59 protein-coding genes and 3 pseudogenes (1 of these 62 running past the window's edge) are annotated in these 54413 nt (G+C 70.1%); 30 read left to right on the top strand and 32 right to left on the bottom strand.

Annotated elements, in window-relative coordinates; genetic code table 11:
* Positions 1-286: 286 nt before the first annotated feature.
* Entirely contained in the window at positions 287-1252 is a 966-nt protein-coding gene (locus ACFY0P_RS28680; protein ID WP_388919095.1) for a quinone oxidoreductase family protein, read from the bottom strand.
* 92 nt (positions 1253-1344) lie between these two features.
* Between ACFY0P_RS28680 and ACFY0P_RS28685 the strand changes: the two genes are divergently transcribed.
* Positions 1345-1983, top strand: coding sequence for a TetR/AcrR family transcriptional regulator (locus ACFY0P_RS28685; RefSeq protein WP_388919097.1), 639 nt, complete (start codon positions 1345-1347; stop codon positions 1981-1983).
* 74 nt (positions 1984-2057) lie between these two features.
* Positions 2058-2567, top strand: coding sequence for a nuclear transport factor 2 family protein (locus ACFY0P_RS28690; RefSeq protein WP_388919099.1), 510 nt, complete (start codon positions 2058-2060; stop codon positions 2565-2567).
* Between the two features lie 9 nt (positions 2568-2576).
* Here the strand turns inward: ACFY0P_RS28690 and ACFY0P_RS28695 are convergent, their stop codons facing one another.
* Both ACFY0P_RS28695 and ACFY0P_RS28700 read right to left on the bottom strand, forming a co-directional pair.
* Positions 2577-2969 carry a winged helix-turn-helix transcriptional regulator gene (locus ACFY0P_RS28695; protein WP_388919101.1) on the bottom strand — a complete coding sequence of 131 codons (393 nt, stop codon included), beginning with the start codon at positions 2967-2969 and terminating at the stop codon, positions 2577-2579.
* Entirely contained in the window at positions 2959-3588 is a 630-nt protein-coding gene (locus tag ACFY0P_RS28700) for a TetR/AcrR family transcriptional regulator (protein WP_352282472.1), read from the bottom strand. Before ACFY0P_RS28700 ends, ACFY0P_RS28695 begins: the two co-directional genes overlap by 11 nt.
* 78 nt (positions 3589-3666) lie before the next feature.
* On the opposite strand from ACFY0P_RS28700, the gene ACFY0P_RS28705 reads away from it, so the two are divergent.
* On the top strand, positions 3667-3987 hold the full coding sequence (locus ACFY0P_RS28705) for an EthD domain-containing protein (protein WP_388919105.1): 321 nt from the start codon (positions 3667-3669) through the stop codon (positions 3985-3987).
* A 15-nt stretch (positions 3988-4002) separates the two neighbouring features.
* Here the strand turns inward: ACFY0P_RS28705 and ACFY0P_RS28710 are convergent, their stop codons facing one another.
* Both ACFY0P_RS28710 and ACFY0P_RS28715 read right to left on the bottom strand, forming a co-directional pair.
* The gene (locus tag ACFY0P_RS28710) at positions 4003-4932 is read right to left on the bottom strand and encodes an SDR family NAD(P)-dependent oxidoreductase (RefSeq protein WP_388919107.1); all 930 of its coding nucleotides are present in this window, start codon (positions 4930-4932) and stop codon (positions 4003-4005) included.
* Positions 4933-5006: 74 nt separating this feature from the next.
* Complete coding sequence (locus tag ACFY0P_RS28715; RefSeq protein ID WP_352282475.1) at positions 5007-5894, bottom strand: SDR family NAD(P)-dependent oxidoreductase; 888 nt, start codon at positions 5892-5894, stop codon at positions 5007-5009.
* Between the two features lie 70 nt (positions 5895-5964).
* Between ACFY0P_RS28715 and ACFY0P_RS28720 the strand changes: the two genes are divergently transcribed.
* Positions 5965-6897 (top strand): LysR family transcriptional regulator, encoded by a 933-nt coding sequence (locus ACFY0P_RS28720; RefSeq protein WP_388919111.1) that lies wholly within the window; start codon positions 5965-5967, stop codon positions 6895-6897.
* Positions 6898-6933: 36 nt separating this feature from the next.
* Here the strand turns inward: ACFY0P_RS28720 and ACFY0P_RS28725 are convergent, their stop codons facing one another.
* Positions 6934-7359 carry a VOC family protein gene (locus ACFY0P_RS28725; protein ID WP_388919114.1) on the bottom strand — a complete coding sequence of 142 codons (426 nt, stop codon included), beginning with the start codon at positions 7357-7359 and terminating at the stop codon, positions 6934-6936.
* Positions 7360-7402: 43 nt separating this feature from the next.
* On the opposite strand from ACFY0P_RS28725, the gene ACFY0P_RS28730 reads away from it, so the two are divergent.
* From ACFY0P_RS28730 to ACFY0P_RS28745, 4 genes are all read left to right on the top strand, one after another.
* Positions 7403-8014, top strand: a complete 612-nt coding sequence (locus ACFY0P_RS28730; protein ID WP_388919117.1) for a TetR/AcrR family transcriptional regulator — start codon at positions 7403-7405, stop codon at positions 8012-8014.
* 669 nt (positions 8015-8683) lie between these two features.
* Positions 8684-9262, top strand: a complete 579-nt coding sequence (locus tag ACFY0P_RS28735) for a TetR/AcrR family transcriptional regulator (protein WP_388919120.1) — start codon at positions 8684-8686, stop codon at positions 9260-9262.
* Between the two features lie 76 nt (positions 9263-9338).
* Positions 9339-10121, top strand: a complete 783-nt coding sequence (locus ACFY0P_RS28740) for an oxidoreductase (protein WP_388919123.1) — start codon at positions 9339-9341, stop codon at positions 10119-10121.
* 397 nt (positions 10122-10518) lie between these two features.
* The gene (locus ACFY0P_RS28745; RefSeq protein ID WP_388919125.1) at positions 10519-10659 is read left to right on the top strand and encodes a hypothetical protein; all 141 of its coding nucleotides are present in this window, start codon (positions 10519-10521) and stop codon (positions 10657-10659) included.
* Positions 10660-10831: 172 nt separating this feature from the next.
* Here the strand turns inward: ACFY0P_RS28745 and ACFY0P_RS28750 are convergent, their stop codons facing one another.
* Entirely contained in the window at positions 10832-11737 is a 906-nt protein-coding gene (locus tag ACFY0P_RS28750) for an AraC family transcriptional regulator N-terminal domain-containing protein (protein WP_388919128.1), read from the bottom strand.
* A 145-nt stretch (positions 11738-11882) separates the two neighbouring features.
* Here ACFY0P_RS28750 and ACFY0P_RS28755 point away from each other — a divergent pair, with 145 nt between their 5' ends.
* The 3 genes from ACFY0P_RS28755 (at position 11883) to ACFY0P_RS28765 (ending at position 14083) form a co-directional block, all read left to right on the top strand.
* Positions 11883-12200: a putative quinol monooxygenase gene (locus ACFY0P_RS28755; protein WP_388919131.1), complete on the top strand. Its 318-nt coding sequence runs from the start codon at positions 11883-11885 to the stop codon at positions 12198-12200.
* Positions 12201-12300: 100 nt separating this feature from the next.
* Positions 12301-13275, top strand: coding sequence for an alpha/beta hydrolase (locus ACFY0P_RS28760; RefSeq protein ID WP_388919134.1), 975 nt, complete (start codon positions 12301-12303; stop codon positions 13273-13275).
* 49 nt (positions 13276-13324) lie between these two features.
* Entirely contained in the window at positions 13325-14083 is a 759-nt protein-coding gene (locus tag ACFY0P_RS28765) for an SDR family NAD(P)-dependent oxidoreductase (RefSeq protein ID WP_388919137.1), read from the top strand.
* A gap of 206 nt (positions 14084-14289) precedes the next feature.
* Here the strand turns inward: ACFY0P_RS28765 and ACFY0P_RS28770 are convergent, their stop codons facing one another.
* Genes ACFY0P_RS28770 through ACFY0P_RS28780 form a run of 3 tightly spaced genes read right to left on the bottom strand, consistent with a single transcriptional unit; the run spans position 14290 to position 15853 of the window.
* A complete protein-coding gene (locus tag ACFY0P_RS28770; RefSeq protein WP_388919140.1) occupies positions 14290-14712 on the bottom strand; it encodes an arsenate reductase ArsC in 423 nt (140 codons plus the stop codon).
* A 26-nt stretch (positions 14713-14738) separates the two neighbouring features.
* On the bottom strand, positions 14739-15476 hold the full coding sequence (locus ACFY0P_RS28775; RefSeq protein ID WP_388919143.1) for an aquaporin: 738 nt from the start codon (positions 15474-15476) through the stop codon (positions 14739-14741).
* On the bottom strand, positions 15473-15853 hold the full coding sequence (locus tag ACFY0P_RS28780) for an ArsR/SmtB family transcription factor (RefSeq protein ID WP_388919145.1): 381 nt from the start codon (positions 15851-15853) through the stop codon (positions 15473-15475). The genes ACFY0P_RS28775 and ACFY0P_RS28780 overlap by 4 nt, the downstream gene beginning before the upstream one ends.
* 106 nt (positions 15854-15959) lie before the next feature.
* Between ACFY0P_RS28780 and arsM the strand changes: the two genes are divergently transcribed.
* The 3 genes from arsM to ACFY0P_RS28795 all read left to right on the top strand — a co-directional run bounded on the left by arsM (position 15960) and on the right by ACFY0P_RS28795 (position 19551).
* Positions 15960-16853, top strand: coding sequence for an arsenite methyltransferase (arsM, locus tag ACFY0P_RS28785; RefSeq protein ID WP_388919148.1), 894 nt, complete (start codon positions 15960-15962; stop codon positions 16851-16853).
* A 65-nt stretch (positions 16854-16918) separates the two neighbouring features.
* The gene (locus ACFY0P_RS28790; protein WP_388919988.1) at positions 16919-17452 is read left to right on the top strand and encodes a GNAT family N-acetyltransferase; all 534 of its coding nucleotides are present in this window, start codon (positions 16919-16921) and stop codon (positions 17450-17452) included.
* A gap of 536 nt (positions 17453-17988) precedes the next feature.
* Positions 17989-19551, top strand: coding sequence for a hypothetical protein (locus ACFY0P_RS28795; RefSeq protein ID WP_388919151.1), 1563 nt, complete (start codon positions 17989-17991; stop codon positions 19549-19551).
* Between the two features lie 133 nt (positions 19552-19684).
* Here the strand turns inward: ACFY0P_RS28795 and ACFY0P_RS28800 are convergent, their stop codons facing one another.
* The 5 genes and pseudogenes from ACFY0P_RS28800 to ACFY0P_RS28820 all read right to left on the bottom strand — a co-directional run bounded on the left by ACFY0P_RS28800 (position 19685) and on the right by ACFY0P_RS28820 (position 22893).
* The gene (locus ACFY0P_RS28800; protein WP_388919154.1) at positions 19685-19873 is read right to left on the bottom strand and encodes a hypothetical protein; all 189 of its coding nucleotides are present in this window, start codon (positions 19871-19873) and stop codon (positions 19685-19687) included.
* A 349-nt stretch (positions 19874-20222) separates the two neighbouring features.
* A pseudogene (locus ACFY0P_RS28805) lies at positions 20223-20678 on the bottom strand (transposase); the annotation flags it as partial.
* 74 nt (positions 20679-20752) lie between these two features.
* On the bottom strand, positions 20753-21502 hold the full coding sequence (locus ACFY0P_RS28810) for an MBL fold metallo-hydrolase (RefSeq protein ID WP_388919157.1): 750 nt from the start codon (positions 21500-21502) through the stop codon (positions 20753-20755).
* Positions 21503-22090: 588 nt separating this feature from the next.
* Positions 22091-22435, bottom strand: coding sequence for a hypothetical protein (locus ACFY0P_RS28815; RefSeq protein WP_388919160.1), 345 nt, complete (start codon positions 22433-22435; stop codon positions 22091-22093).
* Positions 22432-22893 carry a cupin domain-containing protein gene (locus ACFY0P_RS28820; RefSeq protein ID WP_388919163.1) on the bottom strand — a complete coding sequence of 154 codons (462 nt, stop codon included), beginning with the start codon at positions 22891-22893 and terminating at the stop codon, positions 22432-22434. The genes ACFY0P_RS28815 and ACFY0P_RS28820 overlap by 4 nt, the downstream gene beginning before the upstream one ends.
* 137 nt (positions 22894-23030) lie before the next feature.
* On the opposite strand from ACFY0P_RS28820, the gene ACFY0P_RS28825 reads away from it, so the two are divergent.
* The 6 genes from ACFY0P_RS28825 (at position 23031) to ACFY0P_RS28850 (ending at position 26389) form a co-directional block, all read left to right on the top strand.
* Positions 23031-23657 (top strand): TetR/AcrR family transcriptional regulator, encoded by a 627-nt coding sequence (locus ACFY0P_RS28825; protein WP_388919166.1) that lies wholly within the window; start codon positions 23031-23033, stop codon positions 23655-23657.
* 757 nt (positions 23658-24414) lie between these two features.
* On the top strand, positions 24415-24597 hold the full coding sequence (locus tag ACFY0P_RS28830) for a hypothetical protein (RefSeq protein WP_388919169.1): 183 nt from the start codon (positions 24415-24417) through the stop codon (positions 24595-24597).
* 5 nt (positions 24598-24602) lie between these two features.
* Positions 24603-24941, top strand: a complete 339-nt coding sequence (locus ACFY0P_RS28835) for an ArsR/SmtB family transcription factor (protein ID WP_388919172.1) — start codon at positions 24603-24605, stop codon at positions 24939-24941.
* A 71-nt stretch (positions 24942-25012) separates the two neighbouring features.
* Positions 25013-25417, top strand: a complete 405-nt coding sequence (locus tag ACFY0P_RS28840) for an ATP-binding protein (RefSeq protein ID WP_388919175.1) — start codon at positions 25013-25015, stop codon at positions 25415-25417.
* Between the two features lie 32 nt (positions 25418-25449).
* A complete protein-coding gene (locus ACFY0P_RS28845; RefSeq protein ID WP_388919178.1) occupies positions 25450-25635 on the top strand; it encodes a DUF6126 family protein in 186 nt (61 codons plus the stop codon).
* A gap of 253 nt (positions 25636-25888) precedes the next feature.
* A complete protein-coding gene (locus tag ACFY0P_RS28850; protein ID WP_388919181.1) occupies positions 25889-26389 on the top strand; it encodes a DUF834 domain-containing protein in 501 nt (166 codons plus the stop codon).
* A gap of 76 nt (positions 26390-26465) precedes the next feature.
* Here ACFY0P_RS28850 and ACFY0P_RS28855 read toward each other — a convergent pair whose 3' ends face one another.
* The 14 genes and pseudogenes from ACFY0P_RS28855 to ACFY0P_RS28920 all read right to left on the bottom strand — a co-directional run.
* Positions 26466-27947, bottom strand: a complete 1482-nt coding sequence (locus ACFY0P_RS28855) for an NADH-quinone oxidoreductase subunit C (RefSeq protein WP_388919184.1) — start codon at positions 27945-27947, stop codon at positions 26466-26468.
* Between the two features lie 4 nt (positions 27948-27951).
* Entirely contained in the window at positions 27952-29547 is a 1596-nt protein-coding gene (locus ACFY0P_RS28860) for a proton-conducting transporter membrane subunit (RefSeq protein WP_388919187.1), read from the bottom strand.
* Complete coding sequence (locus ACFY0P_RS28865) at positions 29547-30239, bottom strand: hypothetical protein (RefSeq protein ID WP_388919190.1); 693 nt, start codon at positions 30237-30239, stop codon at positions 29547-29549. The genes ACFY0P_RS28860 and ACFY0P_RS28865 overlap by 1 nt, the downstream gene beginning before the upstream one ends.
* Entirely contained in the window at positions 30236-31192 is a 957-nt protein-coding gene (locus ACFY0P_RS28870; protein WP_388919193.1) for a respiratory chain complex I subunit 1 family protein, read from the bottom strand. Before ACFY0P_RS28870 ends, ACFY0P_RS28865 begins: the two co-directional genes overlap by 4 nt.
* 10 nt (positions 31193-31202) lie before the next feature.
* The gene (locus ACFY0P_RS28875; protein WP_388919196.1) at positions 31203-33275 is read right to left on the bottom strand and encodes a proton-conducting transporter membrane subunit; all 2073 of its coding nucleotides are present in this window, start codon (positions 33273-33275) and stop codon (positions 31203-31205) included.
* Positions 33272-33754 carry an NADH-quinone oxidoreductase subunit B family protein gene (locus tag ACFY0P_RS28880; RefSeq protein ID WP_388919199.1) on the bottom strand — a complete coding sequence of 161 codons (483 nt, stop codon included), beginning with the start codon at positions 33752-33754 and terminating at the stop codon, positions 33272-33274. The genes ACFY0P_RS28875 and ACFY0P_RS28880 overlap by 4 nt, the downstream gene beginning before the upstream one ends.
* A gap of 182 nt (positions 33755-33936) precedes the next feature.
* Positions 33937-34287 (bottom strand): metalloregulator ArsR/SmtB family transcription factor, encoded by a 351-nt coding sequence (locus tag ACFY0P_RS28885; RefSeq protein ID WP_361305377.1) that lies wholly within the window; start codon positions 34285-34287, stop codon positions 33937-33939.
* Positions 34288-35161: 874 nt separating this feature from the next.
* Entirely contained in the window at positions 35162-35575 is a 414-nt protein-coding gene (locus tag ACFY0P_RS28890; RefSeq protein ID WP_388919202.1) for an anti-sigma factor antagonist, read from the bottom strand.
* A gap of 48 nt (positions 35576-35623) precedes the next feature.
* Positions 35624-36049, bottom strand: a complete 426-nt coding sequence (locus ACFY0P_RS28895; RefSeq protein WP_388919991.1) for an ATP-binding protein — start codon at positions 36047-36049, stop codon at positions 35624-35626.
* A complete protein-coding gene (locus ACFY0P_RS28900; protein WP_388919205.1) occupies positions 36049-36456 on the bottom strand; it encodes a pyridoxamine 5'-phosphate oxidase family protein in 408 nt (135 codons plus the stop codon). Before ACFY0P_RS28900 ends, ACFY0P_RS28895 begins: the two co-directional genes overlap by 1 nt.
* Positions 36453-38177 carry a SulP family inorganic anion transporter gene (locus tag ACFY0P_RS28905; RefSeq protein ID WP_388919208.1) on the bottom strand — a complete coding sequence of 575 codons (1725 nt, stop codon included), beginning with the start codon at positions 38175-38177 and terminating at the stop codon, positions 36453-36455. The genes ACFY0P_RS28900 and ACFY0P_RS28905 overlap by 4 nt, the downstream gene beginning before the upstream one ends.
* Positions 38174-38515, bottom strand: coding sequence for an ArsR/SmtB family transcription factor (locus ACFY0P_RS28910; RefSeq protein ID WP_388919211.1), 342 nt, complete (start codon positions 38513-38515; stop codon positions 38174-38176). Before ACFY0P_RS28910 ends, ACFY0P_RS28905 begins: the two co-directional genes overlap by 4 nt.
* Positions 38516-38664: 149 nt before the next feature.
* Positions 38665-38853 (bottom strand): PhnA domain-containing protein, encoded by a 189-nt coding sequence (locus ACFY0P_RS28915; protein WP_388919214.1) that lies wholly within the window; start codon positions 38851-38853, stop codon positions 38665-38667.
* Positions 38854-38985: 132 nt separating this feature from the next.
* A pseudogene (locus ACFY0P_RS28920) lies at positions 38986-39108 on the bottom strand (aminopeptidase); the annotation flags it as partial.
* A 179-nt stretch (positions 39109-39287) separates the two neighbouring features.
* Here ACFY0P_RS28920 and ACFY0P_RS28925 point away from each other — a divergent pair.
* The 10 genes and pseudogenes from ACFY0P_RS28925 (at position 39288) to ACFY0P_RS28970 (ending at position 49611) form a co-directional block, all read left to right on the top strand.
* On the top strand, positions 39288-40586 hold the full coding sequence (locus ACFY0P_RS28925) for an extracellular solute-binding protein (RefSeq protein ID WP_388919217.1): 1299 nt from the start codon (positions 39288-39290) through the stop codon (positions 40584-40586).
* Complete coding sequence (locus ACFY0P_RS28930; protein WP_388919220.1) at positions 40583-41455, top strand: carbohydrate ABC transporter permease; 873 nt, start codon at positions 40583-40585, stop codon at positions 41453-41455. Before ACFY0P_RS28925 ends, ACFY0P_RS28930 begins: the two co-directional genes overlap by 4 nt.
* A complete protein-coding gene (locus tag ACFY0P_RS28935) occupies positions 41452-42336 on the top strand; it encodes a carbohydrate ABC transporter permease (protein WP_388919223.1) in 885 nt (294 codons plus the stop codon). The genes ACFY0P_RS28930 and ACFY0P_RS28935 overlap by 4 nt, the downstream gene beginning before the upstream one ends.
* Positions 42333-43685 (top strand): carboxylesterase family protein, encoded by a 1353-nt coding sequence (locus tag ACFY0P_RS28940; RefSeq protein ID WP_388919226.1) that lies wholly within the window; start codon positions 42333-42335, stop codon positions 43683-43685. The genes ACFY0P_RS28935 and ACFY0P_RS28940 overlap by 4 nt, the downstream gene beginning before the upstream one ends.
* Positions 43686-43693: 8 nt before the next feature.
* The gene (locus tag ACFY0P_RS28945) at positions 43694-44824 is read left to right on the top strand and encodes an ROK family protein (RefSeq protein ID WP_388919994.1); all 1131 of its coding nucleotides are present in this window, start codon (positions 43694-43696) and stop codon (positions 44822-44824) included.
* Between the two features lie 46 nt (positions 44825-44870).
* The gene (locus tag ACFY0P_RS28950; RefSeq protein WP_388919229.1) at positions 44871-46424 is read left to right on the top strand and encodes a GMC oxidoreductase; all 1554 of its coding nucleotides are present in this window, start codon (positions 44871-44873) and stop codon (positions 46422-46424) included.
* A 2-nt stretch (positions 46425-46426) separates the two neighbouring features.
* Positions 46427-47035 carry a nucleoside deaminase gene (locus tag ACFY0P_RS28955; RefSeq protein WP_388919232.1) on the top strand — a complete coding sequence of 203 codons (609 nt, stop codon included), beginning with the start codon at positions 46427-46429 and terminating at the stop codon, positions 47033-47035.
* Entirely contained in the window at positions 47032-47967 is a 936-nt protein-coding gene (locus ACFY0P_RS28960) for a sugar phosphate isomerase/epimerase family protein (RefSeq protein WP_388919235.1), read from the top strand. Before ACFY0P_RS28955 ends, ACFY0P_RS28960 begins: the two co-directional genes overlap by 4 nt.
* Positions 47968-48149: 182 nt before the next feature.
* A pseudogene (locus ACFY0P_RS28965) lies at positions 48150-48545 on the top strand (phosphate uptake regulator PhoU); the annotation flags it as partial.
* Between the two features lie 199 nt (positions 48546-48744).
* A complete protein-coding gene (locus tag ACFY0P_RS28970; protein WP_388919237.1) occupies positions 48745-49611 on the top strand; it encodes an alpha/beta fold hydrolase in 867 nt (288 codons plus the stop codon).
* Between the two features lie 68 nt (positions 49612-49679).
* Here ACFY0P_RS28970 and ACFY0P_RS28975 read toward each other — a convergent pair whose 3' ends face one another.
* From ACFY0P_RS28975 to ACFY0P_RS28985, 3 genes are all read right to left on the bottom strand, one after another.
* Positions 49680-50945, bottom strand: a complete 1266-nt coding sequence (locus ACFY0P_RS28975) for an SGNH/GDSL hydrolase family protein (protein ID WP_388919240.1) — start codon at positions 50943-50945, stop codon at positions 49680-49682.
* Between the two features lie 71 nt (positions 50946-51016).
* The gene (locus tag ACFY0P_RS28980) at positions 51017-53644 is read right to left on the bottom strand and encodes a hypothetical protein (RefSeq protein ID WP_388919243.1); all 2628 of its coding nucleotides are present in this window, start codon (positions 53642-53644) and stop codon (positions 51017-51019) included.
* 223 nt (positions 53645-53867) lie between these two features.
* Positions 53868-54413, bottom strand: partial view of a S8 family serine peptidase gene (locus ACFY0P_RS28985; protein WP_388919997.1) — the final stretch only. Its footprint extends 3060 nt past the window's final position; 546 of the gene's 3606 nt are visible here — the last part of the coding sequence; its start codon lies beyond the right edge, outside the window; the stop codon is at positions 53868-53870.

Consider the following 54413-nt stretch of genomic DNA (forward strand, 5'->3'; position numbering starts at 1 on the left):
GATTCCACCTCACCACCCTCAACACCTGACGGCAGACATGCCCACGATCGGCTCCAGAGTCAACCCCCGAAGGATTTCCGGAGGGGACCACTAAGGCACTAGCCGCTCGCCGTGCCCGCCCAAGTAACCGCGACAGCCCTGCTAGGTCAGGCTTTCTTGGTGGAGGCTGTGGCGCCGCATCGAACGGCAAGTGAGGTCAGCACAGTTGAGAAAAGAAGCGACTACCGGCGCGCGCGTTCCGCCGCCTTGCGTGTCCGCCGGCCGGCGCCTCGATGCTGTTCCTGGTTCAGGGAAGCAGCAGGAGTTTGCCGGTGGTGGCGCGGGACTCGATGTCGCGGTGGGCCTGGGCTGCGGCGTGGAGTGGGTAGCGGTGGCCGATTCCCGGGTCGAGGTTCTTGTTCCGTACCAGGTCGAAGAGGTCGGCACTGTGGCGCAGGAGTGCTTCGCGGGTGGGGATGTGGTCCCGGAAGACCGGATAGGAGATCTTGATGCTGCGGGGCAGTTCCCGCATGTTGACCACCGGGGCCGCGCCCAGGACGGCTCCGTAGTACAGCAGTAGTCCGTGCCTGCGCAGCACGCTCATGGACGCGCGGAAGGTGGTTTCGCCGCCGCCGTCGAAGACGGCGTGGACGCCCTCGCCGCCGGTCAGGTCCAGCACCGGCTCCACGAACGCGGCGCCGGTGGACAGCACGACGTGGTCGGCGCCGGCCTGGCGGGCGGTGTCGGCCTTCTGCGCGCCCGACACGATCCCGATGACGGCGCCCCCGCGGGCCTTGATGAGCTGGGTCAGTTTCTGCCCGAGGCCGCCGGCCGCGGCGTGCACCACGGCGATCTGGCCGGGCTGGATGTCGGCGGCCTCGGTGACGAAGTGGTGAGCGGTGATGCCCTGCATCATCAGGCTCGCGGCCACGTCGTCGGGGATGTCGTCGGGCACCGGCACGGCGTCGGCCGCGGGCAGCACGATCTGCTCGGCGTAGGAACCGTAGGCATACACCCAGGCGACCCGGTCGCCGACGGCAAACTCGGTCACGTCAGGGCCCAGCGCGCTGACGCGGCCGGCGCCCTCCACTCCGGGTACGAAGGGGAGGTCGCCGGTGGCCGCGCCGAGTCGGCGGGCCCCGGTGTCCATGAAGTTCACCCCGGCCGCGGTGATGTCCACGCGGATCTCGCCCGGTCCTGGCTCGGGGGTGGGGAGGTCGGAGACGAGCAGCTGCTCGGGTCCGCCGAGTTCTTCCACAACGATGGCGCGCATGTCAGGCACCCTTCTCTTCTTTCGGATGCCGTCCACTGTCCCCCGCATAAAATGGACCAGCAAGTCCAATCCTGGAGCCTTGGGAGGCACCCGTGACCATCGGCGCAGACGGAGCGGAGCGGTTGACCCGCAAGGGCAGGGAGACCCGGCGGCGCATCGTCGAGGGCGCGGCCGAGGAGATCCGCGAGCAGGGCGCCGCCGCCACAACCCTCGATGACATCCGCGCCCGCACCGCGACCAGCAAGAGCCAGATCTTCCACTACTTCCCCGGCGGCAAGGAGGAGCTGCTCCTCGCGGTGGCCGCCCGCGAGGCCGAACGTGTCCTGGAGGACCAGGAACCCCACCTCTCCGACTTGCGCACATGGTCGGCCTGGCGGGCCTGGCGCGACGCGGTGCTGCGGCGCTACGAGCAGCAGGGTGTCAACTGCCCACTGGGGGTGCTGATCACCGAACTGGGCCGCACCACCCCGGCCGCGCAGCAATTGACAGGCCAGTTGATCAGCACGTGGCAGGCGGCCCTGCGCGCGGGCGTCCAGGTCATGCAGGAGGCCGGCGAGATCGACCGCCGGCTGGACGCCGACCGGACGGCGGCCGCACTCGTCGCCGCGGTGCAGGGCGGGGTGACGATCCTGATGGCTACCGGCAGCATCGCACACCTCGAAGCGGCTCTCGACACGACGCTGTCGCTGCTGCGGGCCGGTGCTCCGGATGGGCAGCGCCCCGACGCGTGAGAGGTCCCTCATCCCTATACGCACTTTTTTGTCAGTACTTCCAGTGACAAGTCACGCCGCCGTACGGTGCGTTCATGACGTACAACGCAACCCGGCAGACCGCCGGACCCTCTCTTGAGGAGCGCCTTCAGTACCTGGAGGACCGCATTGAGATCCAGGACCTGATGGTGCGCTACGGCCTCGGCCAGGACCTGCACGAAGATGGTGACAACGATGTCCTGGAGCAGTGGGACTCGGTGTTCGCACCCGGGGCCCGCGTCGACTACTCGGTGGCCGGCGGCCCGCAGTTGAAGGACATCCCCTACAGGGACCTCGTCGAGGTGATGCGCGCCCCCGACGGATCGATGAGTGGGCTGCTCAAGTGGCAGCATTTCCAGGGATTTTCCACTGTCGACATCGATGGCGACCACGCGGTCGCCCGTACCCAGCACCTGCACACGCACAAGGGCGACACCGACGGGCAGGGCTGGAACCTCATCCAGACGGGCTTCTTCGTCGACCGGCTGGAGCGGCGTCCGGAGGGATGGCGCATCATCCACCGCACCCTGGAGATCATCTGGATGGACACCTTCCCCACGGCGTGACGGGACGCATCAGCTCCCCGAGCCGGAAGGCCGGCCCTCGCCCGCGGACGAAGGGGCGTCGCTGCGCGACTGTGCCGCCCAGTCGTGCAGGGCGTAGAGCGCCGTCGCCAACTCCGCGCCAGCCGACGTCAGTTCGTACTCCACATGAGGCGGCACCTCGTCGTAGACAATGCGCCGCACGACGCCGTCGCTCTCCAGCGCGCGCAGCTGCTGGACGAGCATCTTCTGCGTCACCTCTGGGATGGCCCGCTCGAGGTCGGAGAAGCGGCGGGGTCGGCGGACCAGGAGGTGATGGATGATCAGCAGTTCCCATCGGCCGCGCAGGATCCCCAGGGCGTGCTCGACCCGGCTGATGGAGCACACCGAGGCCCGCGAATCGGCGGGGCGGGAGTCAAGGGTCATGGCGCTGGAAACCGTTCTCGGCGGAGGATTCCTGTGAGGAGTGGCGAGTCGTCAGGGCGGCCACCAGGCGCTCGTTGGCCTCGTGGGGTGTCATGCCCCAGTCCCACTCGGTCTTGTGCAGGCGCAGGGAAACGACACCGTGCCAGGCCGACCACAGCAAGAGCGCCGCGGTGAACGGGGCCTGTGGATCGACGCGACGGGCGAGTTCCACGATGCGCTGCTGCAGGCGAGGCCCGTGTTCGGCGCGGGTCGCCGGAAGCTCGTCGTCGCTCTCGAAGAGCAGCTGATACGCCCCGGGGTGCTCCAGCGCCCAGGTGATGTAGGCGTCGCCTGCGACGACCAGCCGGTCGGTGTCGTCGGGTGCGCTGTCCAGCGCCGCTTCGACCGTGCAGATCAAGGAGGTGTACTCGGCGTCGAGTACGGCCGAGCGCAGGTCTGCCTCCGAGGGGAAGTGCCAGTAGACCGCGGACGGGGCGACCTGGCAGGCCCGCGCGATCGAGCGCAGGGACGGCACGGCGACGGGCTGCGGTTGCGCCAGCATCTCCACCGCGGCTGCGACGAGCTCGCCGCGCAGATCGCGGCGAGCTCTGGCGTTGGCTCCTTCTCGGGATCTGCTCACCACTCCATTGAACACCTGTTCACTGTAGGCTTCAATGAACAGGTGTTCAGGAAGGTGGATACGGCGATGCTCACGCTCATGACAGTGATCCGCAAGCGGCCCGAGGTCTCCACGGAGGACTTCCGCCGCTTCATGGAGCACGAATACGGACCGACCTACGCGGCGCTGCCCCAGGTGAGGGAGTACGTGCAGTACTACCTCACCGACGCGGTGAGCGACGGCGTGGAAGAACCCATCGACGCGATCGTGCGGATCAGCTTCGACTCGCAGTCTGCGATGCGCGAGGCGCTCGCGACACCGGAGTACCAGCGGGCACACGAGCTGCGCGGGGCCTATATGCGGGAGGCGTCCACCGGTATCCATTCAGCGGTCCTGGACCGGCAGGTGCAGCTCGTCTGACGGGAGACACCTCGATCACGCCGCGTCGGCGATCAGGTCCTGCGACAGGTCCCACAGGCGCCGCGCGCCCGCCGGGTCGACGGCGTAGCGGGCGACGCCGTGCAGCGTGCCGGAGCGCCGGTCGACGATCTCAGTCTCGTTGCAGTCGACGAAGTAGCGGCCACCGACGCCTTCGAGCAACGGCGAGGTGGCCAGGAGCGCCGACGTGGCGGCGCCCTGTTCGACGGTCTTGATCAGCTCGGCAGGGACGCGGCCGCTGCCCCGGCCGCCGGTGTGCCGTTGCAGGTTCGTGTAGATGGCGCCCGGCATCAGGGCGTTGGCGGTGATGTTGTCGTCGGCCCAGCGGCGGGTCGCCTCCACCGCGAACAGGACGTTGGCCGTCTTGGACTGTCCGTAGGCGAGCCACGGGTCGTAGGGGCGGAAGGCGAAGTTGACGTCGTCCCACACGACCGGTGACTGCTGGTGGCCGGTGGAACTCACCACCACGATGCGGGCGTTGCGGTCGGCGGCCAGCGCGCTGTGCAGTCCGGTGGCGAGGGCGAAATGGCCGAGGTGGTTGGTGGCGAACTGCCATTCCCAGCCCTGCTCGGTGTACTGCTCGGGGCAGGCCATGACGCCCGCGTTGTTCACCAGGACGTGCAGCGGGCCTTGCCAGGCGGTGGTGAAGGCCGTGATGGACGCGGGGTCGGTCAGGTCGAGGTGCACGGCCCGCACGTCCTGGTTGCCGGTCGATCCGGTGATGTCCTTGGCGACGCGTTCGCCCGCCGCCACGTCCCGCACGGCGAGGGTGACGGCCGCACCTGTGGCCGCCAGGGCGCGGGCCGTCTCCGCCCCGATCCCGGAGGAGGCGCCGGTGACGACCGCGCGGCGGCCGGAGAGATCGATACCTGACACGACCTCGCCGGCGGTGCTGGCGAAACCGAACGGGGTGGTGAGGGCACTCATGAGGGGGCTCCTTGCGGAAAAGGCTGGATGGTGAAGCGGAAAGGGGCGCTGCGGGCGGGCGGAAGCCGGTGCGGTCAGGGCACGAGCATCGCGTCCTGCTCGACCGGGGGCGTGCCGTCGTGCCAGGGCAGGACCTTGCCGAAACGCACCAGCTCGCCGTAGAGCTCCGGGTCGACGTGCTCGGCGAAGACCAGATCAAGGACGGCCTCAGCGGCCCGGGCGGGCGACTGGGCCTGGCTGTAGTCGCTGAACCACGGGCGCGAGGTCGCCGTGTCGACCATGCCAGGGCAGACCGAGGCGACGAGCGTGCCGTCTGCCAGGTCCCTGGCGCGGCGTTCGGCGGCGACGGCGCGAACGGCGGCGACCTGGGCCACCTTCGAGGGCACGTTCAGCCACAGCGGCCAGCCGGCCTCCTGCGCGGTCTTGTGGTGGATGGCGCTGCGCCACGACTCCACGGCGTACTCGACCTGGTCCAGGCTCGCGCCGTCGAACAGGTGGTGCAGCCGGCCGTCGAGGTGGCCCAGCGTCCCCAGGCTGCTGGCCACGACGAGCAGGCGCCCACCGGGACGCAGCACCGGGCCGAAGGAGCGCAGCATCGCGTGCGTGGCGGTGTTGGAGACGTCGATGAACTCATCGGCCCGCTCCGACTGCGACTCCTCGGGGAGCAGTCGGGCAACCGCGTTGGAGATGACGACGTCCACCCCTCCGTGGCGGACCCGCAGGTCCTCGGCGAGACGGGCGATGGCGTCGGTGTCCGTGACATCCAGGACCCGGCCCTCGACCCGGGCCCGGGTGGCGGGCAGCTGGGCGACGTCCCGGGCGGCGTCCGCCACCCGCTGCTGACTGCGGCCGGTGAGCAGGACCAGGTCCTGCGGGTCCATGCGGGCCGCGAGCCCTTCGGCGAAGGCCCGGCCGAGCCCCTGGTTGGCACCCGTGACGAGGGCGATGCGTGAAGTGGTCATGCCCCCACGCTAGGAATCCGTCATCCATGAGTCCAACGAAAGTTTGGAACAGCTAGCATGCGTAAACATCATGGACTTCACGGATGTGTCACTGACGGCGTTGCGCGTCCTGCGGGCCGTGGCCGAACAGGGAACCTTCACCGCGGCCGCCGCGTCGCTCGGCTACACCCAGTCCGCGGTCTCCCGGCAGATCGCCGCGATCGAGCGCGCGGCAGGCACCGAACTGCTGGAGCGGCGGCGCGACGGGGCCCGGCTCACGCCCGCCGGCCGCGTCGTCATGCGCCGCGCGACGGTCGTGCTCGACGAGATCGCCGCGACCGCCAGGGAACTGTCGGGCCTGCCCGAGCAGACCGGAACGGTCCGGCTGGGATGGGTGCCCAGCGCCGGCGCCGTGCTGGTACCCCGAGCCCTTGCCACACTGCGTGAAAGCGATCCCGGACTCGAGGTCGTCGGCCGCGAGGGAGGCACCCCGGCGCTGGTCCGCGCGCTACGGGCGGGCAGCCTGGATCTGGCCCTGCTCGCCTCGGCGCCCCCGTTCCGCGCACCGGACACCGAGTCGCCCCCACTGGCCCTGCAGACACTCACCGAACGCCCGCTGCTTCTCGCGGTGCCCGCCACGCACCCCCTCGCCCGCGGCGCATACGTGGACGTGACCGACCTGCGGGGACAGCGCTGTATCGCCGGGTCCTCATCAGGAGAGGACCGCCTGATGGGCGTGTGGCCCGGCCTGGACGACCGCCCCGAGATCGCTTTCACCGCCCGCGACTGGCTGGCCAAACTCCACCTCGTCGCCGCAGGGTTCGGACTGACCACCCTCCCCGCCTCGCTCGTCTCCGCGGTACCCCCCGGCGTGCGGGTCCTCCCCGTCCGCGGCGGCCCGCAAGAACAGCGGCGCCTGCTCCTGGCCCGCCTGCCCGACCCGCCAACGCCGGCGGTGACACGAACGGCCGCCGTCCTTCGCGCGACGGCACTCGACGTCCACATGCCCCATCCCACCGCTTGAGCAGTGCCGTGCTGTGCCGGGCCGGACCTGCACCACTCAGGACGTCTCGATCAGCTCCAGCAGATTGCCCTCCGGGTCGGCGACGTACGCGTAGCGCATGCCTTCGCTGGCGCCGGGCACAGGGCGTGACACCACAGCGGCGCCGCAGTCCTGCGTCAGGCGGGCGAACGCGCCGTCGAGATCCGGGACTTGAAGCGCCAGGTGGGTGAAGGTCTGCGCGGCGGTGGCAGCAAACGCATCGGTGTGCGAGACGGGGCGCGATCCGGACCGCTCGACGAACTCCACCCGCAGGCCCGCCGCATCACTCAGAACGACGGTACGGACTCCCGCCTCGGGCATCTCCAGACGCTCTTCCACCTGCGTGAGACCGAACGCGTCGGCGTACCAAGATTCCTGCGCGGCAAGGTCCGCGACCGAGAGGCTGACGTGGTGAAACCGGGCAGCAGACATGATGACCTCCATGGTTAATGTCATTTACCTGGTAAGCGATGTTAACCTATCGGGTATGGCTCCTCCCGCTTCTCGACGTCCCGTCGGCCACCATCACGGCGACCTGCGCAACTCCCTCCTGCGGGCGTCCTTGGAGCTGGTCGGCGAGCGAGGTCCGCACGGCTTCACCCTCGCCGAAGCGAGCCGCCGGGCCGGAGTGAGCGTTGCGGCGCCGTACAAGCACTTCGCCGACCGGGACGCGCTGCTGGCGGAACTCGCCACACAGGGCTACCGCGAGCAGCGTCATCGCTTCGCCACGGCCGTGAACGGCATCGAGGAGCCCGCTGAACAGCTGGCGTCCTTCGCGGCGGCCTACGTCAGATTCGCCGCCGAGGAACCTGCTCTGTTCGATGTGACCTTCAATGCTGGCCTCGAAAAGTCCAGGTTCGCCGAACTGGCCACGGCGGGCGACGAGGTGGCCCGCCTCCTGCTGCCGGTGGCCCGACAACTCGCCTCCACCCCGGAGACCGCATTCGACCTGCTGCTCAGGATCGCTGCTGCCGCGCACGGCCTAGCGGTTTTCCTGCGGCAGGGCCTGTTCGGTGTGGGAGACGCGGCCCTCTCGGACACCGAGGAGAAGGCCGCCCGCACGGCGCGGGCCATCACGCGACAAGACGCCAACTCGTGATCACCTGAGTGGTGAACTCTGGCGCGCAGCCCCAGGCCCGAGAAGGGCCACGTTCGTGAGACTGATCCGCTGAGACACGGAGTAAGACACAGCCTGAAGCCGCAGGTCACAGCATCGCTACGGGAGACGGCCGTTGAGATCCCACATCCAGTGTAGGGTCTCGGCTTCCGTGGCCAAATCTCACGAACTGTGGCCACGCGTTGGCCAGTTGGCCACGAATCTGAGACTGGCAGGTCAAGCCGTTCACTTCCCGGACCTGGTACACCCTGACCTGGGAACATGCGCCGTCGGCCGACATGCCGTTGAGTGAGGACGCGCTGAGGTTCGCCCGGCAGTTGGCGGCCTCGAGACCTCGGGCTGGGCACCACGATCGCCGCGCGGGGCATGGCTCTGCGTCTCTCGCGCGAGCAGGCCGCGGTCGAACTTCCCGCGACTGAGGAGGCAATCGTCTCCCCTTTTGTCCGTACGCAAGGCCCTCGGTCATGACGGGGAGGTGCCGGCGCCGGGGCGCCCGATGCCGCGTTGGAGACGGGCGATGGCGACGACTCGCCCTGTCTCGGAAGGAGGACTTCGGGGCGGTCGCCGAGGCGCGGGTTGCCTCGGCAGTACAGCGGCTACGGCCCTCTAGTTCTTGACTTCAAGGTCAAGAAAGATGTTAGTGTTCTGATCATGGGAAGGCCCAAGCAGTTCGACCCGGATGCCGCCGTCGAGCACGCGATGAACGTGTTCTGGCGGAAGGGCTATGCCGCGACCACGCCACAGGACCTCGTCGATGCGATTGGCATCGGCAAGGGCAGCCTCTACAACACCTTCGGCAGCAAGCACACCCTGTTCGAGATGGCGCTTCGCCGCTATCGCGACAGTCAGGCCGTCGCGCTCATCGAGATGGTCGAGGAACCCGGGCCGGTCAAGGTGCGCCTGCGCAGGACGCTGAAGTTCCTTGCCGAGATGGATCTCGCCGACCCCGACCGTCGGGGCTGCATGGCCGTGAACGCCGCGGCAGAACTCGCCGGTACGGACGAGGTGGCAACCGAACTCGTTCAGCGCATGTTCGCCCGGACCGAGGATGCCTTCCGTGCGTTGATCGAAGAAGGGCAACGTTCCGGAGAGATCGCACCGGAACGTGATCCCGCAGCCTGGGGGAGCCTGCTGCTGAACACGGTCGTTGGCCTGCGGCTCATGGCGCGTGTTGCCGAAACCCCCGATCGTCTCGTCCGGGTGATCGACGCGACGGTCGATTCCCTCTAAGTCGAACCTGCAGCACTCGGTCCGCCGGGTGACTGCTGCCCGTGTTTTGTACTTACAGTTCAAAAATTGGAGTGTCGTGCACCTCAACCTCACCGCCAAGACGGCCGTCGTCACCGGTGCCAGCCGCGGCATCGGACTCGCCACCGTCCGGACGCTCACGGCCGAAGGCGTCCGCGTCGTCGGCGCTGCCCGCACCATCACGCCCGAGCTGAAGGAAACCGGCGCGCACACGGTGTCTGCCGACCTCAGCACCGCCGAAGGCGTCGCCGCGCTCATGGACAGCGCCCTGGTCGAACTGGGCGGCATCGACCTGCTGGTGAACAACGTCGGAGCCGGAGACGACGTGGAGCCCGTCGGCTTCCTCGACACCGACGACTCCCAGTGGGCCCGCGTCATCGACCTCAACCTGCTCAGTGCCGTCCGTGCCGCCCGAGCTGCTCTGCCGAGCCTGATCGAGCGTCGGGGGGCAATCGTCAACGTCGCGTCCATCAACTCCCGTCTGCCCGCCGCCGGCCCGGTCGCCTACAGCGCGGCCAAGGCGGCCCTCGCCGCACTCGGCAAGTCCCTGGCCGAGGAGTTCGGGCCCCAGGGCGTGCGCGTGAACACCGTCTCGCCCGGAGTGGTCCGCACGGCGATATGGGAGGACCCCGAAGGGTTCGGTGGCAAGGTGGCGGCCGGAGCCGGGGCGGAGCACGCCGCATTCCTCCAGCACATCCCGGAAGCCTTCAACATCACCACCGGCCGCATCACCGAACCCGAAGAAGTGGCAGCCCTGATCACGTTCCTTCTCTCCGACGTCGCAGGCAACATCACCGGAGCCGACTACGTCATCGACGGAGGCACCGTCAAGACGCTCTGAAACCAAAGAGTCCCGCGGGAGTGAGGCTGATTCCTATGGCTGTGGGACGAAAGGCGCCCGTCCCGCAGCCATAGGAAATGACACGACCGTGAGACGGAAGCATCCGGCCAGGCCGTGAGACAGATAGAAATTCCGCAGGTCATAGGGCTGCTCTATGTCACGGGTCGCGAGACCCTACATCAGGCTATGACCGCAGAGGGAACACTGCACGTGGGCAGCCGCGAGCCTCCCGTGGGGAGCCGGGAGGCGCGGCGGGCCCCGCCGCACCGGGGGGCGAGGCCCAAGGGGCCTCCACCTGGAGGTGGCGAGGCGCTGTCCGCACACCATGCACCACAAACCAGCCACCGGGATAGATCTCGGCCGGAAATAGGCAATTCCAGTGGGCAATGAGGGGCCCATGACCGTCAAGGTGATCAACCTCACCGCAGAGCGGCAGCCGGCGCATCCTGTGTCACTGCCCGCCCCGACCGGCAGGGCAGCGACGAGCTCCACGTCGAGGCGCCTGCTCTGCTCCATCCACGGTGTCTACGACCGGTGATGTTCTCGCCATGCCTCGCACAGCACGCCCAACTCCTTCTGGAGTTGCGGCAGGAGGTCCTGGGGCCGTTGCAGGTGGCAGACCAGGACGTACTGGTCGTCCCGAAAAGGCTCGAAACCATAGAACGATCCCCGCTGCCCCTTGCACGATTTTCCTCCGCGATCCAGCCGACTCAGGGAAGGACACCTGCGGGGGTGCGCACGCTGTGACGCAAACGGGCGGCGTCCTGACTGGGGGGTGCGCCGAACTGACGGCGGTATTCCCGGCTGAACTGTGACGGGTTGTCATAACCCACGCGGAGACCGACTCCGGTGACGTCGCCCGGGCGGGTGGCGAGCAGCAGCCGGGCCTCCTGCAGCCGGATCTGCTTCTGGAACTGGATGGGGCTCATCGCGGTCACCGCGTGGAAGTTGCGGTAGAAGGCGGAGACGCTCATGCCGGACAGCCGCGCCACGTCCTCGACCCGGAAGGGCTGCGCGTAGTGCTCGCGGATCCAGCGCACGGCCCGGGAGACATGGCTGAGGCTGCTGTCGGCCAGGCCGAGCTGGCGAACCGTCGCACCCTGCTCGCCGGTGATCAGGCGCCACAGGATCTCGCGCTTGACCAGCGGGGCCAGTACAGCCCGGTCGCGGGGCTCGTCCAGCAGGCGCAGCAGCCGGACAACCGCGTCGAGCAACGGTGCCGAAGCATCGCTGACGGCGATCCCCGACGGTGTGCCTCCACCGGAGCGAGGAGTGTCTCCGGGCCCGGCCTGCAGCAGCAACTCGGCGACGGCGGACGGTTCCAGCACGAGACCGACCCCCAGCGCGGGCTGCTCGGGGTCGGCCTGGGTGAACTGTCCGGTGACGGGCAGGTCGACGGATGCGACCAGGTACTGCCCTGGGCCGTACTCGTACACCCGCTCACCCAGGGCGAGTCGTTTGGTGCCCTGGGCGATGACCGCCACCACCATGCCGGACATCGAGGGCGCCGGCGGATCCGCCCGGTCGACCTTCGAGATGAGGACGCCGTCGATGGCAGTGGTCCAGTCGGTCCGGGCGTGCCGGGCCAGCAGGGTGCGGAGTTCTTCGAGGTGCATGCGTCCATTGCAGCACCACTGCCTGCCGTACTTCTCATGGCCGAGAGGATCGTGCAAGTACAAGGGAGCATCGTTCTAACGTTTTCGCAGGTCAGGGCGATTGAATGGAATCACCGCACTCCACCACCATGGGAAGAAGGCATCCATGATCGCCAACTATGGCTTCCAGGCCACCCTGACCGCCAGGCCCGGAATGGGCGACCGTCTGGTCGACCTGCTGCTGACCGGCCTGCACGAGGGCAGCCCCGGCGCGAGCGAACACTGCATCGTCTACCTGATCTCCCGTTCAGCGTCCGACCCCGACGTCGTCCACGTCACCGAGGGCTGGACCAGCGAAGAGGACCACCACCGGATCTTCGCCGGTGAGGCCGCACAGGCCATCGTGGCGCAGATCGACGGACTGCTGGCCAAGGAGTCCCCGTACACCGACTACGTGCCGGTACGCGGCAAGGCCACCTTCTGACCCGCCGATCGATCCCCTGGTTCTTCCTGCCGCCTCGGTCCCTGCCGAGCGGCCCTCTCCTCTCCCGACCGTCCGCCACCACCCCCCGAAAGGCACCACCATGACCGCGCCGCGACCTGCCCTTGACCCCGAACTGCGTGAGCTGCTCGCCGACATGCCCCTCATGTCCCAGCTCAGTCCAGAAGTACTCGCGCAACTGCGCCGGCTCCCGTCGACGCCCATTGAGTCCCTCCTCGCCCACCGGCACGTCGACCGGCGCGAAGTCACCGTGCCCGCCAAGGACGGTGCCCCCATCCCTCTGTCGGTCTTCAGCCCCGCGAACACCGATCGCACCACCGCCGCACCCTGCGTCTACTGGATGCACGGCGGCGGGATGGTCATGGGCGACCGCTTCTCGCAGATCGACATACCGCTGGAGTGGCTCGACGCCTTCGGCGCGGTCGTGGTCTCCGTGGACTACCGGCTCGCACCCGAGGCCACCGGCACCGCCCTGGTCGAGGACTGCTACCAGGGACTGCTCTGGGTCACCGAACACTCCGCCGAACTGGGCATCGACCCCGCCCGGATCGTCGTCGCGGGCGCCAGCGCCGGCGGCGGCCTCGCCGCCGGCCTCACCCTGCTGACCCGCGACCTCGGCACCCCGGCGATCGCCGCGCAGATGCTGATCTGCCCCATGCTCGACCACCGCAACACCAGCACCTCCAGCCGCCAGTACACCGGCGTCCCCGGCGTGTGGACCGGCGAGATGAACGAGTTCGGCTGGCGCAGCGTCCTCGGCGAACTCGCCGAGGACGAGGTGCCCGCGTACATCTCGCCCGCGGTGGCCGACGACCTCTCGGGCCTGCCGACCACCTATGTCGACACCGGCTCCGCCGAGGTCTTCCGCGACGAGGACGCCGACTACGCCACCCGCATCTGGGCGGCCGGCGGTCAGGCCGAACTCCACATCTGGGCGGGCGGCTTCCACGGGTTCGACGCGCTGTACCCGCAGGCACCCATCTCGGTCACGGCCCGCCGGACCCGCACCGACTGGCTCACCCGAGTCCTGCTCCTGCCCCCGGCCTCCGCCGCATGACCCCGCCGGCCACTCACGCACACACACGACCGCACCCAGGAGGAGCACCATGAAGGTCGCCATCGTCACGGGCGCCAGCTCCGGCATAGGCCAGAGCGCCGCAATCGAGATCGCCAAGCGCGGAACCGGAGTCATCCTGACCTACGGCACCAACCCACAAGGAGGGCTGGAGACGGCCGCCGCCATCGAGAAGGAGGGCGGAACCGCCGTCGCGCTGCAGCTGGACGTGGGTGAGACCGGAACCTTCGCGGCTTTCCGCGACACGGTGGCCGCCGTGCTGCGCGACACCTGGCAGCGCGACACCTTCGACTACCTGGTCAACAACGCCGGTTTCGCGGAGACGTCGTTGATCGAGGCCACGACCGAGGAGACATTCGACCGGCTCATGGGGGTCCTGCTCAAGGGACCGTACTTCCTGACACAGCGGCTCCTGCCCGTGATGGCGGACGGCGGGGCCATCGTCAACACGAGCAGCAACGCGGCGGCGACGGCCGGCCTGGAGCCCGGCTACTCAGCCTACGCGTCCATGAAGGGCGGCCTGAACGTGCTGACCCGGTACATGGCCAAGGAATTCAGCACGCGCGGCATCCGCGTCAACGCCGTCTCGCCGGGATCGACCCGCACCCGGATCGCCGACGACGCCTTCACCCGGTTCCCCGAGGTCCTCCCGGCCCTCGCAGCGAGGACCGCGCTCGGCCGAGTCGGCGAACCCGACGACATCGGCGCGATGATCGCCACACTGGTCTCCGACGAGAGCCGCTGGGTCACCGCTCAGAACATCGAGGTATCGGGCGGCTACAACCTCTAGTAGTAGATCACTGAAAATCCTGGTGCAGGGCGTCCGGCTGTCGGCTGGGCGCCCGTCCTTATGCGGTGGCCGGGGTGTGGGACCCCGCGGCGCCTGCAGCCCCACGCATACCGCAGCCTTCGAATACGTGACGGGTACCAGCACTGCGCGACGACCTGGCCGTGCAGCATCCCGCCTTCGGCACGTGAGCGCGCCTCGCGCACCGGTCAAGCCGAGACCGCAACGCCCATTTCGGCCAGCAGACCGTATACCCGCTGCTCGATGGCGTCGCGGATCGGCCGGATGGCCCCGACACCTTGGCCGGCAGGGTCGTCGAGCTGCCAGTCCAGGTACCGCTTGCCGGGGAAAACGGGGCAGGCGTCGCCGCACCCCATGGTGATCACCACGTCCGAGGACTGCACCGATTCCCTGGTGAGGACCTTCGGCGTCTCGGCGGAGATATCGATACCGACCTCCTTCATCGCCTCCACGACCGCAGGGTTGACGGAGTCGGCGGGCGCGGAGCCGGCCGAGCGGACCTCGACTCGGTCGCCGGCGAGGTGGGAGAGGAAGGCAGCGCCCATCTGGGAGCGGCCGGCGTTGTGGACGCAGACGAACAGGACCGACGGGCGCGGGGCGGGAGTGCTCATGGCGAGTGTCTCTCTCAGGAGTGTGGTCAGGATGAGGCGGGCTCGGGTTCGCTGCTCGGGGCGCCGATCTCGCGGCGTGCCGGGGCAGCTCTCGGGGCGTAGACCGCGGCAACGGCAGCAAGGCCGAGCGCTGCGCCGAGCAGTTGGGCGGCGATGAACGGGGCGACGGAGGCGGGCGCGATACCGGCGAAGGTGTCGGTGAAGGCCCGGCCGATGGTCACCGCCGGGTTCGCGAACGACGTGGAGGAGGTGAACCAGTAGGCGGCCCCGATGTACGAGGCCACCGCGGCCGGAGCGAGCGCGGCGCGGCCGACCCGGCCCAGGCCGAAGATCAGCAGGATCAGCCCGGCCGTGGCGACGACCTCGCCCAGCCACAGGTGACTGGCGGACCGGTCGTGCGTGGAGAAGTTCACGAGCGGCCTCGCGAACATCGCGTCGGCCAGGATCGCCCCGCCGATCGCGCCCGCGATCTGGGCGGGTACGTACGCGGCGACGGCCCGCAGGGGGAAGCCGTCCTCGGCCCGGCGGTCGGTAAACCAGGCGGCCAGTGTGACGACCGGGTTGAAGTGTGCGCCGGAGACCGGCCCGAGCAGCAGGATGAGGACTCCCAGGCCGAAGACGGTGGCGAGGGAGTTGGCGAGGAGCTGCACGCCGACGTCGTGCGACAGCTCGGTGGCCTGGATGCCGGAGCCGACCACCACGGCCACCAGCAGCCCGGTGCCGATCGTCTCGGCGGCCACGCGGCGGCCGAGGGAGGCGTTCACGCGCCGGCTCCGGCGGGCTGGGCGGTGGTCAGGAACGCAGCGAGCCGGTCCAGGACGCCGGGCAGGACCCAGTAGTACACCCAGGTGCCGCGGCGCTCGCAGTCGATGAGCCCTGCCTGGCGGAGCAGCCTGAGGTGGTGGGAGATGGTCGGCTGGGACAGGTCGAAGGCCGGGGTCAGCTCGCACACGCAGACCTCCCCGCCCTGCCCGCGCGAGGCGATCATCGACATCAGGCGCAGACGGACCGGGTCGCCCAGCGCCTTGAAGACCTTCGCAAGGTCGGTCGCCTGGTCCTCGTCCAGTGGCGCGGCGGACAGGCCCGGACAGCAGGCGCCGTCCTGGTCCCGGCCGACTACCTCAAGCTCTTGTTTCGACATGCTTCTATGTTGACGTTTTTCGATTCAAGGCGCAAGGTTGCATCAACGAACGTCAATACAAGCCGTTCCGGGCCCATGCCGTGGCCCGCCATCCAGGAGTGATGTCATGAGCGAGCAGTCCACCGACCTGCGCGAAACCGTCCGCCGGCGGTACGCCGCGGCGGCCGTGAAGGTCACCGAGGGCGGCGCAGCCTGTTGCGGGCCGCAGCAGGTCGAGGTCGACGAGAACTTCGGCTCCACCCTGTACGCCGCCGACGACCGAGACGCCCTGCCCGCCGAAGCGGTCGCGGCCTCCCTCGGCTGTGGCAACCCCACCGCGGTCGCCGAACTCCGCGCCGGCGAGCGCGTCCTGGACCTCGGCTCCGGCGGTGGCATCGACGTCCTGCTCTCCGCCCGCCGGGTCGGTCCGGCCGGCAAGGCGTACGGGCTGGACATGACCGAGGAGATGCTCGCCCTCGCCCTGGCCAACGCGGTGAAGGCCGGCGCGACGAACGTGGAGTTCCTCAAGGGCACCATCGAGGCGATCCCGCTGCCTGCGAACACCATCGACGTCGTGATCTCCAACTGCGTGATCAACCTGTCCACCGACAAGCCCGCCGTGTTCGCCGAGACCTTCCGCGTCCTCAAGGCCGGCGGTCGGATCGGCGTCTCCGACGTCGTCGCCGACGACGTCCTCACCGCCGAACAGCGGGCCGAGCGCGGCGACTACGTCGGCTGCATCGCCGGCGCCCTCTCGTTCGCCGAATACCGCGCGGGCCTGGAGGCCGCCGGGTTCACCGACGTCGAGATCACCCCGACCCACGCGGTCGCCGACGGCCTGCACTCCGCCATCGTCCGCGCCGCCAAGCCGCCGGCCACCGAGACCCAGACCGAGATGACCGAGCCAGCCGATGCCTGCTGCGGTGTCAACGCCTGCTGCACCCCTGGCGAAACCGCTGCCGACCCCACCCGGACCGTCACCGAGGCCAAGTCCGCCTCGGGCTGCGGCTGCCAGGAGTGAGCTGAGCCCGCATGAGCAAAAACTTGGTTGATCGGCTGGTGTCCGTCGTATAGCAATGCCCTGTGATGCGTGGCGGAAAGATCGGGCTGCGTGCCCGGCACGAGAGCGACGTCCCAGTTCTTCACTCCGAGCTGTACGACGATGTGGCCACACGGTCACGCGCCGACTCCCGTCCGTGGCGGCCCGTCCCGCCAGGTTCGGGTCACTCGCCCTTCGCCGTGGCCGGGCCGTCGGACGAGGCAGCGTGCTTCTCCGTCGTCGAGCTGGAGTCGCAGGAGCTGGCCGGTGAGGCCCTGCTCTGGGGCATCGACACGCACAACCGGACGGCTCACATCGGGATCGCCCTGCGCCCCGCATTCCGCGGCCACGGGCTCAGCGTCGATGTCCTGCACACGCTGTGCGAGTACGGATTCGCCGTGCGCGGACTGCAGCGCCTGCAGATCGAGACCCTCACGGACAACACCCCGATGCTCGCGGCGGCGGCCAGGGTCGGGTTCACGCGGGAGGGAACACTGCGGAGCTCGGCCTGGGTGTACGGCGCATACGCAGACGAAGCCGTCCTCGGCCTCCTCGCGAACGACTGGACGCCCCGGGGCTGAACGGCGCGAGTCAGGTGCCGCGATAGAGAGATGCGGGCACAAAGGGCAAGGTAGATCTTTCACGAAGCCCTGTCCCGGGACGGTTCGCCCGGTCGCCGGGCAGTCCCTTCAAATGACCAACGCGGGCTGCGAGATGCGCGTCGGGATGCTCCCGCGATGAGTCATCGCACTGGCCCTGTCCGTCGTTGACGAGGTGTGAGAGCAGCCTGCCGTTCCGAAGGGAGTAAATGCATCGGCGATGAGCTGGTCTGTGGGGTATGCGGCTGTGTCGGGGTAGGGCGGGCCCGAGGTCGTACAGGTCGAGGGATTCCCTGATCGGCTTGATCAGTTTGGTGAGACGGTCGCGTAGTAGTTCGCTGAGATGCGGCCCGCCCGGTCAGGACAGTCGCGTCGTTCGTGAGGGCTATGGAGTGGCCCTTTGCGCTATGCGCTCGGTCGCTTTCCGTAGTGCTGACGGTCCGGGCCAGTTTCCACCCGTCCGTCAGCTGACGGACACTCGGGCGCAACCTTCCGGTGTTCTGGCGTGTCCTCGTAGTGTGCTGACGATACGTAGAACATGGCGGACGGCCGCGGCCGCCGCTTTCGCGACCGCCGCCATGGTGGTCGCAACCCCGGCCGCGCACGCCGCCGGAACGACGCTCGTCCTGGACGCCCAGGAGAACTACTACCTCCCCACCGAAGGCGAGGGCCCGAACCTGGACCTCGGCATCACCGCCTCGGGCGGGGACGCGCACGGCGTCTCGGTCGCGGTCGACGCATCGTCCCTCGCCGGGAAGGCAACGATGGTGGTCACGGGGGACTGCGTGAGCACCGGCACCCTGAAGGTGAGGTGCGACGTGGGCCCGCTGTCGGGCAGGGAGTCGATCGACCCGTTCTTCCTGAAGCCCACCGCAGCCGCCAAGGCGGGCGACACCGGTGCCATCACCTACGCCGCAACCGCCTCCGACGCGGCCACCGTGACGGGGAAGACGGAGGTCCTGGTCGGCGGGCCGAAGCTCGTCCCCCGGCCCTACCAGGCCCTGAAGGGCATCGCGCCCGGCGCCGCCTTCGAGCGCACCCCGGCTTTCGCCAACACCGGCACATCCCCCGCCGACAAAGGCGTCATGCTGCTGGTGCAGGACTCAGAAGGCGTCTCTCTCGCCCGTGACCACTCCAACTGCCACTACTCGGACCAGCCCGACGCCGGCGCCTGGTGCCGGTTCGACACCCCGGTCGCGCCCGGCGCGGCCTACGAGACGGACGCCCCGCTGCGCTACACCGCCTCCAAGGACACGATGTACGGCTACAACACCTACGTCGTGTGGCCGGTCGGCGGCACCGCACCCGACTCCTTCGACCCGTCCGACTTCCCCAAGACCGGCACCGGCGCGCCGCTCGGCCTGAAGTCCGTCGCCTCCGGCTCCGGATTCACCGGCTCCGGGTACGGCACCTTTGCCACCACCCAGCACGCCGACTACCAGGCGCTCGGTGACACGGTCGAGGGCAAGGTCGGCGAGACGGTGAGCATCACCGTGGGCGTGCGGAACAACGGGCCGGGCCGGATGAACTTCCGGTGGATGGACGCCGAGAACTCCGGCACGTTCGTGGTGACCCCGCCCGCCGGCACCACCATCACCGGCGTCCCCGGCCCCGGCGAGCAGGGCGACCCCGGGCCGCTGTGGAACTGCACACCGCGCAAGGCCGGCGCGAAGAGCTACACCTGCGAGATCGGCAGCACGGACTTCCGGCCGGGCGACTCCGTGACCCAGGAGTTCAGGGTGCGGATCGACCGGATCGTCCCCGGCGCGCGGGGCAGCGTGCGGGCGGTGGAGAACCCCGAGTACCCCAATCGTGACGACGCCGCGACGAACGACACCACGGCGATCGCGGTGAAAGCCACCGGCTCGGCGACGTCCAGCCCGTCGCCCAGCGCCTCCGAGTCCCCGTCGGCCACGGCCACCGCGACTCCGTCCGGCTCCGGGACGACGACCGGCGGCGGGCTCGCCGCCACGGGCGCGGACGGAGTCCTGCTGCGGGCGGGCACCGCCGTCCTGCTCTTGGCGGGCGGCGCGCTGGTGTTCCTGGCGGCGCGAAGGTCGCGACCGCGGGGCGGCCGCTGACCCCGCCGCCCCCGCGTGGCAGGGTGTCAGCTGCCGATGAGGCATTCCGTCACCTCGCGAACCGTATTTCGTCGGTAGTCCTGTCTTGGGGCGTGTGGGTCCTCAGGCTGTCGCGTGGAGGGGGTTCCGGGTGTCAGTGGATGTGGGGGCGCCTGGCTGGGGTTCTGTGTCGCCTGTCGATGCTCGGCGTCGCCAGGTGCCGGGGGTCGCCGTGGTGGCGGCGGAAGGCGGCGAAGGCGTAGGGCGAGTTGTAGCCGACGCTCGCGGCGACGGCTGCCATGCCGAGTTCGCCGGTGCGTAGGTGGTCGCGTGCGAGGGCCATGCGCCATACTCGTATGAGGGTGACTTCTCCGGGCACGAGTTCCACTGCTTGCACTGTGTTTCCCGGGGCGTCGGTGTCGAGCCGGAGCCATCCGTGGCTCCGGACGACGGTGTGCACGGACAGTTGGATCGTGCCGGCCAACCGTAGACCCCATGGGGGGCTTGGCGACGGACCGGGCGAACACTGCGCCGCCGACGCGAGCCCGGGTGAGGTGATCGCGCAGTAGGTCCATGCGGTCAGTGAGCCCCCTTCCAACGTGGCTGTGTGATCGAGGGGTTGCGGTGACGAAACAACGAAGCCCTAGGTAGATGGGTTGTCGGCTAACAGAAACCTTCTCCGCCTAGAGCCCCGAGTCCTGCTTCTCGGAGCGCGCCAGGACAAGGACACCGTCGAGGTCCACGATCACCTGCCCGTCCGCATCCGGCGCCGCGTTCCCGGCCAACTGCCGGACATGTTCGCGTACTTCGGCGCGGGCGGCTCGGAGTGCGGCCAAGGCTCGCTGTCCGGCCGCTGCCGGCTTGCCGATCCGGCGGTAGACCGTCGGGTCCGAGGCCACCGGCCCGAACACGGCCGACTCGGCCCGCAACATGCCCACATCGGCCAGGCAGTCCCCGCCCAGCGCGACGGCGAGCGCGGCCTCCAGCAGAATCTTGCCCGGATCGTGCACCGCCCGCGGCTTGCGCCACGGTGCCAGCGCCGCCGATAGCGCCGGATCCAGACCGGACTTGCGGACCGTCTCCACCAGCAGCACCGCCCCGGCCTGCGAACCCACTCCGCGGCCGCCGCCCTCGACACGGACACGAGGCTACGACCCGCTACGCTTCCTCACCCTTTGATGAAGGCTTGGGCAGCCCCGCTCGTGTACTGACTGGGCAAGGGTCACAGCGTGAGTACCTGTCCGGTGGGCAGGATGCGCACGTCGATGTCGGGAGCCAGATCGCCGGTGGCGTCTTTGTAGTGCTCGGGATGGTTGCGGTCGAGCTTCACGAGGATCCGGTCGCCGATCGCGCCGGACGTGTAGGCGTAGTGGATCGGGACCGCCAGCCTGGGGCGCAGCAGGGCGGTGAGTTCTGCGGCCTGAGCCGCGTCCATGACTTCTTGTCGGTTGCCCTGCGGACGGGAGGTGAGCCCGTTGATCGGCATCAGGGCCAGGTCGATGTCGGGGAAGTGTTGGGCGATCTCGTCGAGCTCGGGTATGCGGCGGGTGTCGGCGCCGAAGAAGACCGTCGTACCGTCAGCCTCCAGAAGGTAAGTGACCTCAGGCACGCCGTGGCCGGCCGGCGCGGCGGTGACGCGTACCGGGCCGAGGCGGGTGGACTGCCAGGGGTCGAGCTCGGTGACATTGCGCCACCCCTTCGCTCGGAGCTTCTTCCCGGTCCCGCGGTTGACCACGATGGGTACGTTCTTGTCCGGGTAACGGGCCAACGCTCCCAGGTCGCAATGGTCGTAATGGGCGTGGCTGATGAGGATGCCGTCCAGTGGCGGCAGGTCGGCTGCGGTGGCGATGCTGCGTGGCTCGCCCTGGCGGTACAGCACCCGCTCGGAGAACCAGGGGTCGGTAAGGATCTTCGCGCCGTCGAAGTCGAGCAGGACGCAGGCGTGTACGACACGTTCGAGGGTGGTGGGCATGCGCTTGTCTCCCTTGGTGGGTGAACACGGATGCGAGTGGTCGCGACCCCTTGAGGTCTTCGGCCACGACGCGACGGGGACAGGCGGAGGGCGGCCCGCACTCGATCGTCGAGTTCGAGTTCCGTCGGTCGGAGGTCTGTCGGTCCGACTTCTGTCGTTGCGTGGTCTGTCAGTTGACCTGGCCGGCTTCCATGACAGTTTCTCGGTGTACACATCGCCGAGCAGCGGGCCAATGACCGTGGTGTCACCGAGCACCGAGCCGGCGGTGACCACTGGCCCGTCCACCCACCGCCGTACGGCCCGGGCGGCGAGAGGACGGGCACGCTGTTGGCCAGGCCGATGGTCTCGGCGAGTCTGTAGGCCGTCACGATCCAGCTCGGATGCCCGGGCCGCCGAGATCTCCCACGATGGTCGGCAGCGCGCTCGACGCGATCGTCCGCTCCAGGCCGACAGCAGGAGTCCTTGCAGAATCATCGTGAACACGATGTTCCTCCGGGCCCGGGACATGGGACTGGGCTGGCCCCGGCACCGCGATCAACGGTGCCGGTTGCGGAACCTGTCCGGCCTCCCATCGCGAGTGAGCCGCGCTCACGCGGTGGCAACGGCCGTTGTGACGTGTACGGCGGTCAGGAGCGAGGCGCCTGCGATCATCGTCCATTTCCGGGCGGCGACTCCGATGGCGGCGTCGCCCACCTGGGCGGCGGCGGCCGCGCACAGGATGAGCGAGCCGGCGGGACCGGACCACGCGAGTGGTGCGACCAGGGCCGCCACTCCCAGTGGCACTCCCCTGGTCGCGTACATCCAGCCGTAGAAGCGTTCGCCGGCGGTCGGTGCACCGCTCTCGCTCAGCGCCGCCGGTCGTACACCTCCGACAAGCGCGAAAGCGATGCCGGCGACTGCGGCAACGGCGTTGGCCCCCAGGAGAACGTTCACGAGGCGTACTCGGTCGACGGTTCGGTGCCGTACTTCGTCCAGACCTCTGCGACGGCGTCGTGTGACAACGGCTGCCCCGACTCGACCATGGCCTTGAGGTCACGGAAGTACTGCACGTACAGGTCCGGAGTGAAGGTGTTGAGCATGACCGCCGTGTCGTCAGTCACGTTGGCGAACGTGTGCGGTGCGCCTGGCGGGACCATGACCCACGTACCGGCTCCGGCGTCGTAGTCGTCCTGCCCGACGGTGAACCGCACGCTGCCCGACAGTATGTAGAAGCCCTCGTCGTGCTGTGCATGGCGGTGCTGCGGAGGACCAGCGGTGTGCGGGGGGATGGTGATTTCACCCATCCCCAGGCGGTGGTTCGTGTTGCTGCCGTCCTCAAGGATCCGGATCGTCGACGGGCCGTTGACGATGAGCTCGCCCTCGCCGGGACCGGTGATCGACACCTTGGCCATGAAGTCTCCCTGACTGGTGGGTTGCCAACGCCAGGACCCTATGGTCGATCCGAACATGCATGCAAGTCGACTCTTAAAAAAATAGTCGACTCTCATTCGATGGTCTCGCCCGCTATGCTTTCGGGCAGCACGGAAGGATGATCATGGCGGAGCGGAGTCGCCCGAACGGGCTCAGTAGTCAGATGGAACGCACCAGGTCGGCGATCGTCAGGGCTGCCCGCGATCTCGCCGACACCGGGGCGGAGATCACGATGCCTGCAGTCGCGGCCGAGGCACGGGTCTCCGAAGCGACCGCCTATCGCTATTTCCCCGACCTCATCTCACTCCTGCGCGCCGCCGTGATGACGGAGGATCTGGTCGCGGTCCTGCGATCGGCGACGCGCAGCGACGACCCGGTCGAACGGATCGGTCAGGCCGCGGAGATCCTCGGCCGGGCGGTGCTGCGCAGGCAGGGTGCCGTCCGGGTGGTCGTCGCCTCGACCATCGCGAAACCCTCGACAGCCAAGGACCGTCCCGCCCACCGCTTCGGACTCATCGAGCACGCACTTGCCCCGTGGACCGACAGGTGCGGCTCCGCGCAGCGCGCGGACGTGGAACAACTGGTCCGCGGCCTCGCCCTCGTGATCAGCGCCGAGTCGCTGTTCGCCCTGATCGACCTCTGTGGCCTGACCCCTGACGACGCGATCACCAGCCTCGTGACCACCGCACGGCAGATGACCGCAGCCGCAGTCGCAGCCATCCCCACGAGACCTGCCACCGGCTGAACCGCCGAATGCCGACTGTGCTTGCTGCACGAGAGGTGTGGCGCACTGCGCCATGCCGCAGCCCATACGGCAAGGGGCGAGCCGAAGGGGCCGCGAACGGCGTCCGGGACGCCCGGCACATCTGGCGGTCCCGGATCGCCTGAGGCATCCGGCGGATGAGGACCTCGGCCAGGCGGGGCGCCGCCTGGCCGAGGTCCACAATGAGGCCCGTCTTGCGGACCGTCTCCAGTAGCAGGACCACACCAGCACGCGTGACCACCTGCCGAGCATCTCCCCCGACACGGATACGCGGGTACGGCGGGACGGGCTCTCTCACCTGGAAAGCGCTCTTCCCCTTGGGGCGGCCGTCAGGACGATCCCGGGCCCGGGGAAGCCGCTGACCGCCGCAGCCGTCCGCCAGCCGGAACTGACGGTCAGCGCGATGAGTCACCCGAGTCAGGGGACCGGGCACGGGACGTGGACATCGCATAGCCAGGCTCCGGCCGCCTCCGGCACGGTCACGGCCGTTCGTGGAACATCGCGGGTTCCCGGCGCCATCTCCACATATCCGCGGTTTCGATCGACGTCGCGCAAGTCGGTGCGTGATGACGAGCCGCCAGCCCCGCCGGCCACGGAACAAGCCAGCTGGATCGGTGACAGGGTTCCATTTACCGGCACCCCGAGGGGCGGCTGTGCGGCTCGCCCGGCGTATAATTGAAGAGTTCTTCAATTGGTTAGTTGATTCTGTTGACAGATGACTCACGGTGTGGAGGCCGGGGTGGGAACAGCTGTAGAGGCGTTGCTGGCGCGGGTGCGGGCGGCCCGGGCCACCTTGGCTGCCGCCCGGGAGGCGGAGGACCCCTATGCCATCGCAGTGGCGCAGGACGAGCTGGATGACGCGGTGAGGTTCGCCCGCAGGCATGGACTTGACGTCGAGGCGACAGAGCCGGACGAGGAGTGATCGGGATGCCGGTTCCGCTGTACGAGGCGAAGGCGGAGTTCTTCCGGATGCTCGGGCATCCGGTGCGGATCAGAGTGCTGGAGCTGCTGCAGGACGGGCCGAAGCCGGTACGTGACCTGCTGTCCGCCATCGAGATCGAGCCGTCGAGCCTGTCGCAGCAGCTGGCGGTGCTGCGCCGCTCCGGGATCGTGACCGCGACCCGGACCGGCTCCACCGTGGTGTATGAGCTGGCGGGCGGGGATGTGGCCGACCTGCTGGCCGCGGCACGCCGGATCCTTTCGGTGCTGCTGGCGGGACAGCAGGAGCTGCTGGAAGAGCTGCGTTCCACGGATGCAGCACGGTGAAGGGCGGCCGCCCGTTCCCCCCGTGGCGCAGACACCAACCCGCGGCGGCGACAGAGCATGTGGCGTCGACCGTGCCGCGCCACGTCGTCGCGGTCCCGGTGGGGCCGGAGGCGGTGCGGCTGGCCCGTGAGGCGGTGGCCGGTCGATTCGGTGAGGTGGGCGTCGCGCCGCGTTCCTCGTTCGCCGACGCGGTGCTGCTGGTGGTCAGCGAGCTGGTCGTGAACGTGCTCCGCCACGCGCCCCGGTCTCCGGTCGCGGACGTGGGGATGACGGTAGGGGCGGGGCATCTGGTCGTCGGCGTCGCTGACGCCGAGCCGTCCCTGCCCGACCTCGAACCGGGCGCGATGGGCGCGGGACTGCATCTGGTGGCCGAACTGGCCGGCGAGTACGACGGCGACGTCAGCGTGGAACCGGCCATCGACCATGGCGGCAAGGTGGTCCTCGTCAGGTTCCGCATGCCGTCACAGGCCAGGTGAACGTGGAGATGGCAGGTCAGCGAGATGACACCGTGAGTGATGGAGCTGAGGCGGCCGAGCGGCCGGCGGACACGACACGCAGGGGGAAGGACAAGGACCGCGAGTGGCGGATCGAGCGCGGTGTCGCGCTCCGGGCGGGCTTCTACATCTTCGGCACCCATCTGTTCGCCGGGTTCGTGTGGCTGCTCTTCTACCTGGGACAGCACGCGCACAAGTAGCCACGTCGCCGGGGTGCCCGGACGCCTCCGAAAGCGCGTCATCACCCTGGCCCGGGGCCGAACGGCCCTATGCAACCGCTGGGGCATCGGTGACGCTGTGGCTCGGCCCGGTCGGTGGACGGCCGTTCTCTTCCTGCGGGCGGCTGTCCCCTGTGCCGCCCCTCCCCCGCGGACCACCCTGGGCACGACTTGAAGGCTTCTTCCATCGACGTTGCTGTGAACGGTGTGGACAAGGGAGAAAGGACCGCCGAGGTTGATCGCTGTGGTGGGGCATGAGGATCTCGCGCCCTGGACCCTGGCCCTGCTGGAGGAAGAGCTGTGCGCGCGGCTGGCCCGCTGTGCCGAGGCCGGGCGGACGGGCCTGGTCCGGGTCGGGCAGGGCCTGCCGGTGGCGTTCGGACGAGCCGCGAAACAGGCCGGGCTGGCGCTGGTGACCGTGGTGCCCACGCTGAACCGGGTGCCCGCGCTGCTGCGGGAGCGGGACCGCCGGGCGGCCGGGGAATTGCTGCTGCTGTCCGAGCAGGTGCGGCTGCTGGAGTACGACCCGGCCGACCGAGACGCCTGCGTACGCGCCGACGAGCGGCTGCTGCGGGCCTGCGCCCGGGTGCTGGCGATATGGGACGGCACCGCGTCCAACGGCCGTGACACCACCGCTCACCTGGTGGCCTATGCGCGCAGCCACGGCATCGACGTCGAGGTGCTGTGGCCGGACGGTGCCGAGCGGGTACGGGACGGAGTGGGAGAGGAGTCGTGATGACGACCGGTACGCCGCCGCGGGTTGGTCGTGACCGCATACCGGCTGGTGGACGGCGACGTGGGTTCCGGGCCGGTCACAGGTCGTTGCCCGCGTAGGACAGGTTGAAGCTCTTGTTGGTCAGTGGGAAGTCCGGGACGATCGTGTCGGCCAATGCCACCGGCAGGGCCGGCCAGTTGAAGAAGGACGGGTCGACGGGCTTGACCCGGGCCAGGGTGTGGTCGGGTGCGAGTTCGACGCGGGTGGCGATGGTGCCGCGCCAGCCCTCGACCAGTCCCACGCCGGTGCCGGGGCCCGCGCCGGGCAGCGGGTGGGGCGCCAGCACGGCGGCGGGGGCGTGGAGTCCTTCGGCGAGGTGCTCGATCAGGGTGAGTGAGACCTCGATCTCCTGGGCGCGGACGGGGAAACGGGCCAGGACGTCGCCGGTGATGTGAACGGGGATGTCGAGTTGTGGACCGTATGCGGTGAAGGGGTGCGCCACGCGGGCGTCGTTGGGGATGCCGCTGGCGCGGGCGACGTAGCCGAGGCAGCCGATTTCCTGGGCCGCGGTGGTCCGTAGGACGGCCGTTTTCGTGAAGCGGTCACGGACCGTGGAGTGGCCGAGGGCGAGGTCGGCGATCTCCCCGATGTCCTCGCGGATCTCCTTCAGCCGGGCCGGATCGGGCCGGGCGTGCAGGGCTGCGCCGCCGGGGACGATGCCGCCGCGTAGCAGTCGGTGCCCGGTGATCTCCTTGTTGAGGCGCAGGAGTTGCTCTCGGACGCGCTGGGCCTGGGCGTTGAGGATTCCGTGGCCGACGTCGTTGCAGAGCATGCCGAGGTCGGCGACGTGGTTGTGGATGCGCTCGAGTTCCAGTAGCAGGGCGCGGGCGCGTTGTGCCTGTGCGGGAACCCGGGTGCCGGTGGCCTCTTCGACGGCCAGGCAGTAGGCGAGCGCATGGCCGACGGCCGTGTCGCCGCTGATGCGCTCGGCCAGCGGCAGGCCGGCGGCGACGCTGCGGCCCTGGAACAGACTCTCGATGCCTTTGTGGACGAACCAGAGGCGGGCCTTGAGTTTGAGGATGGTCTCGCCGACGACGGAGAAGCGGAAGTGACCGGGTTCGATCAGCCCGGCGTGTACCGGGCCGACGGGGATCTCGTAGACGCCGTCGCCCTCGACTTCCAGGAAGGGGTAGGGGCCTTCCTGTTCGCCGAAGGCGGGCGGCGGTCCGGCGTCGGGGCGCATGGGATACCAGCCGCGCGGCCAGTGGAAGTGCCGGACAAGGCGGCGGGGCAGGGGGTGGTCCTTAGGGACGATGCCGAACAGGTCGCGCATCTCGCGTTCGAACCGGCCTGCGGGGAAGGAGAGTGGGGCGAGCGTGGGGACCTCGGGCCGGTCGGGGTCGAGGCGGACGTGGAGTTCGGTGCGGGTGTCGGGTGGGCCCGCCACGAACAGGTACACCACCCGCGGTCCACCCTCGTCGTGGTGGGCGGCGACGAGGGCGAGCCGGTGGCCGGCGTCGAGGAGCTCTTGTGCGCGCTGCGGTAGGTCGGTGGTTTGGATCTCGTGGATGCTGCGCATCGCTTCAGCCTCCGATCGCCTGGGCGGCGGCGTGCAGCAGGTCGGTGAGCGGGCCGGTGGCCACGCCCAGGGCAGCACAGGCAGCCAGACCCAGCGCCAAAGGCCACACAGCCGATGGGCTTTCGTGTGCCGGTGTTCCCGGTCCCAGCAGCATCCGGGCGGTGCGCGCGGCGATCGCGGCGAAAGCCAGGAGCACCAGCAGCAGAGCCGCGGCAGTGACCCGGCTCAGGCCCGGGCCGACGGCGAACCCGGCCCGGGCGATGGCGAGTTCGGAGGCGAAGAGACTGAAGGGCGGGAAGGCCATCAGGGCCAGGACCGCGAGTCCGAACGCTCCGGCCAGCGGCGCTGTTCGGGCGATGAGGCCGCGGACGCGTCCGATCCGTGCGGTACCGGTCAGCTGGAGGATGTGCCCGGAGGCGCAGAAGGCGACGGATTTGGCCAGTCCGTGGCCGGCGACGTGCAGCAGCGCGGCAGCCAGGGCAAGGGGGCTTCCGATCGCCGCGGCCAGGGCGATCAGGCTCATGTGCTCCATGCTGGAGTAGGCCAGCATCCGCTTGTAGTCGCGCTGGGCGAGCAGCAGGCCGGCCGCGAGGGCGAGGGTGAGCAGCGCGATGGCGGCGAGCAGGACGCGGATGAAGTCAGTGCCGAGGGCGGCATCCGCGATGACCCGGTAGCGCAGGATCGCGGTGAAGGCGACCGAGAGCAGGACCCCGGACATGAGCGCGGAGACCGGCGCGGGGGCCTGGCTGTGGGCGTCGGGCAGCCAGGCGTGCAGAGGGACCAGGCCGGCCTTGGCGCCGAAGCCGAGGACGACGAGCGTGATACCGAGGCGGGTGACCGCCGGGTCGAGCCGGTCGGCGCGGGCGACGAGGGTGGGCCAGTCAAGTGCCCACGCCTCTGTGATTCCGGCCTGCCGGGCCGCGTAGTAGATCAGCACGGTGCCCAGGAAGGCCAGCGCGATACCGGCCGAGCAGATCACGACATACTTCCAGGCGGCCTCCACCGAGGTGCGGCTGCGGCGGTGGCCGACGAGGAACGCGGTGACGATGGTGGTGGCCTCGATCGCGACCCACAGCACGCCGAGGTTCGCGGTCACGACAGCCAGGCACATGGCCGCCAGGAACGCCTGGACCAGGACGTGGTAGCGCCGCACGGCCCGATCGCTCACCCGCCCGGCCTCCCGTTCGCCGCGCAGATAGGCGGGGGTACTGCCGCAGGCGATGACTGCGACGGTGCCGATGACCAGGAGCATCCAGGCGGTGAGCGCGTCCGCGCGCAACAGCCCGGAGTAGGCGCTGCGCAGGCCATCGGCCATGACATCGACCGCGAGCAGGCTGCCGCAGGTGAGGATCACGGCCGGTGAGACAAGAGCGGCCCAGTCCATCGGATACCGCTTGGGCCTCGTCGTAGTGGGCAGGGCTTCCTGCTGCACCAGAACGGAGCCCTGTACGGATGCCCGCTTGCGGGCCTGGGTGAGCGCCGAGGCGAATGCTGCGGCAGGCGGCCGGGCGCGGGTTCTGCTCAGCATGTGGGCCCCGGCGACCAGCAGCGGCGCGGCAACGGGTGCGGTGAGCAGCAGGGCGGAAGCAGTGGGGCTCATCAGTCGTGCAGCTCCCGCAGGTCGTCGATGTCGGTGGTGCCGAATGCCTCGCGCACGCGGGTGGTGAGGATCTGCAGCACCAGGACGGCCAGCAGTACGTCGAAGGAGACGCCGAGTTCGACGATCAGCGGCACCCCGGAGGTGGCCAGGAACGCGGTGGCGGTGATGCCGTTGTCCAGCAACAGGAAGCCGACCACCTGCGCGAGGGCCCGTCTGCGGGTCACCAGGACGAAGAATCCGATCAGGACGACGGCGAGGCCGACGGGGAGGGCACGCGTGGCGGGCGTCGGGTTCAGCTCGGTCAGCGGGCGGGCCACCGCGTAGGCCAGCAGGGTCAGCAGGGCCGCGGTCAGCAGCGAGGCGGCGACATTGACCAGGGGCTGCGTCTCCCTGCTCTCCGCCACCGCCGTGCCGTACCGCTGCCGGTCGGCGGTGATCGCGGCCAGCGCACGGCGCATCAGATACGGCAGGACACCCGCCCTGAGCAGGCCGATGCCGATGCCTACGCCGATGAGGTCCCAGCGCTGTTCGTGAGCGCCGAGGAGCACTGCGAGGGCCGCGAGCGCGATGCCCTGGAGGGCGAAGATCCGGACGATGACGGCCAGTTCGCGCACCCACAGCACGAGCACGGCCGCCAGCAGGAAGAGGCCACAGGCCAGGTCGAGGAGCTGAGTGTAGAGGCCGCCGGTCATGAGGCTCCGGTCAGGAAGTACGAGGCGGTCACCGCGAGGAGCGCCAGCAGGAAGGATCCGGCGAGCAGTTCGGGCACGCGGAACAGCCGGACCTTGGCCCAGAAGACCTCGGCCGCGGCCAGCACCGCACCCAGCAGGACGAGTTTCGCCGCGAACAGCACCAGGGCCACGGCCAGCGCGGACCAAGAGCCGGTGGTGGCGATGCCCCAGGGCACGAACAAGGAGGACAGCAGGCCGAGGAGCAGAGTGAGCCGCATCTGGGCGCCGAGTTCGACCAGCGCCAGGTCCGGACCCGCGTACTCCAGCACCATCGCTTCGTGGATCATGGTCAGTTCGAGGTGGGTGGAGGGATTGTCCACCGGGATCCGCCCGGTCTCGGCGAGCACGGCGACGGAGAGGGCCGCGGTGGCCAACAGGCCCGCCGGAGAGGCGAGTCGGACCGGCTGGTTCACGGCTCCGGCGACGATGGCGGGGATGTTGGTGGTGCCGGCCGGTATCGACAAGGCGAACACCGACAACAGGATGGTCGGCTCCACCAGAGCTGCGACCGTCATCTCCCGGGAAGCGCCCATGCCGCCGAACGCGGTGCCCGTGTCCAGACCGGCCAGGGCCAGGGCCAGGGTGCCGAGCGCGATCAGCGACACCACCACGATGAGATCCGCGTGCCCGCTGACGGGGGTGTCGGTGGACAACAACGGCACAAGTGCAGCAGTGACCACGGTGGTGGCGACCAGCAGCGCGGGAGCGGCCCGGAAGGCGGGCCCGGTACCGGTCGGGGTGATCGGTTCCTTGCGCAGCAGCTTGCGGGCGTCCCGCCAGGGCTGAACCACCCCGGCCCCGGCCCGTCCTTCCAGGCGGGCCCGTACCTGGCGCATCCACCCGGTCAGCAGCGGCGCCCCGGCAGTGACCGCCACGATCTGGCCGGCCACAGCCGTATACCCGACAGCACTCATCTGTTCGCTCTCACCAGCCCACCGCCAGGATCAACAGAAGGACGACCAGTCCGGCGAAGCCGTAGCCGAGGTAGAGGTGAACGCTGCCGCCCGCCAGCCGCCGGGCCGCCTGCCCGGCCGTGTTCAGGAACCGCAGCACCGGCTCGTACAACCGGTGGACGATCCGGTCGGGCACCCGGTGCTGGAAGCGCACCCGCTCCACCAGGTACGCCGACTCCCGCACCGGGGTGACATCCACGTCCTGCTCGGGTGCGAGGACGTCGTCGAAGACCCGCTGCAGCGGCTCGGCGAACGAGGTCGCGGTGTAGGCCATCCGCGGGGTCGGCGCCCCGCCCCCGCAGTCCCACAACCGGGCGTTCACCCGGCGCCGACGACGTCCGTACAGCCGGGGCAATCCCGCGGCCAGCAGAATCGCCACGGTCAGGGCGGCCACGACCCACAGCGGCGACAGCGTCGCGGAGACGTCGGCGAGCCGCACCCTGAGCCCACCTCCCGACACCGCGCCACTGCCGGGAAGCCCGACCGCGTCCACGGCCCGGTCAAGGCCGTCGCCCAGCAGCCCGGGCACCACCGCCAGGGCCGCACACCCCGCCCCGAGCAAGGCCATCGCGGCGAGCATCGGCAGCGGTGCCTCCTTCGCGGCCGCCGCCTGCGGGCTGCGCGGCCGGGCGAAGAAGCCCACCCCGAGCGCCTTGACGAACACAGCCGCGGCGATACCGGCCGACAGCGCGATCAGCGCCACCGACAGCGGCAGGACGACCGCCACCGCGACGCCCGGCACCACCAGCCCGTGGATCAGGGACTGCAGCAACAGCCACTCGCTGACGAATCCGTTGCCCGGCGGCAGCGCCACCGCACCCAGCGCGGCCAGCGCGAACAGCCCGGCCGTGACGGGCATGGGCGCGCGCAGCCCGCCCATGCGGTCCAGGTCCCGCAGGCCGGTGGCCCGCAGCACCGCGCCTGCCGCGCAGAACAACAGGGCCTTGAACGCGGCGTGGTTGACCACGTGCAGCAGCGCCGCGGCCAGCGCCAGCCCGGCCAGGGGCCGGTTTCCGTAGGCGGCGAACAGCCCGGAGGCACCCACCCCGATCAGAACCAGGCCCATGTTCTCCGAGGTCGAGTACGCCAGCAGCCGCTTGAGATCGGAGGCCATCGCTGCCTGCAGGATCCCGTACACCGCGCTGACACCGCCCACCGCGATCAGACCCAGCCACCACCAGGCTGGACCGCCCCCGAGCAGATCGAAACCGGTGCGGACGAGGCCGTAGATCCCGAGGTTGACCATGGCGGCGCTCATCAACGCCGAGACGGGGCTGGGTGCTTCGGGATGTGCGCGCGGCAGCCAGGCGTGCAGCGGCACGGCACCCGCCTTCGATACGAAGGCGAGCGCGACCAGGACGAACACCAGGCCGCGGACCGTGGTCGACACGGTGTGCGCGCCCGCCCGCAGCGCGGCGAAGGTCTCCCCGCCTGCCTGTGCGGCGAACAGGGCGAACCCCGCCAGCAGCAGCACCAGGCCGAGGTGGGTCATCACCGCATACCAGTTGCCGGCTTGCCGCACCGAGGCCCTCCCCCACTCTCGGCTTCGCTCGAGCGGGAGGTGCCCCCATCGGTGCTCGGCCAGCACCAGCAGCAGCGACGCGAGTGCCATCACTTCCCACAGGGCCAGGAACGTGGACACGGATGCCGCGGCCGGCACCAGGACGAGGGTGAGAGCGAACAGCGGCAGCACCGCCTGCGCGGTACGTGAGCCGAGCCCGTGAGCGCCGTGCCCGGCCGCGTACCCGATCCCGTACACCGCGACCGCGGCCACGACAGCCCCCGCCACTGCCATGAAGAGACCCGCCAGCGCGTCCACCGCCACCTGCGCTCCGGCCAGCGGAAGCAGCCCGGGAAAGGCGGCACTCCAACGGCTGCCTCCCAGTGCGGCCACCCCAGCCGTCGTACCGCCAGCGACCCCCACACCCGTCGTCAGCGCGCCGACGGCCGGTATGCGCAGCCGGTAGGGCAGCGTGCACCCGGCCAGCACTCCCGCGCCGGCCAGTGCGGTGGCCGTCGCGAGGGCGGCCGGGATCACGCTCACCGCCCCGTCACTGTCCTGAGCGCGGCGATGATCTCCGCCGGCTCCGGCGGGCACCCCGGGACTTGGAGATCCACCGGTACGACGTCGGACACGGCGCCCTCGACGCCGTATCCGCCCGCGAACTCCCCGCAGTTGATCGCGCAGTCCCCGACCGCCACCACGAGTCGCGGCTCGCCCATCGCCGCGACGGTACGCCGCAGCGGCTCGGCCATGTTCCGCGTCACCGGTCCGGTCACCAGCGCCACGTCCGCGTGCCGGGGCGAGGCCACCAGCCGCGCCCCGTAACGCTCGGCGTCGTACACCGGGTTGAAGGCCGCCGCGATCTCGATCTCGCAGCCGTTGCAGGACCCGGCGTCCACGCACCGCACCTGCACCGAGCCGCCCAGCTCCCGCGCCTTCTGGGGCACATCGCCCTGCGGGCGCGGTGGCGCGGGTTCGGCCACCTTCCCGGTGGTGCGGATCTTGCGCAGCAGGCCCATGAACCCTCCCTGAGACGGTGAGGACTTCTCCGCAGGGGATCAACCGGCCATCCCGCGGGCGGAGTTACGGCACTTTTCCGATGTTTTGCCCCGATAGGCAATCTTTGTGGAGGCGGCCGCCTCCCGGCACCACAGAGCGCTGTCCACTCTCCGGGGAGACGGCCGCCGTCTTGGGGCCGCCGCTACGACGGCGGCTTCGCCTCCCCCTGCGCGGCCTGCAGGTCGGCGAGCAGTTCGGCCTGCCCGGCCAGTACTCCGGACAGGATGCCCCGTGCCACCCGCAGCAGCTCCGCGAGGTCCGGGCTGGCCAGCGAGTAGTACACGTTGGAGCCCTCCTTCCGGGTCCGCACGAGGTTGGCGCGCCGCAGTACCGCGAGCTGCTGGGACAGGTGCGCTGCTTCGATGCCCACCTCGGGCAGCATCTCCGCGACCGCGTGCTCGCGCTCGCTCAGCAGCTCCAGAACACGGATGCGGGCCGGGTGGCCGAGGGTTTTGAAGAACTCGGCCTTCAGCTGGTACAGCGGCGTACTCATCTGGCCGTCTCCTCCCCCGTACAGCAGCACGGCACCACCGGCCGGTGCTTGGCGCATCGCATCCACCCACTCGTCAAGAACATGCAGCCCATCCTCGCCTGCGGCACCGGCCAGGCCGAAACCGCACCGGAGGAAAGGACCGCCCGATTCACCAGTGACGACCTCAGGAATTGCTAACATTAGCAATTCCTGAGGTCTTGTGAGGAGGGTTGCGTGAGGATCACCCCGCTGCGCGGGAGTGGCGTCGCCTGGATCAAGTGCCCCGGCTGCCGTCTGAAGTGCCGGCCCACGGCCCTGGCGCCGGACGGGAGCTGTCCGCGCTGCGGCGAGTCCAGCCTGCTGAAGTTGACCTTCGGAGGCCGTGCCGATCAGCCCGGTCCGTATTCCCGCCCGGGATGACCCCTGCACGGCAAGCGCAGCTGGGGAGGGATGCGATGGGCGACCGGGATCCCAGCCCGGCAGCGGAGTCTGCTTCGAGTGGGCCCCACCGGCGCGCGACGCCTCGCGCTGGAGGCGGCCCCGCTGGTCATCGTCGACGTGTCGTCCTTCAGGACGTCGGTGAGCGTCGCCCGTCGAGCGGTGGCCCTACGGGAGCCTGCGCCCTGCCCTGGAAGACCTGCTGGGCGCAGGAGCCCTCAGCTGCGGGCTTGGCTCCCAGGGCGCTGGTCCGCTGTCCACGGAGGGTGCGGTCGCGAAGGCAGCTGAGGAGAGCACCGCCGACCTCGCCCACGCGATCAGCGCCGGCGCCTCCGGGAGTGAGCTGACCGTGATGGGGTTCGCCGAGGACGTGGTGATCGCCGCGAGGAGGACTCCTCCACGCTCGCGCCCGTCCGGAACGGTGACGGCGCCTCCGCACCCGGCTGAGCGCGGCAGGTCACCCGGCGCTCGGGTCACCGGCAGGCCAGCCGGTGGTCTGCCACGACTGGCGCGCCGCGGCCGGTTCCCCCGGCTGGATGCCGTGCGCGGCGCGCACGGCGGGCAGGTCGGCGTGGACCGGGATCAGCGGACCGTCGCCGGTGGGGACGAGGGAGCCGTCGGCGGGGATCGCGGCCAGTTCCAGGCTGCTGCCCGCCCGCGCGAGCAGGCGGGCGGCCTCGGTGATCGCCAGCTGTCCCTCGGCCGACCAGCCGCGCAGTTCGGTCAGGTCGACGACGACCAGAGCGGTGCCGCGGGCCAGCGCCCAGCCGACGGCGCCGGTGAAGCGGCGTGCGGCGTCCGGGCCCAGGTAGCCGGCAACCGCGAGAATGCCCAGATCGCCCTCGATGGTGTAGCGCCACTCGATGGTCATGGTGATGCCCTTCCTTGCGCGGGGGGCCGGCCGGAGTCTGCGTCCGGTTCACAGCGGGAGGGTGATCCAGATGCTCTTGCCACCGCCGTCGGCATCCGCGCGGACCACCGCGGTGCCGTCCAGGGCGAGCGTGAGCTCCATGACCGTGGCCAGGCCGCTCGTCGCGGTGCCGGTGGCCGCGCCGTACAGCGGTGGCTGGTACGGGTGACGGTCGTGGACGGCGAAGGCCAGGCACTTCGGTCCCGCCGCGTAGATCACGGTCACCGTCGGGGAGAGGACGGCGGCGTGCCGGACGCTGTTGGTGACGAGTTCGGCGAGGATCAGCAGCGCCGGATCCACCGTGGGGTGACGCAGCCCGATGCCCCACTCGACCAGGGCCTGCTCGGCGGTCTCGCGGGCTGAGCGTACGGCGGACGGCTCGCTGGGCAGGGTGAGCACATGCCGGTGGGGCAGGGCTTCCAGCCGAGTGGACATCATGCCTCCGCGCGGGCGAGGCGGAAACCGGTGACGGTCTTGGGATGCAGGCGCAGCAGGGTGTCGTGCGGGCCGTGGCTCCAGCCCGTGAGGGTGCGCCGGTAGTGGCCTGCCTCGTCAGGGTCGGTGATCACCTCGGCGGGGCCGGTGACGGTGACCGTCCAGCCGGTGCCGGAAACGGCCCGGACGTCATCGACGTGGTAGGTCGCCGTCGCAGGCACCACCGGGGCCGGCACGGGCGTGCGGACGACGAGCCGGCCGTACTCCCACACGTGGCGGGCGGGACGGATCACGGCCAGGTCCCGCTGCGCGTACACCAGCCGGCCCAGCGTGCTGCCTTCCAGCAGCCACAGAGCCTCCGCGCCGGATACCTCGACCAGACGAAGGGGGGCGGGGGGAGAGCTCATCGCAGGGCTTCCTCGCTGGAGGTCAGAGGCTTCTGGGCGGGACGGGCCGGCAGGACTCCGGCCGTTTCCAGGTGATCGCGGGCGGCCCGGATGGCCTCCGGGGTGGTGGCGTACTCCCGGCCCTCGTGGCGCATCAGGTCCAGCGCGCCGACCGAGTCCAGGACCTGGCGCTGGCCGGGGCGTATGCCGGAGGTCATGACGGCGATGCCGCGCCGGTTGAGTTTCGCGACCGCGTCCTTGAGGACGAGGGCGCCGGTGGCGTCGATGGTGGTCACGCGGGACATGCGCAGAATGACGACGCGGACGTCGGCGACCTCGGCCAGTTCCAGAAGGAAGCGGTGCGCGGCGGCGAAGAACAGCGGGCCGTCGATGCGGTAGGCGACGATGTGCTCGGCGAGCAGCGCGTGTTCTTCGGCGCTGTGGTCGCCGCGGTCGAGCGGGACCTGGTCCAGGCGGGCCTGCCTGGCGACGGCGCGCAGGGCGAGGCCACCCGCGACGACCAGGCCGACGATCACCGCGTACACGAGGTCCAGGGCCAGCGTCGCGACGGCGGTGAGCACGAGGATGAGGGCGTCGGAGCGAGTGGCCTTCGCCATCGCCATGAGCGAGCCGACCTCGACCATGCGGATCGCGGTGGCCAGCAGCACGCCCGCGAGCGCGGCCAGCGGAATCCTGGACACGAGGGGCGCGGCCGCGAAGACGATCACCGCGAGGACCGCGGCGTGGATGAGGGCGGCCAGCCGGGAACTCGCGCCGGTGCGGACGTTGACCGCGGTGCGGGCGATCGCTCCGGTCGCGGGCACGCCACCGAACAGCGGGGCGGCGATATTGGCCAGGCCCTGCCCGAACAGCTCCCGGTCCGCATCGTGCTTCTGGCCGACCGTCATGCCGTCGGCCACCGAGGCCGACAACAGCGACTCCAGAGCGGCCAGCGCCGCGACCGCGACGGCGGGAGCGAGCAGCGAGCCGACCGCGCCCGGGTCCAGGAAGGCGAGGGACGGCGCGGGCAGGCCGGACGGCAGGTCACCGATCGGCTTCGCCGCGTCCAGGCCGGCCACCTGGGCCACGACGGTGGCCCCGACCACCGCGAGAATGGAAAACGGGACGGCGGGCCGCCAGCGGGCCCCGATGATCATGACAGCGGCAACGGCCAGGGCGAAGGCGGGGGCGGTCCAGTTCGGATCCTTCGCGAACTCCTCCAGCGCACGCCAGGTCACCACGAGGACGCGATCACCCCCGGGCTTGGGCACCCCGAGCGCGTTGGGGACCTGCTGCAGACCGATCACGCAGGCGATGCCGAGGGTGAACCCCTCGACCACGGGCGCGGGCACGTACTGCATGTACTTGCCGGCCCCCAGCAGGGCGAGCGCGACGAGCATCACGCCGGCCATCAGCCCCACCGTGAGCACCCCGGTCGGCCCGTGTGCGGCGACGATCGGCACGAGCACCACGGTCATGGCGCCCGTCGGCCCGGACACCTGCAGATTGGAGCCGCCGAAGACCGCGGCGAGCGCACCGGCGACGACCGCGGTCGCCAGTCCTGCCTCGGCGCCGAGCCCGGAGGAGACGCCGAAGCCGAGCGCGAGCGGCAGCGCGACGATCGCCACCGTCAGGCCCGCGAGCAGGTCCCGGCGCGGGTCGCGACGTATCTCCGCCAGATCGCTGCGGCCGGGAAGCAGCGCGGCGATCCGGCCCCGGATCCGGGTGAGGGCGGACGTCATCGCGCGGCGACCTCGACTTCCCGCAGCTCGGCCAGCAACTCGTTCTGCCCGGCCAGCATCTCCGTGAGGATCCGGCGTGCGGCCTTCAGCAGGTCGGCGACGTCCCCGCCGGCCAGCTCGTAGACCACCCTCGAGCCGTCCCGCGTCGAGGTGACGATGCCTGAGCGGCGCAGCACCGCCAGCTGCTGCGACAGGCTGGAGGGTTCCACCTCGATCGCGGCCAGCAGGCTGCGGACCGGCATCGGTCCGTCCTGCAGCAGCTCCAGCACCCGTATCCGTACGGGATGCCCCAGCATCCGGAAGAACTCGGCCTTGGCCTGGTACAGCGGAACGGACACGACCCCTCGACTTCCCGACAGCGCCCCGGCCGGGGCAAGCGAAGGCTGCCTCCGCGGCTACCTGCAGACACAGCAAACACAGCATCTAACCAATTGCGAAATTTTGCAATTCAGCATGTGGGTGCGCCGAGGAGTTCCCGGTGACGGGGTCAGCCCTTCTTGACCACGCTCGACCTCAGCTGCATCGCCCCGAAACCGTCGACCTTGCAGTCGATGTCGTGCCCGTCGACTCCGTCGACCAGCCTGAAGTCGCGCACCCTGGTGCCGGCCTTGATACCCGGAGGGCTGCCCTTGACCCACTCGTGGCCGCACTCCGGGCAGACCGCCCGAGCGTTCATCTCTCTCGCGGACTTCAAGGCGAAGAGCCGACGCGGCGTCCCGGGTCACGGGATGTGGGCGCGAGAGGCCGGCTCTCCTGCATGACAGCGTCAACGACCACGGCACCAGGGCGCATCAACGCCCATCAGCGCGAACAGCTCGTTCGCGAGATCGCGGACCCGGTCGCCGACCGCCCGCTCCCCCTCGCCCGGCGCGACCAGTCCGCGCTCCTCGATCTCCGCGAAGAGCTGCTCGGCCTTCGCCTGGGCCTCCAGCAGTCGCGCCACGCGCGGGGCGGGCTTCGCGACGGAGCGCCCCTGCTCAGCGCCCTGCCGATTTCGCTACAAGTTCCGAAATTATTCGTGATGGCTCGGCCACGCCCGTGCAACACGGCCTTCGTAGCTTCGCAGTCAGCGATAACGCTGCTTTCCCGCGAAATCCAGGAGCCCCCGAAATGTCCCTCCCCTCCAGACGCGGTGCCCTGAAGCTGACCGCCGGCCTGGCGCTGCTCGGCGCCGGTGCCCTCACCGGCTGCGGCCGTGGCGACGCGACCACGGCCGCGAAGTCCTCCGCCACTCCCATCGACGACTCTCCGGCCACCGGCACCCTGAGCGTTTGGGCCGCGCAGGGGGACGCGGACGTCCTGGACAAGGTGATCAAGCCGTTCAAGGCCGCGAACCCGAAGCTCACGGTGAAGTTCACGCTGATCCCGAACGCCGAGTACTACACGAAGCTCCAGTCGGCGATCGCCGCGGGCAAGGGACCGGACGTCGCCCAGTTCTTCCCGGAGTCGCAGGCGCAGTTCCTCGATCCGTCGATCCTGCGGGCCGTGCCGGACGATCTGGTCGACCCCACGTCCTTCTTCGGCAGTCTGTGGGACGCCGGTGTGGTCAAGGACGTCGCCTACACGGTCCCCTGGTACGCGTACACCTACGCGCTCGTCTACCGCTCCGACCTGGCCAAGAAGGCGGGCGTCACGGCGCCGACGGCCTGGGCGGGGATGGTGCCCTTCCTCAAGGCGCTCCAGGGTGCCGGGGCGGCACACGGGCTGGGGGCTGACATCGGCTGGGACATCTTCAACGGCCAGGACGTCGCCATGTACGCCTGGCAGGCGGGCGGCTCGCTGCTCTCCGGCGGGAAGTGGACGCTCGACACCCCCGCCATGGCCGACGCCCTCAGGTACAACGCGTCGTTCTTCACGTCCAAGGTCGCCGACACCAGCGGACCGACCTTCCTGGACGCACAGCCGTACTTCGTCTCCGGCAGGACCGCCATGATGATCACCGGCCCGTGGGTCGTCGGACAGCTCGACACCGCGGCGAAGAAGACCGGCTGGACGGCCGACCATGTCGCCACCGCGCCGCTGCCGGCGGGCTCGTCGGGCAGCGTGTCCTTCTCCGCGGGCGGCACCTGGGGCGTGCTCGCCGACGGCGGCAACGCCGACGCGTCGTGGAAGTTCGTCCGGTATCTCGCCAAACCCAGCACCCAGGTCGCGCAGTACAAGGCGTACAGCTCGCTGCCGGCCGTCGTCTCCGCCTGGGACGATACGGCGATCAAGGGACAGCCGCTGCTCGACGCCTTCCTCACCCAGCTGAAGAACACCCGGGCGTTCCCGCAGGTGTCCACCTGGCAGCAGGTCGCCACCCGGCTGGGCAAGGAGATGGAAGCCGTGGCCAAGGGCACCGAGAGCCCGGCGAAGGCGGCGGCGAACGTGCAGGCGTACGCCGAGAGTCTCGGCACGGGAGCGCAGTGAGAACCCGCCGGCCGGCCGTCGCCTGGCTGTTCCTCGCCCCGTTCACACTGGTCTTCCTGCTCTACACGGCCGTGCCCACCGTCGCCGCGCTCGGCTTCAGCCTCACCGACCTGCGCGGCTCTGATCTGCGGCATCCGCTCGCGGTGGACTTCACCGGTCTGGAGAACTACGTCCGGCTGTTCCAGGACGACAGCTTCGTGAAGGACATCGGCAACACCGCGGTGTTCGTGGCCGTGGGTGTACCCCTCACCATGGCGGTGGGGTTCGCGCTGGCACTGGCGCTGAACTCCGGCATCCGGCGGCTGCGCGGCACCTTCCGCACGGTCTTCTTCGCGCCGGTCGTCACCAACGTCGTCGCGGTCGCCCTGATCTGGCGCTACGCCTTCAACGAGAACGGCACCGTGAACAGCGTCCTGTCCGCCGTCGGCCTGGCCGGTCCGAACTGGCTGGACGACACTCATCTGGCCATGCCCGTGGTCGTCGCGCTCGGCGTCTGGCGCAACTTCGGTACCGCGATGGTGCTGTTCCTCGCCGGACTCCAGGCGATCCCAAGGGACGTCTACGAGGCTGCCGCCCTCGACGGAGCGGGCCGGTGGCGGCAGCTGCGGCACATCACCCTGCCCATGCTGATGCCCACCACCCTGATGGTGTCGGTCCTGCTGACCGTCTTCTACCTGCAAGTCTTCGACGAGCCGTACCTGCTTACCGACGGCGGCCCGCTCGGCTCGACCGAGTCGGTGGCGCTCTACACCTACCACCAGTTCGGCTCGGGCCAGCTCGGCATGTCGTCGGCCGCGTCCTTCGTGATGCTCGTCCTGGTGGCCCTGGTGAGTGTCGTCCAGTTCCGACTGCTGAGGCCCCGCTCATGACCGCCGTAGCCGTGTACCAGAACACAGAAACCTCCGCCGCCGACCAAGCAGTCGTACGCCGACGGTCCCTCGCCCGGCCGCTCCTGTACGGCGCGCTGGTGCTGTGCGCGCTGCTCACACTGCTGCCGTTCGTCTGGGTGCTCGGCGGCTCGTTGCGCAGCCTCGACGAGATCCGCTCCGACCCCGGCGCCTGGCTTCCGCACCATGTCACCCTCGACAACTTCGTCCGGCTGTTCCGCACCCAGGGCTTCGGCCGGTTCCTGGTGAACAGCGTCGTCGTGGCGATCATGGTGGTCGTCGGGAACGTCGTGGCCGCGTCGGCCGCCGGATACGCGCTCGCCAAGCTGGAGTTCGCGGGGAAGCGGCTCGCGTTCGGTGCGGTCATGGGGGCGATGATGGTGCCGTTCACGACCGTCTTCGTCACCCAGTTCGTGATCACGGTCGACATGGGCCTCGCGGACACCCTCACCGGTATCGCCCTGCCTGCGCTCGCCCTGCCGTTGTCGGTGTTCATCATGCGCCAGTACGCGCTGTCCATCCCCGACGAACTACTGGAAGCCGCCCGGATCGACGGCGCGGGCGAGTTCCGGATCTTCTTCCGGATCTTCCTGCCGCTGGCCGGCCCGGCGGTCGCGACGATCACGATCATGTCGTTCCTCACCTCGTGGAACAACTTCATCTGGCCGCTCATCGTCGCCCAGAGCATGTCCACCTACACCCTCCCGGTGGGTCTCGCCGCCACCAGCCAGGCCGCCGCGCACGTCACCGACTACGGTCTGATGCTCGCCGGCGCGATCGTGGTGATGCTGCCGGTGCTGGTGCTCTTCCTGTGCCTCCAGCGGTACTTCGTGCAGGGCATCGCGGGAACGGGGATGCGGTGATCACGACGGACACGGTGCGGGCCCCGGCGGGCACGGTCGTCGGGCGCCGAGAGGGCCGGGTCCGGCGCTTCCTCGGTATCCCGTACGCCGAAGCGCCTGTCGGCGCACGGCGGTTCGCTGCGCCGGTCCCACGCGGCCGGTTCACCGAGCCGTACGACGCCTCCCGGCACGGCGCCACCGCGCAGAAGGCACCGCTGTTCGCGACGACCACGATCCCGGAGCCGTCCATACCGGGCGACGACGTGCTCACCCTGAGCGTCGTCGCCCCGGCCGACGCCGAGCACTGCCCGGTCCTGATGTGGATCCACGGCGGCGGCTTCCTCGCGGGGAGCCCGGCGAGCCCCTGGTACGACGGGCGCTCCTTCGCCCGCGACGGGGTCGTCACCGTGGCGGTCGGCTACCGGCTGGGCGTGGACGGGTTCGCGCCCCTGGACGGCGTACCGGCCAATCTCGGGCTCCGCGACATGCTGCTCGCTCTCGAGTGGGTACGCGAGAACATCACGGCGTTCGGCGGTGATCCCGACCGGGTCACCCTCGCCGGGCAGTCGGCCGGAGGCGCCGCGGTGCTGGCGCTCCTGTCCTCACCGGCCGCCCGGGGCCGCTTCCAGCAGGCGGTGAGCATCTCCGGCGGCCTCTTCGAGGTGGCACGGGACACCGCCCACGGCTTCCTGGAACGACTCGGGGACCGACTCGGCGTACCGCCGACACGGGAGGGGTTCAGCACCGTCAGCGTGGCACAACTGCAGAAGGGTGTAGGAGATTTGAGAGGCGAGGAGGCGCTGGTGCTCGGACCGGTCGCGGGCGATGACATTCTGCCGGTGTCCCTCGCCGAAGGACTCGCCGAACACGGGCTGGACGTGCCGCTGCTGCTCGGGGCGACCGGCGACGAGTTCGACGGCGGTGTGGAAACGGATGCGGCAGCGGACGTCGCAGCACGGTCCGCCCGCGCGGCCGGCACCCGGATCACCGACACCCTCTTCCGCGCCGCCTGCCCGCGCATCGCACGCCTCCGCAGGAAGGCCGTCGCCGGCACCTGGCTGTACTCCTTCGAGTGGCCCTCCCCCACCACAGGTGGCGCCACGCACTGCGTCGACATCCCGTTCTTCTACGACGTCCTCGACGCACCGGGTGTCCGGGCGGCGCTCGGCCCGCGTCCACCCCAGGAGCTGGCCGCGCGGATGCACGCGGATCTCGTCGGGTTCGTACACGGACGACGGCCGTCCTGGGCACCGGCGACCGGCGAGCTGGGAGATACGGCACGCGAGTACGGCCGTCCCGGCGCCGCGCCCACCGCCGACGTCCCGGGCGGATACGACCCCGTGGTCCCGGCAGCGGCGGAGGCGTGCTGATGGCGGGGATGAACCAGAGCGCGGTGCGCCGGGTCAACACCTCGGTGATCCTGAGGGCGCTGGCGGTGTCGGCCGGGCCGACGACGCTGACCTCCCTCTCCGAGCGGACGACGCTGTCACGGCGCACCATAGAGCTGATTCTGGACTCCCTCCTGACAGCCGGCTGGGTGGCCGAACTCGACCGGGTACCCGCCCAGGGCTGCGCCGGCCGGCCCGCCCGGCGCTATGAACTGCGGGCCGAGCACGCCCTGCTGGCGGCGGTGCAGATCACCACGGAGAACGTGTCCGCGGTCGTCGCCGACGTGCGCGGTCGCATCGTCGGCCGCGCCCACCGACCGCTGCGCTCCTACCCCGACCCGCAGTCCTCGCTCGACGACGCGGCGACACTGGTCCGGGATGCGCTGGAGGACGCGGGCGGATCGCCCGAGCGGCTGCGCGCCGGTGCGCTCGCCAGCGGCGGCGCGATCGACGACGACGGAGTGGTGCGGCGGCTCGTCCACACGACCCGGTGGGAGGGCGTGGATCTGCCCGCGGAACTCGCACGGCGGATTCGGGTGCCCTGGTTCGCGGACAACGACACCAACCTGGGCGCCCTGGGGGAGCGTTGGCGCGGCGTGGCCGGTGACCACGACAACGTGGTCTGGGCGATGCTCGGCAACCGGGCCGGCCTCGGCATCCTGATCCGGGGAGCGGTGCACCGGGGCCTCGACGGCGCGGCCGGCGAGATCATCGAGGCGGTGCCGATGCGGACGGACTCGGTCGAGAACCGGCCGGTCGCCTGGCTCACCTCACCGGAGCCGGACCGCCGTTCCGTCGCGCTGGACCGCGTCGAGGCCGCCCGGGCGGGTGAGGCGAGCGCGCTCGCCGAGGTCGACGAATTCGTGGCCCACATCGCCACGATCCTCACCACCCTGTCCTGGACGGTCGCCCCCTCCCTGATCGTGCTGGGCGGCGGCCTGGAGGACGCGGCCGACGTACTGCTGCCCCGGGTGCGCGAGGCGTTGCGCGCCGCCCGGACCCCCGCGGTCGAGCTGCGGGCCACCGCCTTGGGCCGCGACGCCGCCCTCGTCGGTGCCGTCAAGCTGGCACTCGACCGTATGGACACCGAGTTGTTCGGACCGCTCGTACCGAGCCTCTGATCCGGTACGTCATCTCTCCTGCGTCATCGATCCTTTGGAGTCTTCTGTGCCCCGCACCCCCCACGCCCACGTCCTGATCGTGGGCAGCGGCATCATGGGCGCCGTCGTGGCCCGACTGCTGCACGAGTCCGATCCGGCGCTGCGGGTCACGATGGTCGAAGCCGGCACCGCGATCGGCGACACACCCGGCAGACACCTGCACGACCTCGACGACCCCGCCCTGTGGGCCCAGTACAACGAACAGGTCGCCACCGGCATCCAGGGCATGTACACGGGAGCCGAAGTGGTACGCGAGGTGCCCGGCACCCTCACCTCCCTACCGCCCGGCATGTATCACGCACTGGCCTTCGGGGAGGCCGCCGAGGCGATGCCCCAGTCGGCGCTCGCGTGGAACGCGGGCGGCATGGGAGTGCACTGGACGGCCGCGACACCCTGGCCGGCCGGGCACGAGGTGTTCGACTTCGGCGACCCGGCCGCCTGGGCGAGGGACCTCGACACCGCCCGCCGGCTCCTCGCCGTCGCACCCGCCGCGATCGGTCCGACCGAGGTCGGACACCTGGTCCTCGACGTGCTGCGCCGCCGCTACGAGGGCAGAGGACCGGCCGACCGGCGCCCGCAGCCGATGCCCATGGCCGTCACGCCGACGACCGCCGGCCCCATGCCGCGCACCGCCCCGGCAACGATCTTCCCGCCGCTCGCGAGGAGCACGGACCCGGCCTTCACCCTGGTCACCGGCACACTCGTCACCAGGCTGCGGGTGGCGCACGGCCGGGTCGCGGGAGCCCGGCTACGCCGGGTCATCGACGGTTTCGAGTCGGACCTGGACGCGGACGCCGTGGTGGTGTGCGCCGACGCGCTGCGCACACCGCAACTGCTCTTCGCCTCGGGCATCCGGCCGGACGCGCTGGGCCGCCGGCTCAACGAGCACGCCTTCGTCACCGCCCGCGCACTGCTCGACCCCGACCGGTTCGGTATCGGCCTCGACGCGCTGCCGCTGCCGCGCCCCGGCGAGTTCAGCACGGACTCCCTGTGGCTGCCGCACAACGGCGCCGAGCAGCCGTTCCACGGCCAGATCATGAACCGCACGTACCTGGACGAGGCGGGCCACCCGCTCGCGCACTCGGTCGGCATCTCGCTGTACGTCCCGGTCGAGTCGCGACCGGAGAACCGGTTGGTGTTCTCGGAGTCGGACACGGATCTCACCGGGATGCCCCGGATCGGCGTCGAGTTCACCCACTCCGCCGCCGACCGGACGCTGATCCGCCGGGCCCAGGACGAAGTCCGGTCGCTGGCCGAGGAGTTCGGCTCCTTCGACCCCGCGACCGAGAGCGCCCTGCTGCCACCCGGCTCGTCACTGCACCTGACGGGCACCGTCCGCTCCGGCCCCGCCGACGACGGGACGAGCGTGTGCGACCCGGACGGCAGGGTGTGGGGCCACGACAACCTGTACCTCGCCGGCAACGGCGTCATCCCCACGGCGATGGCCGCGAACGTCACCCTGACGGGCGCGATCACCGCCGTCCGGGCCGCCCGCGCCGTCACCGCACACACTGCCCGCCGACGGAGAGCCCCGCTCACCACCCCCCGACAGAAGGTCTGAACATGATCGAAATCTCCAGGGAGTTCCGTGTCGCGCTGCCCGCGTGGATCGACGACGAGCTGGCCGACGTGCCTGCCGCCGTCCCCGACCGGGCGGACCGGATGCGGCTCGTGCACCGGCTGGCCGACCGCAACTGGCGTGAGGGCAACGGCGGTCCGTTCGCGGCGCTCGTCGCCGAGCGGGACACCGGCCGGATCGTCTCCGTGGGCGTGAACGTCGTCCTCGCCTCCGGTGTCTCCAGCGCTCATGCCGAGGTCGTGGCCCTCGGTCTCGCGCAGACGGCGACCGGCGGCTGGGACCTCGGCGGCCAGGGCCTCCCGTCCCACGAACTCGTCGTCAACTGGCGTCCGTGCGTGCAGTGTTACGGCGCCGCCCTGTGGTCCGGCGTGCGCGGCCTCGTGGTCGCCGGGCAGGGCCCGGAACTGGAGGAGATCACCACCTTCGACGAAGGCCCGCTCGGCGCGGACTGGGCCGAGCAGTTCGAAAGCCGCGGCATCAAGGTCGAGCAGGACGTGCTCCGCGACGAGGCACTGATCGTGTTCCGGGCCTACCGGGAAGCCGTCGACGCGGACGAGGTCGCCGTCTACAACGCCCGAGGAGGCTCCGAGTGACACCGCGTTTCGCCACCGACATCATCACCTTCTACCACCCGGACTTCTGGGGCCTCGGCTCCGCCGACGCCGTGCGCGACCGGGCCCTCGCCGACCCCGTGGCCTTCTGGGAGCGGGTGATGGACGCGATGGCAGAATCCGGGGTCACCGGCATCGAGCTGACCTTCGCGCCCGGTGACATCGGCTCGGTGCTGCGGGCGTTCGGCAGCGCGTCGGCGTTCCGGCGTGAGCTTTCCGACCGCGGACTGTCGTTGGTGAGCGCCTTCGTCGCCGACAGCGACGCCCCGGGCTGGCGGGACGACGGCAGTCTGCCGGCGATCGTCGCCGACGCGGAGCGCCGCGCGGCCTTCCTCGCGGAGGCCGGAGCCGATCTCCTGGTGGCCGGTCTGCCCATGCGTCAGACGTTCGGAGCCCGCCCGCCCTTCTTCGTCGACGCCGACTACATGAAGCGGATGGCCGACGTCGCCCACGCCGTCGGCGAGGCCGTCACCCGGCACGGTGTGAAACTCGCCCTCCACACCGAGTCCAACAGCACCCTCTGGTACGAGCGGGACATCGACCTGTTCATGGCCCTCACCGACCCGCAGTACGTGTGGCTGTGCCCCGACTCCTGCCACATCGCCCTCGGCGGCGGTGACCCGGTGGCCGTCGCCCGCCGCCATGCCCCGCGCATCGCGCTGGCCCACTGGAAGGACGCGGCCGGACCGATCGACACCCACCTCACCATCGACGAGACCGTGTACGCCCAGCAGCAGCGGTACATGACGGAACTGGGCACGGGCATCGTGGACTGGCCCGGGTGGGCGGAGGCCATGTCCCGCACGCCCGGCGCCGACACGGTCCTCATAGAGCTCGACGAGGCGCCCGATCCGGTCGCGGCACTCCGGACGGGAACAGCCGTGGCGCGGGCATCACTCGGCAGCTGTTTCTGATCCTCGATTCTGAGCCACTTCGGATCTTGCGATCTGTTGCCTACCCACCACTGGGCATTCCGCAGCGACCTCTAACGGCGGGATCCGGTTGTCTTCCTACGGCCGCCCGGTCTGATCATTTGGAGCGACAGCCGCTCGCGTCACGGGTGTGCCCGCCCGCGCCTGCCGGTCGGGCACACCGGCGAAGGTCCGGGCCCTTGGAACGCTGCGCGGCCCTGGCCCAGCATGTGGCCAAGCCGGCCCGTCGGCGCTATCCCGCCCAGGCCGTACCGCAGGACCTGCGACGCACCGTTCTGGAGATGAGCCGGCTCGCCCAGCGCCTGATGGCGCAGGCCGCCGACGTCCGCGTCGCCCACGACCTGGAGGCCGCGCTCTGGATGGAGCAGGACGATGACCGGATCGACGAACTGCACCGCTCGCTATTCCAGCACCTGATGGACGACCGCCGGCATCAGGGAGTGGGGACCGCCGTGGACGTCACCTTGCTCGGCCGCTACGACGAACGGTTCGCCGACCATGCCGTCTCCGTCGCCCGCCGCGTGATCTTCCTGAGGAGGCCGATGGCTCTCAGGACGTAAGTCCTCGGCGCGGTTCAGTCGCGTTGTCCTTCCTGATGGGCAGGACTAGCGTGGGAGTGGACGTCATATGCCGTGGGGCCGGGACGCCACGCAGGGGAAACCAGCTTCGAGGTCCGCGACGGCCGCCCTTGGCCGGACGCTTTGCACCGGCACGTGGGTGGATCTGACGCATTTCATCGCCGGAGTGCAGGAGGTTGACGTGCTTCCCACGCGACACAAGTCAGCGACCATCAAAGGGCAGAAGGTCTTCTACCGAGAAGCAGGCCCAAGCGACGCGCCGGTCGTGCTGCTGCTCCACGGATTCCCGAGCAGCTCACACATGTTCCGCCATCTCGTCCCCGCACTCGCCGATGACTATCACGTGATCGCCACCGACCATATCGGATACGGCCACTCGGCCATGCCCAAGGTGGACGAGTTCGACTACACCTTCGACAACCTGGCAGGTGTCACCGCCGGGCTGCTGGATCACCTGGGCATTCGGCGCTTCGCCATCTACGTGCACGACTACGGAGCACCGATCGGCTGGCGCCTGGCGCTCAGCCCTTCCTTCGACGTCAGCGCGATCATCTCGCAGAGCGGGAACGCGTACATGGAGGGTTTCACCAAGCCTTTCTGGGACGATCTGTTCGCGTACGCCACCGAACCCAGCCGGGACACAGAGCCAGGTGCCCGGGCCAAGTTCAGTCCCAGCACAACGCGGTGGCAGTACGAGAACGGCGCGTCCGACACCAGCCTCGTCAGCCCTGACACCTGGATGCTCGACCAGCTCCTGCTGGAACGGCCCGGAAACGACGAGGTCCAGCTCGCCCTGTTCCGTGACTACCCCACGAACATCGAGGGCTACCCGAAGCTGCAGGAGTACTTCCGTACCAGTCAGGTGCCTCTGCTCGCGGTCTGGGGCGAGCGGGACGAGATCTTCGGGCCGGACGGCGCCCGAGCGTTCTCGCGCGACCTGCCCGAGGCCGAAGTCCACCTGCTTCCCGCCGGCCACTTCGCCCTCGAGACACACCTGGACGCCATCAGCGGGTACATCCACGGATTCCTCGGCCGCGTCCTCACATAGGCGGGCCGGGCCGCCGCTCCCCCGTGCTCGGCGATGTCCGGAACCGATCACCGCCGCAAAGGCATCTCTCACGTCAGCTGGGAGAGGTCGACCGCGTTCGCCAGTGCCTGCATGCCGGCCTCGTTGGGGTGAATGTGGTCGCCGGAGTCGTAGGCCGGGTCGAGGGCGGTGGGGTCGGCCGGGTCGGCGACGGCCTTGTCGAAGTCGACCACGCCGTCGAAGGCCCCGCTGGTGCGGATCCACCGGTTGGCCGCCTGGCGGATCGCCTCCGCGGAGTCGGAGTAGTAGCCGTTGCCCTTGTCGGGCAGCATGGTGCCGCCGATGATCCGGACCCCAGCGGCGTGCGCCTGCCGGATCAGGTCACGGTAGCCGTCGATCAGGTCCTGCGTGGTCAGTGGGGCGCCGCCGGGACCGCTGTTGTTCCCGATGTCGTTGATTCCCTGCAGGAGGATCACGTCCCGTACTCCCGGCTGGCCGAGCGCGTCATGGGCGAAGCGCTTCTTCGCACTGACGCCCTGCCAGATGTTGGGGACGTCCGTCAGGACGCGGTTGCCGCCTATGCCGGCGTCGACGACGGCCATCGGGCGGGTATCGGCCAAGCGCCGGGCCAGGTCGTCGGGCCAGCGGTGGTAGGCCCCCGCAGGGGTGTTGTAGCCGTCGGTTATCGAGTCGCCGAAGGCCACCACGGTTCCGCGGGCACGCGTCGGGACGACGTCGATCCCGGACAGGTAGTACCAGGAGGTCCTCGCCGCGACGAAGGACGCGTCGGACGCCTCGGCGGTGTGGTCGCCCGGCCCCGACAGGTAGCTGGTGTCGAAGGCGTCGGAGTGCCAGGTGGCGGAACTGGTCGCATGGGGCAGGTAGATGCTGACCAGGACGCTCTGGTCGGCCTTGACGTGCATCGACACCGGGTCGCTGACCGCTTCCCCGCCGGTGGGGACGGTCACGGACCTCCGGTGGTCGAAGGTGACCGGGAGCAGCGACCCTGCGACGGCGGTCGCCCGGCCGGCCTGCGCGCCGACGGTGACGTGTGCCACCGTCAGCGGGATGGTGCCGCGCAGGTTGGACAGGTGGATGCGCAGTGCGCCGCCGTCGACGGTGGAGTGGGCGACCATCCGGATGGTCTGGTCGTTGAAGTTCGGACCGCCGGCCGTCATGCTCGGCGACCAGGCCGCAACCCGGCCCTGCGGTACCTGGGCGTGCGACGCGGTGGAGCCGGCTGCCGGGGAGGCCGCCGTTCGGCCTGCGGCGAAGTGCGCGCCGGTGAGCAGCGCGACGACCGTGGCAGGTGCCGTCAGCACGGCGAGCAGCTTACGTCTGGGTGCGGAAAGCATGGGGAGTTTCCTTTCTCCCGGCGCACGGCCGGCCCCGATGGCGATGGGTTGCCTGTGATCGCGGTCCGCGGTCAGTTCAGGGTGAAGCCGTCCACCAGGAGGTAGTCGCCGCCGGCCTTGGTGAGAGTCAGGGTGTGGGTGCCGACGGGCAGGTTCGAGACCGTGTACACGCTCTGCTGGGCGTGCCGTTGCGGGGTGTTGGCGCTGACGGTCTTCTGGGCGGCGCCGTCGAGCGAGACGGCGATGTCGCCTTCGTCGGAGTTCGTCTCGGTGAGGAAGCTGATCCCGGTGCCGGTGAAGGTGATCGTCGCGGCGGCGCCGTCGTGCTGGGCGTAGTGGACGCCGTCGTCGAGGTCGCCGTAGCCGCGGGAACCGCTGGAGGACCAGCTGCCGGTGTAGGAGATCCGCAGGTCGTCGTCGTCGACGGTCCGGCCGGGGAGGGTGCCGGGGCCCGCGGCCTTGATGATGTCCTGGGCCGCCGGCGGCCAGTTCCCGTCGGTCACCACGGTGGCCTGCTGGAACGTGATGTCGGTGCCGTTGTTGTTGTAGGAGGCGGTGTCGCTGTAGTTGTCGTGGATCGTGTCGTCGTGGATGCTCGGCGTCCACAGGTTCGTCCAGAGCGACCCGTTGGCGAAGCGCACGACGTTGTCGTGGGTGTTCCACAGCGAGCTGCCCTCGTCGTGGTAGATCATGTTGCAGCCGTCGATGCACTCCGAGAGCACGTTGCCGGCCAGTTCCGAGGGTGCGGACTGGCCGCCGAGGGTGTAGATCGGACCGCCGTCGAAGAGCGCGCCCATGACGCTGTGCACGTGGTTGCCGAGGATCTTGTTGCCGCCGGCGTACGTGGTGCCGTGCAGGCAGGGGTCGGGCAGACCTTGCTTGGCCTGCAGTGTGCAGTTCGACGCCCATCCCCAGCCCCAGCCGACGGACATGCCGGAGTACGGGGTGTAGCCGATGTCGTTGTGGGAGACGGTCGTCGCCCTGGTGTGGCCGACCCAGACGCCGACCGCGTCCTGGTACTCCTGGCCGGGGAACTGCACGGTGTTGCCGGAGACGGTGTTGCCGCTCGTCATGAGGGCGGGGTCGGTCTGGTAGTAGTCGTCCACCTCGCCGACCGAGATGCCGGTGCCGGAGGTGTCGGTGACGGCGCTGTCCTCGACCGTGGAGTTCTGTGTCTGGTCGGCGAGGTCGATGCCGCTGGTGCCGGTGTGCTGGACCACGTCGCCGGAGAAGGAGATCCGCGTGCCCCGGTGCACCTGGACCGCCGCGGGGATGCGGATGGGTGTGCGTGTGGCGGGGTCCCAGATCACTCCGGCCTGGTTGTCCACGTACCCCTCGGCGGACGGGGCGTTCCATGTGGTGTAGGCGAAGGTCAGTCCGGAGAAGACGAGGTCGTGTACGGGGGCCACGACGTCGGGGAGCACGGTGAACCCGTCGACGAGCAGGTAGGTGCCGCCGGTCTTGACCAGACGCAGGGTGTGCTTGCCCTTGGGCAGTCCGCTGACGGAGACCATGGCCTGCTGGGCGAGGCGCTCCGGGCCGTTTCCGGAGACCGTCGAGACCTTCTTGCCGTCGATGTACACGTCCGCGGTGCCCTCGTCGGAGTTGGTCTCGGACAGCACCTGGATCCCGGTGCCGGTGAAGGTGTACGAGACCGCGTCACCGTCGTTGGAGGTGTAGTGCACGTCCGCGTTCAGGTCGCCGAGGTGCCGGCCGTCGGAGTGTCCCCAGCTGCCGGTGTAGTCCGCCCGCCAGTCGGTGTCGTTGACGGGGGCCAGGTGTCCCGGGGTGCCCGAGACGTCGACGAGTTCGGGCGCCACCGGCAGTTCGACGTCCGCCGTGGCCAGGTTCTCGCCCGCGCGCGGCACGTAGTAGAGGTACCCGGCGGCCTCGTCGAGATAGAACTGGCCCGGGGTGCCGAGGACTTGGTAGGCGTTCTCCAGCCAGCTGACGCCGTCCATCGTCGGCAGTCCGGCGCCGTTGAAGGGGAAGCTCGGGTTGGGCACCGCGTTGTGGTTGTTGTTCCAGCAGCCGGGATCGACGGTGAGGTCCGAACCGCCCGACGCGGAACGGGTGATGGACGCCAGCGGGCAGCGCATCTGCTTCCAGCCGCTGTTGTGGACGACCTCGACCTGGGCGGGGTTCGTCCACGTGGTGTACGAGGCGTCGGCGGTGGTGAAGCCGGTGGCGGTGACCGAGAACCCCGCCGGGTTGCGCGGCCCGCGGGCCCGGTCGGCGCGTGTTCCGTTGACGAACAGCTCCCGGCCGGCGGTGCCTGCGGGCACCCGGGCCCGGTAGATGTTCTTCGCGGCGTCGACCCGCGTGAAGCCGGTGATCCGGGTCGCGCCGCTGAGCACCGGCGTCTGCCCCTCGGCCGCCCGGTACACCACCGGGTGGCCGGGCCGCCCGGAGTCCTGGACGCCGAGCCGGAAGGGAGCGGTGAGCCGGTAGGTCCCGCCCTCCAGTTCGACCACGACGTCGCCGGCGGCGTGCGGGACGAGAGATCTCGCGCGGTCGCGAGCGGTTTCGAGACCGCATGGATTTCGGTCACTGCACGCCGAACCATGCCCGTCGGGCGCGACATGCAAGGTGTCCGCCGCGTGCGCGGACGCGTCGGCGGCGACGGCTTCGGACGGGCCGGCGGTGAAACCGAGACAAGCCACGGCGGCAGCAAGGCACGCGGCGACAACGGTACGCATGGTCGATCTCCCACAGGACGAGGGATGGCCCAGACATCCGATGAATGTACGGAACGGTGGGCCCAAGTCCTAGATCTGGGACGGAAATTATCTGCCGCCATCCGATCTCTCTGGAAAGGAGTGCGGCAATTCGTCACCGACAGGGTCGTCCGAACGGTCCGTCCGGGGGCGCGTGGCCCCCGGACGGACCGTTCTTACCTGGCGTGCGATCCGTGGCGGTGCGTCAGCGCAGGCCGAACGCCCGGATCACCGTCTGGTGCACCGCGTTGCCCGCCGAGTCCCGGGCGCTCGCCCTGAGTGAGACGTAGGACGCCTTCTTCGGCGCGTCCAGGCGGAACCGCCCGGCATGGTCACTGGTGACCCGGTGCCACGTCGTGCCGTCGTCGTAGGACACCTCCAGGGTGACCGCGCCGAGCCGGCCGGCGCCGACGGCGCCCGGTAGCTGAGCGGCGGTGGCGGACAGGGAGTCGTGCCGTCCGGCCCGCCCGGCCGAGTCGGTGCCGACCTCGTAGTCGATCTGCACCAGCGGCAGCACCGCGGCGGAGCCGTCCGCCGGCGCCTTCGAGGTGAAGTCCCACTCGGTGCGCGTACGGGAGGAGTACGGGGTGAACGCCACGTCGCGCTTGCTGGTGACGACCAGCCGGTACGGGAGTCTTCCGGCGCCGGGTGCGTCGCCCGAGACGTTCGTGAAGGTTCCCGTGCCCAGCTGCGTGGTGCCCTGGTAGAGGGTCTGGCGCTGCTCCGCTCCGCCGTCGATCTGATTCATGCC

Source organism: Streptomyces sp. NPDC001714 (assembly GCF_042892755.1).
Classification (GTDB): domain Bacteria; phylum Actinomycetota; class Actinomycetes; order Streptomycetales; family Streptomycetaceae; genus Streptomyces.

What these genes read in the sequence shown, in the direction of transcription:
- ACFY0P_RS28680 (WP_388919095.1), bottom strand. Translation starts at nt 1,252, where the DNA reads ATGCGCGCCATCGTTGTGGAAGAACTCGGCGGACCCGAGCAGCTGCTC.
- ACFY0P_RS28690 (WP_388919099.1), top strand. Translation starts at nt 2,058, where the DNA reads ATGACGTACAACGCAACCCGGCAGACCGCCGGACCCTCTCTTGAGGAG.
- ACFY0P_RS28695 (WP_388919101.1), bottom strand. Translation starts at nt 2,969, where the DNA reads ATGACCCTTGACTCCCGCCCCGCCGATTCGCGGGCCTCGGTGTGCTCC.
- ACFY0P_RS28705 (WP_388919105.1), top strand. Translation starts at nt 3,667, where the DNA reads ATGACAGTGATCCGCAAGCGGCCCGAGGTCTCCACGGAGGACTTCCGC.
- ACFY0P_RS28710 (WP_388919107.1), bottom strand. Translation starts at nt 4,932, where the DNA reads ATGAGTGCCCTCACCACCCCGTTCGGTTTCGCCAGCACCGCCGGCGAG.
- ACFY0P_RS28715 (WP_352282475.1), bottom strand. Translation starts at nt 5,894, where the DNA reads ATGACCACTTCACGCATCGCCCTCGTCACGGGTGCCAACCAGGGGCTC.
- ACFY0P_RS28720 (WP_388919111.1), top strand. Translation starts at nt 5,965, where the DNA reads ATGGACTTCACGGATGTGTCACTGACGGCGTTGCGCGTCCTGCGGGCC.
- ACFY0P_RS28725 (WP_388919114.1), bottom strand. Translation starts at nt 7,359, where the DNA reads ATGGAGGTCATCATGTCTGCTGCCCGGTTTCACCACGTCAGCCTCTCG.
- ACFY0P_RS28730 (WP_388919117.1), top strand. Translation starts at nt 7,403, where the DNA reads ATGGCTCCTCCCGCTTCTCGACGTCCCGTCGGCCACCATCACGGCGAC.
- ACFY0P_RS28735 (WP_388919120.1), top strand. Translation starts at nt 8,684, where the DNA reads ATGGGAAGGCCCAAGCAGTTCGACCCGGATGCCGCCGTCGAGCACGCG.
- ACFY0P_RS28745 (WP_388919125.1), top strand. Translation starts at nt 10,519, where the DNA reads ATGACCGTCAAGGTGATCAACCTCACCGCAGAGCGGCAGCCGGCGCAT.
- ACFY0P_RS28750 (WP_388919128.1), bottom strand. Translation starts at nt 11,737, where the DNA reads ATGCACCTCGAAGAACTCCGCACCCTGCTGGCCCGGCACGCCCGGACC.
- ACFY0P_RS28755 (WP_388919131.1), top strand. Translation starts at nt 11,883, where the DNA reads ATGATCGCCAACTATGGCTTCCAGGCCACCCTGACCGCCAGGCCCGGA.
- ACFY0P_RS28760 (WP_388919134.1), top strand. Translation starts at nt 12,301, where the DNA reads ATGACCGCGCCGCGACCTGCCCTTGACCCCGAACTGCGTGAGCTGCTC.
- ACFY0P_RS28765 (WP_388919137.1), top strand. Translation starts at nt 13,325, where the DNA reads ATGAAGGTCGCCATCGTCACGGGCGCCAGCTCCGGCATAGGCCAGAGC.
- ACFY0P_RS28770 (WP_388919140.1), bottom strand. Translation starts at nt 14,712, where the DNA reads ATGAGCACTCCCGCCCCGCGCCCGTCGGTCCTGTTCGTCTGCGTCCAC.
- ACFY0P_RS28780 (WP_388919145.1), bottom strand. Translation starts at nt 15,853, where the DNA reads ATGTCGAAACAAGAGCTTGAGGTAGTCGGCCGGGACCAGGACGGCGCC.
- arsM (WP_388919148.1), top strand. Translation starts at nt 15,960, where the DNA reads ATGAGCGAGCAGTCCACCGACCTGCGCGAAACCGTCCGCCGGCGGTAC.
- ACFY0P_RS28790 (WP_388919988.1), top strand. Translation starts at nt 16,919, where the DNA reads ATGCGTGGCGGAAAGATCGGGCTGCGTGCCCGGCACGAGAGCGACGTC.
- ACFY0P_RS28800 (WP_388919154.1), bottom strand. Translation starts at nt 19,873, where the DNA reads ATGGCCCTCGCACGCGACCACCTACGCACCGGCGAACTCGGCATGGCA.
- ACFY0P_RS28810 (WP_388919157.1), bottom strand. Translation starts at nt 21,502, where the DNA reads ATGCCCACCACCCTCGAACGTGTCGTACACGCCTGCGTCCTGCTCGAC.
- ACFY0P_RS28820 (WP_388919163.1), bottom strand. Translation starts at nt 22,893, where the DNA reads ATGGCCAAGGTGTCGATCACCGGTCCCGGCGAGGGCGAGCTCATCGTC.
- ACFY0P_RS28825 (WP_388919166.1), top strand. Translation starts at nt 23,031, where the DNA reads ATGATCATGGCGGAGCGGAGTCGCCCGAACGGGCTCAGTAGTCAGATG.
- ACFY0P_RS28835 (WP_388919172.1), top strand. Translation starts at nt 24,603, where the DNA reads ATGCCGGTTCCGCTGTACGAGGCGAAGGCGGAGTTCTTCCGGATGCTC.
- ACFY0P_RS28855 (WP_388919184.1), bottom strand. Translation starts at nt 27,947, where the DNA reads ATGCGCAGCATCCACGAGATCCAAACCACCGACCTACCGCAGCGCGCA.
- ACFY0P_RS28860 (WP_388919187.1), bottom strand. Translation starts at nt 29,547, where the DNA reads ATGAGCCCCACTGCTTCCGCCCTGCTGCTCACCGCACCCGTTGCCGCG.
- ACFY0P_RS28865 (WP_388919190.1), bottom strand. Translation starts at nt 30,239, where the DNA reads ATGACCGGCGGCCTCTACACTCAGCTCCTCGACCTGGCCTGTGGCCTC.
- ACFY0P_RS28870 (WP_388919193.1), bottom strand. Translation starts at nt 31,192, where the DNA reads ATGAGTGCTGTCGGGTATACGGCTGTGGCCGGCCAGATCGTGGCGGTC.
- ACFY0P_RS28880 (WP_388919199.1), bottom strand. Translation starts at nt 33,754, where the DNA reads ATGGGCCTGCTGCGCAAGATCCGCACCACCGGGAAGGTGGCCGAACCC.
- ACFY0P_RS28885 (WP_361305377.1), bottom strand. Translation starts at nt 34,287, where the DNA reads ATGAGTACGCCGCTGTACCAGCTGAAGGCCGAGTTCTTCAAAACCCTC.
- ACFY0P_RS28890 (WP_388919202.1), bottom strand. Translation starts at nt 35,575, where the DNA reads ATGACCATCGAGTGGCGCTACACCATCGAGGGCGATCTGGGCATTCTC.
- ACFY0P_RS28895 (WP_388919991.1), bottom strand. Translation starts at nt 36,049, where the DNA reads ATGTCCACTCGGCTGGAAGCCCTGCCCCACCGGCATGTGCTCACCCTG.
- ACFY0P_RS28900 (WP_388919205.1), bottom strand. Translation starts at nt 36,456, where the DNA reads ATGAGCTCTCCCCCCGCCCCCCTTCGTCTGGTCGAGGTATCCGGCGCG.
- ACFY0P_RS28905 (WP_388919208.1), bottom strand. Translation starts at nt 38,177, where the DNA reads ATGACGTCCGCCCTCACCCGGATCCGGGGCCGGATCGCCGCGCTGCTT.
- ACFY0P_RS28915 (WP_388919214.1), bottom strand. Translation starts at nt 38,853, where the DNA reads ATGAACGCTCGGGCGGTCTGCCCGGAGTGCGGCCACGAGTGGGTCAAG.
- ACFY0P_RS28925 (WP_388919217.1), top strand. Translation starts at nt 39,288, where the DNA reads ATGTCCCTCCCCTCCAGACGCGGTGCCCTGAAGCTGACCGCCGGCCTG.
- ACFY0P_RS28935 (WP_388919223.1), top strand. Translation starts at nt 41,452, where the DNA reads ATGACCGCCGTAGCCGTGTACCAGAACACAGAAACCTCCGCCGCCGAC.
- ACFY0P_RS28945 (WP_388919994.1), top strand. Translation starts at nt 43,694, where the DNA reads ATGAACCAGAGCGCGGTGCGCCGGGTCAACACCTCGGTGATCCTGAGG.
- ACFY0P_RS28955 (WP_388919232.1), top strand. Translation starts at nt 46,427, where the DNA reads ATGATCGAAATCTCCAGGGAGTTCCGTGTCGCGCTGCCCGCGTGGATC.
- ACFY0P_RS28975 (WP_388919240.1), bottom strand. Translation starts at nt 50,945, where the DNA reads ATGCTTTCCGCACCCAGACGTAAGCTGCTCGCCGTGCTGACGGCACCT.
- ACFY0P_RS28980 (WP_388919243.1), bottom strand. Translation starts at nt 53,644, where the DNA reads ATGCGTACCGTTGTCGCCGCGTGCCTTGCTGCCGCCGTGGCTTGTCTC.